This is a genomic window from Shimia sp. R9_2, assembly GCF_017743735.1.
Classification (GTDB): domain Bacteria; phylum Pseudomonadota; class Alphaproteobacteria; order Rhodobacterales; family Rhodobacteraceae; genus Shimia.
The window spans coordinates 57,211-112,508 of record NZ_JAGHRO010000003.1; the positions used below are offsets into that span (position 1 = coordinate 57,211).

A 55,298-nucleotide genomic window follows, 5' to 3' on the forward strand; every position below is an offset into this window, starting at 1 on the left:
AAGGCGCAAGGGGAGAAATGGCTCTTTGGACCAAGTTTTCTTGGGGCTCAGAGAGGGCTTAGCGATGATTTAACCAAAAGCACAGGGATTTCGTTAATCCGCCCCATTCTCGCCTGAATTCACCCGGAAGTTTAGCGCAAAGGCGGGACAAACCGCAGAAACTGTCGCCGCAAGGGCGCATAGGAGACCGGGACAATGATGGCGATGACACAAATCGCAAATGAAGCACGCTCTCGCGTGGCTATGGTGGAAGGCAAGCGGCCTTCGCTTTCCGTACGCACAAGCGCTGTCGTGTTCGGCTTTGCTTTCATTTGGGCGGGCATTGGGCTTTGGCTGGTGCCGGGTCTGGATCTGACACCCATGATCCTGCTGTCAAAGATGGGCATTTCCATTCTGTTGGTGACCGCTGGCGTCGGGCTGACCCAGATTGCCACGCAGAAACCGCGTCAGGAGCTGCATTTTGATCAGCGCAACCGTCAGCTTCTGGTTTTTGAGGGATTGCCGCGCCGCCGCAAACATGTGGCGCAGGCCATCAACTATGAAGACATCGGGCGCGTTGATGTGAGTGACACACGCTTGACGGTGCTGAGCGCTGATGGCGGCGAAATTGTGGGGCTTCCGTTGGATGGGCCGCATGCCCGTTTGGACGCCATTGCGCAGCTGCGCAGCCAGACCATGTTGCCGCTTTAAGGGCAGCGGGTCGCGCGCAAATTCAGAATGCTACGAGAGTGACTTGAGGTCGGCAGCCGGATGGGCTGGCGGCCTTTGGTTTTGTGCTGGCTTTGAAGGCTTGCAGGTGCGGCCCCGATCCTAATCAGGCGGAGGGGGGCTTTTGGTTTGCGGTTTCGTTTTTCTTCTTCTTTTCCTGATCATGGTGCCACTTGATGGCGTAGAACATACCAATGCCTAACACGATGATCTTAAAGGGAAAGAAAACCAAAGGGAAAAGATCTACCCAACCCAGTTCCATTGCATATTTCCAATCTGTTTCAGGACGCTCTTTGCTGGAGAGGCGCTATCTCATGGCGGCAGCACTCAACATCCGCCACATTGACGCAGGCCCCACGGCAGGCTTGTGCGCTGCCTGATATAGGGAGGATGGGCTGCCACCTCAACCGGTCGCCGGTAGGGCGTTTGAAGGCTATATATAAGGGGAAGCATTGACTTCGTATGGGCGTTTCCTGTGCGGGTTTCAACGGCAGCGCGGGGTAAGTCGATGAAATGCATCAAATTCAAACAACCTGAAGTGATATGGCTAGGCTGAAATTCGCTCACGCTGGAAGTCTCTTATTTTATTGGGGAATGGCGCGTTTTGTGCGGTCATGCGGGGATGTCTTCACGGAAATGTTCACAAAAGCACAGTGGTTGTGGGTTTACGTAGAATTGCGATTGGGAGAAGTCTCGGCACATTGCTAGTATCACATCGTTATTGATCCATTTTGGAGAGACCCCATGAAACGCACCCTTTTTGCCGCTGGCCTCGCATTGGCCGCCGTCACCGCAACTTCCGCTGTTGCAGCGCCTGAGAAATACGTGCTCGACGCATCGCACAGCCAGATCCTGTTCTCTTACAACCACCTGGGGTACTCCACGACCTGGGGCATGTTCTCCGGCTTTGAAGGCGAGATCATGTTTGACAAGGAAGATCCGTCTGCAAGCTCCGTGACCGTGTCCATGCCTGTGAAATCCATGTTCACCGGTTGGGAAAAGCGCGATGCGCACTTCATGAGCGGCGATTTCTTTGATGCGGCGGATGATGAGCTGGTGAGCTTCTCCTCGACCGGCATCGAAGTGACCGGCGACAACACCGCCCTGATCACCGGTGATCTGACCCTGAACGGTGTGACCAAATCCGTGGTTCTGGACGCGCAGCTGAACGCAGCCAGCGAGCACCCAATGGCGAAAAAGCCTTGGGCGGGTTTCAATGCGACCACCACGCTGAAGCGCACCGACTATGATGTTGGCAACTTCGCGCCGTTTGTGAGCGACGAAGTGGAAGTGCAGATTTCTGTTGAGGCGATGAAAGCGGAATAAACGCTTACTTCGCGAGAGTTTGAGAGGGCTGCCTGAGAGGGCGGCCCTTTTTTGTGCCTAGGGCATTGTCGGAAGGTTCTGCAGTGCCTGAAGCTGATCACAAAGGCCAGCCCCTGACCCTGGGTGGGGGTGAAGCCCCCTCCCGTGGGGAGGGCCCGTAAAGATGAACTTAGGCTGGTCGGCTGCGCCGCCCACGAGAGGATTGAGGTTTCGAGAACCTGACGGCCAAGGTGGCGTGATAGCGTTTTAGAGGTAGGGCCAAGGTTCGCGCGTTCGTTTGCAGAGTGAGAATTTAAGTTTGTATCTGCGGGGCGGTTTTAGTTGAATAGACGCGGTTGCTCCATAATTGGAGCTGAAGCCTTAACTTCACTAGTTTGGAGCGAGCATTGGAAGTTGTTCTCTATTTGGCCTTTGCCTATGGCTGTGTCGGGCTTTGTGCGACTTCAGTTTGTTTTTTCAGGTTCTTTGCTTCGATCATGAGCCTGATAAATGCCACTAATGCGCAGTTCGATGCAGCTCCTGTTAAGTACATTGCTACAGGTGGTTTATGGCAAATGTGGCGTGTTGTTGACGATAGAAATAACGCGCATGCCACCAAACGCATGTTGAAAAACTTGGCGCTCTTCATTTTATCGTTCGCAGCTACGATGGCGCCACTTCTTGTGCTCGCAGCATATACTGAGCAATGAGGTTTTAGGGCCGTCTCAGGTCAACGGCCCCAAGTGATTTCTAAGATTGTTCGCCGCGCTTTGCGGTCAGGTTGACGGTGACGGCGACGCCAAAGCCCAGCGAGCTTTCGTCGGTCATCGTATCCCCTACGTGAAAGCTGCGGCGATCAAGCTCCAGCGCGCCGGACATTTCTGCGGAGTCGCCATCCAGTGTGAGCGTGAAGGGCAGGGTGGTTGGCACCTCATGTCCGCTGAGCGCCAATGTTCCTTCGGCGATGTAGCCTGCCTCGGCAGCCAGCAGGTCGGCGGTGAAGGCCGCGGTGGGGTGTTCTGAGGCATTCAGATAATCCGCGCCGAGAGCCTGATCGGTGACTGAGCCAAGGGTGAGCGAGCCGATGGCAATGGTCACCGTGACCGTGCCATGCTTGCCGTCGGTCGCGGTTTCGTCAAAGGCGATCTCGGCGGTCCAGTCAGCGAAGCTGCCGGTCACCTCGCTGCCAAATTGCTGCACAGCGATGCCGAGCGTACCGGATTGCACCTGCCATTCGGAGGCCACTTCGGCGAGCTCTGCAGCGGGTTCGGCCCCTTCGGCTGGTGCGAAGATCCCGGAGAATGCGCCAACATATAGTGCTGCGGCCCAAACGGTTGCGGCGCCAAGGAACGGCAGGGTGTGGCCGGGCTGTTGTGCGGGCGTGTCTGGCAGATCCGGGGTGCCGGGCAGCATGCGCTGGAGCGTTTTGTCTTTGTCGATGATGGCGTGTTTCAATGCGCCGCCAATATGGGCCAGCAGGGTCAGCACCAAGAGGAGCATGAACACATAGTGCAAGGCTCCCAGAGTTTCGGCCAGCACAGGATCTTTCGGAATAAAGAACAGGGATTGCCCAAAGGGCCACCAGATCGGGGCAAAGCCAGTGGTTGCCGCGTGGTGCATCCAACCGGTCAGCGGCACAAGCACCATGGCGCCATAGAGCACCCAATGCGCAGTCTCTGCGGCCAGCGCCTCAAGCTTGTGGTCGCCATTGAGCAATTTGGGGCGCGGTTGGGTGAAGGCCCAGAGAATACGCAGGACCGCCACCAAAAACGCGGTCAGGCCGATGGTTTTATGCAAAGAGAAGAGCGTGGCCTTAAAGGCGAGTTGCGCGCTGTCCTCATAGGGGGCCTGATGGGCGAAGTAGCCAACCGCCAGCGCACTGACGATCAGTAGGGCGGTGAGCCAGTGAAATGTCTTGGCGACACTGCCATAGCGGGCAGCGGTGTTGGAGCGCGACATGTAAAAACCTCTTATATACGTTGGCTCTAGAGTGGCGGTTGTGGGGCTGTGGCGCAACCGGCGCTCATGCACAAGTGAGGTGCGCGTCTGCGCAATGTGGCAGGGGTTAACGCTCTATTGACGTTGCGTGGGGCTTTTCTGCGGGGTATGTCGGTGCAAATACCTTTGAGGAGAGCCAGAATGAGCCGTGCATTTGTATTTCCGGGCCAAGGGGCCCAGACCATTGGAATGGGCAAGGCGCTGGCCGAAGCCTATCCAGAGGCACAAGCGATTTTCAACGAGGTGGATGACGCGCTCGGGGACAACCTGAGCAAGCTCATCTGGGAAGGGGATCAGGAGACTCTGACCCTGACGCAGAATGCGCAGCCTGCCTTGATGGCGACCTCACTGGCGGCGATGACGGCGCTCTATGTAGAGGGCATTGCAGTGACCGATGCGTCCTGTGTTGCCGGTCACAGCCTTGGTGAATATTCTGCGCTGGCGGCAGCAGGTGCCATCAGCGTTGGCGACACCGCGCGTCTTCTTCGGACCCGTGGTCAGGCGATGCAGGCAGCGGTGCCTGTGGGCGAGGGCGCGATGGCCGCGATCCTCGGCCTTGATTTTGCAACGGTGCAAGAGGTGGCTGAGGCGGCGGCTGAAGGGGAAGTCTGTCAGGCGGCCAATGACAACGACCCAACACAGGTTGTGGTGTCCGGTGCCAAAGCTGCTGTTGAGCGGGCGGCGGAGATTGCCAAGGAAAAAGGCGCACGCCGCGCGGTGATGCTGCCGGTCAGCGCACCGTTCCATTGCGCGCTGATGCAGCCGGCAGCCGATGTGATGGCTGAGGCGCTGGCAAATGTAGAGATCAAAGCGCCGGCGGTGCCGCTGTTTGCAAATGTGCGCGCGGCAGCGGTGCGTGATCCCGACGAAATCCGCAAACTGCTGGTGGAGCAGGTGACCGGCTCTGTGCGCTGGCGCGAATCGGTGATCAATATGGCCGCGGATGGTGTGACCGAATTCTGGGAAATCGGCGCAGGTAAGGCGCTTTCGGGCATGATCCGTAAGATCGACCGCAACAATGCGGTGCGCGCGGTGGGGACGCCTGATGATGTGCTGGCGGCTGTGGCCAGCCTCAAATGATCCGACCCAGGCTGAGACGGCGCTTTCTGGCTGGGGCGGCGGCGCTTGGCGTCGCCGTTGTGGCGGGCTGCACGCATTTGCAGGTGGCCTACCTCAATTCCTATGACAGCATTGCGTTTGAGCCTTCAGGTGAGGACCTTTTGGTGTCAGGCACGCTCAATCAGTTCAGCCTTGCGTCGTTTGAGCAGGCGATTGCCGAAAACCCAGAGACCACGCGCCTTGTGCTGATGTATGTGCCCGGATCGGTGGACGATGAGACCAACCTGAAGCTTGGCAATCGGGTGCGTGATCTGGGGTTGGACACGCATCTGACAGCGGACAGCGAAGTGCATTCCGGCGGGACGGATCTGTTCCTCGCAGGTTTGGAGCGCTCGATGGAAGAGGGCGCGATCATCGGGGTGCATAGCTGGGCCGAAGGCAATCGCGCGGGGGCGGACTTTCCGAAGGATGACCCTGTTCACGAAAGCTATGTGAGCTATACCGCACGCATGTTGGGCAGTGCAGATTTCTATTGGTTCACGCTTGACGCGGCACCTGTAGAAGACACTTACATTATGACACCGGCAGACATTGCCAAATACGGGCTTTTGACCAAGCCTGTGGTGAAAAACTGAGAGAGACAGAACTATGTTTGATCTGACTGGAAAAACCGCGCTGGTGACTGGCGCATCGGGTGGCATCGGCGGCGCGATTGCAAAGGCGCTGCATGACGCGGGCGCAACCGTGGGCCTGTCTGGCACACGTGTGGAGCCGCTTGAGGCGCTGGCAGCTGAGCTGGGAGAGCGCGCGCATGTGCTGCCGTGCAACCTGAGCGACTCAGAGGCGGTGGATGCGCTGCCAAAGCAGGCCATCGAGGCGATGGGCAGCGTGGATATTCTGGTGAACAACGCGGGCATCACCCGCGATCAGATTTTCATGCGCATGTCGGACGAGGAATGGCAGAGCGTGATCGACGTGAACCTGACCAGCGCGATGCGTCTGTGCCGCGGTGTGATGCGTCCGATGATGAAATCCCGCTGGGGCCGGATCATCAACATCAGCTCTATAGTTGGTGCGACCGGCAACCCGGGGCAGGCGAACTATGCCGCCTCCAAGGCCGGTCTCGTCGGTTTGACCAAATCCATCGCCTATGAGGTGGCGAGTCGCGGAATCACAGCCAATGCAGTGGCGCCGGGCTTTATCGCGACAGCGATGACCGACAAGCTGACCGACGATCAGAAAGACAAGATCAACGGGCAGATTCCTGCGGCGCGCATGGGCACCTCCGAGGAAATCGCTGCGGCTGTGCTGTATTTGGCAAGTGCTGAAGCAGGTTATGTGACAGGCACCACCTTGCATGTGAACGGTGGCATGGCCATGTTGTGACCGTACGCGGCCCGCGAAAGCGGGCTGCAGCTGTCGCTGGGGAAAGCGTTTGCCTTGTGAGGTGGATGTGTTATAGGCGGCGAGTATTTTCCGGGTGCCCCCTAATTATGCAGAGGGCGGACGGAGACCTTCCGGGACGACCGGACCAGAACCGTCCCGGTTGGGGCACAAATCAGACCCATCTAAAATGATGGGAATTCAAACGGGCCAACACGCCCAAGACGAATGAGGAATTGACATGAGCGACGTCGCAGACCGCGTGAAAAAGATCGTTGTAGAGCACCTGGGTGTGGAAGAGGACAAAGTTGTTGAAGCAGCGTCCTTCATCGACGATCTGGGCGCAGACAGCCTCGACACCGTGGAACTGGTGATGGCTTTTGAAGAAGAGTTCGGCATCGAGATCCCGGACGACGCAGCCGAAACCATCCAGACCTTCGGCGACGCGGTCAAATTCATCTCCGAAGCTTCCTAAGCTCTTCGAGATAACTTTTGTGAAACGGCGCTTCCCTCAGGGAGGCGCCGTTTTGCTGTCGTGTCTGCGAGTTTGCGCGACGTTTTTTTTGCCTTGCGGTGTTCTTTGGGTGGTAAACTGACCTCATAAAGTTTGCTGGAGGAGATTTCCGCAATGATGATTTACCCCACAATGGAACTTCTGGACGGTCGCTGTGTGACCTTGGACAAAGGCGATCTGGACAGCCCGCAGATTTGGCATGTGGACCCGGTGGAAACGGCCAAAGGGTTTGCCGCATCCGGCGCAGAATGGATGCATTTGACGGATTTCAACGCGGTTCAGGGCAGCGATCAAAATGCCGAGCTGGTTGAGGAGATTATTCGCGGGGCAGGGCTGCCTGTGCAACTGGGCGGCGGTATGCGCTCCCGTGAGCAGGTGGAGCACTGGATCGAGAAAGGCGCAGGCCGGATCGTGCTGGGCACCATGGCGGCCTATGACCCCAATACGGCGATTGAACTGGCGCATGCCCATCCGGATCAGATCGTGCTGGCGGTGGATGTCTGGCAGGGGCAGGTGATGACCGAAGGCTGGCGCAAGGCCGGAGCCTTTGACCCGATTGCCTATGTGAACGCTTTCTCAGAAGCACCTTTCGCCGGCATCGTTGTGACCGATATTGATAGCGACATGACCGACGTGGAGGCGCAGCTTGGTCTGATCTCCGGCATCGCAGAACAAAGCCGCTGGCCGGTGACCGCGAGCGGCGTTGTGCGCGGCGCGGATGATATTTCTCGCCTGAAATATGATCCGAACATTCAGGGCGTTCTGATTGGGCGCGCATTGTTCCACAAGTCGCTGACTGTGGAAGAGGCTCTTGAAGTGGCCAAGCCAGAACCGGAGGCGGTGGCGGAGTTCTTGTAACACCCGTTTCTGTCTCTGAGCACTTTGCGTTTTCTCGGATTGCGCTGCCCGACCGCTCCCTTCCTCCCCTCTGTGGTCTCATCAGCAGCGCAATTCGGCCCCCCGGGGTAAACGCAAAGTGCCTTAAGCGTGCGATATCAGCAAAAGCCAGCGCACGCGCTCTTGCACGCCACAGGCAATCCAAGCTATTTGGGTGGGCAAATTGCCAAAGGCTAGGAGAGCAATGAAATGCGTCGAGTAGTAGTCACCGGTCTCGGTCTGGTCACCCCGCTGGCGTCGGGCGTGGAAGAAAGCTGGTCACGTATTCTGGACGGTCAGTCCGGTGCGGGCACCATCACCCGTTTTGATCCTGAGCGTGTGACCACCAAATACGCCTGCGAAGTGCCCTATGGCGATGGCAGCGACGGCACCTTCAATCCTGATGATTGGATGGCTCCGAAAGAGCGCCGCAAGGTGGATGATTTTATTCTCTATGGTCTGGCCGCTTCGCAGATGGCTGTGGAAGATTCCGGCTGGAATCCAGAAGACACCGAGGCGCTGGAGCGCACCGGTGTGATGATCGGCTCCGGTATTGGTGGCCTGCAGTCCATCGAGCAGACCACGCTGCTTTTGAACGAAAAAGGCCCGCGCCGTGTGTCTCCGTTCTTTATTCCCGGCGCGTTGATCAACCTGATCTCTGGTCAGGTGAGCATCAAATACGGCTTTAAAGGCCCCAACCATGCGGTTGTGACGGCCTGTTCCACCGGCGCGCACGCCATTGGTGATGCGGCCCGTCTGATTGCCTCTGACGATGCGGATGTCATGGTTGCCGGTGGCGCGGAAGCGGCGATCTGTGAGATCGGCATTGCGGGCTTTAACGCCTGTAAGGCGCTCTCCACCAAATATGAAGATGACCCCAAGAAAGCCTCGCGCCCCTATGATGCGGACCGCGATGGGTTCGTGATGGGCGAAGGTGCTGGCATTGTGGTGCTGGAAGAATATGAGCACGCCAAAGCGCGCGGCGCGAAGATCTATGCCGAGGTGCTGGGCTATGGCCTGTCTGGTGACGCCTACCACATCACGGCCCCTTCTGAGACCGGCGAAGGTGGCGAACGCTCCATGCGTGCCGCGCTGAAGAAAGCGGGTCTTGAGCCGAAAGATCTGGATTACATCAACGCGCATGGCACCTCGACCATGGCGGACACCATCGAGCTTGGCGCAGTTGAGCGCCTGATGGGCGAGCACGCGGGCAAGGTGACCATGTCGTCGACCAAATCCATGACCGGTCACCTTCTGGGTGCTGCGGGCGCGATTGAAGCGATCTTCTCGATCCTTGCGATCCGCGATCAGGTGGCACCGCCCACCATCAACCTCGATAGCCAAGCGGTTGAGACGCCTGTGGATCTGGCACCGAACCAGAAGCGTGAGCGTGAAATCAATGTGGCGCTGTCCAACAGCTTCGGCTTTGGCGGCACCAACGCATCGGTGATCTTCGGGAAGGTCGGCTGATGTGGCGCGCTGTCGCGTCTAACGCGCTGACGCTTTTGATTGTGGCGCTGTTCCTTCTGGGCGGCGTCATTCTCTTTGGGCAGTCCACTTACCGGGCCACGGGTCCACTCACAGAGCCTGTGTGCCTGCGGGTGCAGAGTGGATCGAACATGAGCCGTGTCTCGCAAGATCTTGAAAAAAGAGGCGCAATCGCCAACGGGATGCTGTTCCGCCTGGGGGCGGATTACTCCGACAAGGCCGACCAGCTGAAAGCCGGTGCGTTTCTGGTGCCTGCTGGCGCGTCGATGGAAGAGATCGTTGATATCGTCACGCGGGGCGGGGCGAGCACCTGCGGCACCGAGATTGTCTATCGCGTTGGCGTGACACGCAAGGTTGTGCAAGTGCGTGAGCTGGACCCAGCGACTGGCAGATTTGTGGAAGTGGCCTCCTTCAACCCTGCGGAAGAGACAGCGCCGTCTGAGTTCACCCGCGTGCGCGCGGCGTCGGACACACGCTACCGTATTGCCGTGGCCGAAGGTGTGACCAGCTGGCAGGTGATGGATTCTCTGAACAACATCGATCTGTTGACCGGCGAGATTGAGCGCCCTCTCGAGGGTAGCCTTGCGCCAGACAGCTATGAGGTGCGTGTCGGGGACACTCGGGAAAGCGTGATTGCGCGGATGCAGAAGGCACAAGAGGTGCTGGTGGCAGCTGCGTGGGAAAGCCGTGCAGAGGGTGTGCCGCTGGATAGTGCCGAGGAGCTTTTGATCCTTGCCTCCATCATCGAGAAAGAGACCGGTGTGCCGGAAGAGCGCCGTCAGGTGGCCAGCGTGTTTGCCAACCGTCTGGACCGCGGCATGCGTCTGCAGACCGACCCAACGGTGATCTACGGGGTGACCGAGGGTGTTGGCGTGCTGGGCCGTGGATTGCGCCAGAGCGAGCTGCGCCGCGAAACACCTTGGAACACTTATGTGATCCAAGGGTTGCCACCCACACCGATTGCAAACCCGGGACGTGCAAGCCTTGAGGCTGCTGCCAATCCGGATCAGACGCCTTACATCTTCTTTGTGGCGGATGGGACCGGCGGACACGCCTTTGCGACCACCTTGTCGGAGCACAATCAGAACGTGGCCAAATGGCGCCAGATCGAGGCCGAACGGGCCAATCAGTAAGGTCTGACACAGCGAAAATCAAAAACGCGGCTCCCGATTGGGGCCGCGTTTTTTGTTGTCATGACTCGGCAGGACGCTGCGCGGATCTTAGCAAATGTCCTCTGGGCGCATTTCCATCTCCACTTCGATGGGCGCTGGTTTCTGAAAGGTATTGGTGATCGCATCTGCCGCCGGGCCTGCCTGCACAGTGATGAGCAGCAGCGCAGCGGCGAGCGCCAGTTTTCCGCGCCATGACAGCTTGGAAAGAAAAGTCGTACCCATGACTTGGTCCCTCAAAATGACACTTTGAGCACCCCACCGCACAAACCTCTACAAATCGATAAGGCCGGGAATGTGGCGCATTGCTTGGCATCAGGAAACACAGCGTTTCCGGTTTTGCAAAGCGGATGCGCAACGGTCTGCGCACGGTGCGTTAAGTGACTGTAAGTGCTTAAAATATTGACTTGAGACACGATGCTTCATAGCGTTTGGTCCATGCTGGACCACCTCTGGTTGGCGGCTTTCTGCCGAAAGCGCGGGTTGGATGGGGACTTATGCGGAGGGGATCACTGCGCATGAGAGGCGATGAGCACCAATGACACATTATTTTCCGCCCCCGGGCGCGCGCACGCTTGATCCTGAATTGGGCGTGCTTCGGAAGACTTTGTCCGATCTCAACCAAGATCTGCTGCGTGTGCATAACGCGCTGCGCGCAGAGGATTGGGCACAGTTTGACGAGGCAACGCAGGTCTATGGTCATCTGCGGCAGTGCATCCGGTTGGCCTTATTGATGGAGGCAGACTTTGAAGAACGCGATGCAAGACAGGGCCATGCCGCCCGAAGCAGCCCCCTTGACCTCGATGCGGCACGAACTTCGATCCGGTGCCGCCTGGATCGCCTCCGAACCTGCCGAGGTTCAGGCGGCTTTTCTGGACAGTCTGAGTGAGGGGGAGCTGTTGGCGCTCCCCTTTTTGTTTGATTTCTGGGCGCTGCCGCATCAGCTGCCGCCCGACGGCGACTGGAAGACCTGGGTGATCCTGGGAGGGCGCGGGGCAGGCAAAACGCGCGCGGGGGCTGAATGGGTGCGCAGTATGGTGGAAGGCGCGCAGCCGCATGATCTGGGACAGGCGCGGCGGGTGGCTCTGGTCGGAGAGACCATAGATCAGGTGCGCGAAGTGATGATTTTTGGCGAAAGCGGGCTGATAGCCTGTGCGCCGCCGGATCGGCGACCTGTTTGGGAGGCGGCGCGGCGCAGGCTTGTCTGGCCAAATGGGGCGATTGCGCAGGCGTTTTCTGCCCATGATCCAGAGAGCCTGCGCGGACCGCAATTTGATGCGGCCTGGGTGGATGAGCTGGCGAAGTGGCGCAATGCGCAGGCGACGTGGGACATGTTGCAGTTTGCGCTGCGGCTTGGCGAGAACCCGCAGCAGGTGGTGTCAACGACGCCGCGCAATGTAGCCGTGCTCAAGAAACTGCTGAAGGCGGACAGCACGGTGCAGACCAGCGCGCCGACTGAGGCCAACAGGGCGTATCTGGCAGAGAGTTTCCTGCGAGAAGTCGAGGCGCGCTATGCCGGTACACGGCTGGGGCGGCAGGAGCTTGCCGGAGAGCTGCTGGAGGACATGGACGGCGCGCTTTGGACACATAGCCAGCTGGAGGGCCTCAGATGTGAGGCGCTGCCGGAGATGGACCGGATCGTGGTGGCGGTGGATCCGCCGGTGAGCGGGCATGCGGGGTCTGATGAATGCGGGATCATTGTGGTGGGCGCCTGCACCAAAGGAGCGGTGCAAGAGTGGCGGGCCTGTGTGGTCGATGACGTGAGTGTGCGGGCCGCCAGCCCGGATACCTGGGCGCGGGTGGCGCTGACCGCGATGGAAAGCTGGGGCGCGGACCGGCTGGTGGCGGAGGTCAATCAGGGTGGGGATCTGGTGCAAGCGGTCATCAATCAGATTGACCCGTTGGTGCCTTACAAAGCGGTGCGCGCCAGCCGCAGAAAGGCTGCGCGGGCAGAACCTGTGGCTGCGCTTTATGAACAAGCGCGTGTGACCCATATGGCCGGGCTTGAGACGCTCGAAGATCAGATGTGTGAAATGACCACCCAGGGTTTCGCGGGGCAAGGCAGCCCGGATCGCGTGGATGCACTGGTCTGGGCCTTGCATGAGCTGATCATTGCGCCATCGGCACATTGGCGGCGGCCGAGACTGCGCGAGCTGTGAGCTGCGCAACACCGACCGTGCGATCAGGAAGTCGCAAGTTAAGACAAATTTTAGATACCTGTCAGGGTCAAAACGCCAAACGCGTGGCGGGATGCGACAGCGCAAGAACCTTCAGAATGGGAGCGTCATAAATGCTAGGAAAGATCTTTCAGCGTGGCACAGAGCCAAAGGCCCCCGTGACAGCGACGCCTGAGAAGAAGGCAAGCGCCACGGGGCCGCTTGTGGCCTGGCACGGTGCAGGGCGCGTGGCCTGGAGCCCGCGCGATACGGTATCGCTCACGCGCACAGGCTTTGCGAGCAATCCGGTGGGATTTCGCTGTGTCCGGATGATTGCCGAGGCCGCTGCGGCCTTGCCGGTGGTCTTGCAGGACAGCCGCGCACGCTTTGAGGATCATCCCATACTGGCGCTTTTGGTGCGGCCCAATGGCGGGCAGGGACATGCGGAACTGTTTGAGGCGCTTTATGGGCAGTTGCTGCTTTCGGGCAATGGCTATGTCGAAGCGGTTTCAGGTGCGGCGGAGGCGCCTGCAGAGCTGCATGTGCTGCGCTCTGACCGCATGAGCGTGGTGCCGGGCAATGACGGCTGGCCGATTGCTTATGAATATGTGGTGGGCGCGCGCAAACATCGGTTTGCGGTGGGGGATGTCTCTCCGATTTGCCATATCAAGATGTTTCACCCTCAGGACGATCATTATGGGTTGTCGCCCATGCAGGCGGCGGCGATGGCGATGGATGTGCACAACAGTGCCTCGCGCTGGTCCAAAGCATTGCTCGACAATGCGGCGAGACCGTCCGGCGCGATTGTCTACAAGGGGCATGAGGGGCATGGCAGCCTGAGCAATGATCAATATGACCGGCTGGTGAGCGAGATGGAGAGCCACCATCAGGGCGCGCGCAATGCAGGGCGGCCGATGTTGCTGGAAGGTGGTTTGGACTGGAAGCCCATGGGGTTTTCACCAAGCGACATGGAGTTTCAGAAAACCAAAGAGGCCGCGGCGCGGGAGATTGCCTTGGCATTTGGCGTACCGCCGATGCTGCTTGGTATCCCCGGAGACGCGACCTATGCGAACTATCAGGAGGCGAACCGCGCGTTCTACCGCCTGACGGTTCTGCCTCTGGCGAGCCGGGTCACGGCGGCGGTGGGGACTTGGCTGGCGCAACATACCGGCGAGGCTTTGCAGCTCAAACCCGATCTGGATCAGGTGCCGGCCTTGGCACCGGAGCGGGAGGCGCATTGGACCCGCATCGCAGGGGCGGATTTTCTGAGCGAGGCGGAGAAACGCGCGATGCTGGGTCTGCCTGCGCCCGCGGCTGAGGATGGCGATGCGTGAGCCGCGCTACGGTTTTGAGCATTTTGACTGTGCGCCGGGTCTGCGGCTTGAGGCGCATGAGCGGGTGGCAAAGTTGCAGTTTGATAGTTTGAACCGCCGATTGGACAAGATTGAGCAGCTGATGGAGCGCTTGGAGCGGCGGCTTTGGCTGACAGTATATGGCGTGGTTGGCGTGATCCTGTCTCAGGCCGTCCAGTCGCTGATGAGCGTGACGCCGTGAGGCGCATTTGGCGAAGTGAGAGGGAAGCGGATGCAGCAACAGATGGAACTTGAAACCAAATTCGCGCGCGTCGGGAAAGGGCTGGAGGTGGAAGATGGCAATGTGATTGCCGGATATGCCAGCCTGTTTGATGCGCCAGACCAGGGTGGCGATGTGGTGCAACGCGGTGCCTACGCCAAGTCGCTGAAGGCGCTCTCAAAAAGCGGACGTCAGGTGAAGATGCTGTGGCAGCATGATCCGCGTGAGCCGATTGGCATCTGGGATGAGGTGCGCGAGGACGGCAAAGGGCTGTGGGTCAAAGGGCGACTGCTGGAGAGTGTGGCCAAAGGCCGTGAAGCGATGGCTTTGATTGCGGCCGGTGCGATTGACGGATTGTCGATTGGCTACCGCACGCAGAAGGCGGCGAAGAGTGCGAAAGGCCAAAGGCTTTTGCAGGAGCTTGAGCTTTGGGAGGTGTCCCTGGTGACGTTTCCGATGCTGCCAAGCGCGCGGCTGACCGCGAAGGAGGACGGCGCGATGCCTGCATTGCGCGCGATGGTGGCTGCGTTTGAAGACGCCAGCCGTGTGATGACAGCGCGTTAGAGCGCGCGAAACAACAGTAGCGAGAACGGGAAGATGTCGAAAACCGAGACCGAGTCTCGGATCGGAGAAGATGTGTCTTCGATCCAGGATGTGACCGATGCGGTGGAGAAATTCACCAGCGATCTGAGTGCCTTCACAGGTGACATTCAAGCAGAGTTGAAACAGCAGAAAGAGCGATTGACCATGTTAGAGCGCAAATCCATTTCCGCGGCGCGGCCACATCTGGCCGCAGCCACCGACTTTGACGCGCCCCATCAGAAGGCGTTTGACGCCTATCTGCGCACAGGGGAAGATGACGGGCTGCGTGGGCTTGAGCTTGAGGACAAGGCTATGTCCTCAAGTGTGAACAGCGATGGCGGTTATCTGGTGGATCCGCAGACCGCAGAGACCATCAAATCCGTGCTCAACAGCACCGCGAGCATCCGCGCGATTGCCAATGTGGTGACGGTTGAGGCGGGCTCTTATGATGTGCTGATTGACAGCTCTGATGTGGGCGCGGGCTGGGCGGATGAGACCAGCGCGACCGCTGAAACCGGCACGCCGAATATCGAGCGCATTGCCATTCCGCTGCATGAGCTTTCGGCCCTGCCCAAAGCCTCGCAGCGGCTGTTGGATGACAGTGCGTTTGACATTGAAGGCTGGCTAGCGGGTCGGGTCGCCGACAAGTTTGCCCGCGCTGAAGCGGCGGCCTTCATCAACGGGGATGGGGTGGACAAACCCACGGGGATCATGACCTATCCCACCGTTGCCGAAGCAAGCTGGAGCTGGGGCAACATCGGTTATGTGGCCACGGGTGCGGACGGGGATTTCAACGGTGCGGATGCGCTGGTGGAATTGGTCTATGCGCTGGGGGCGCAGTATCGCGCCAATGGCAGTTTTGTGATGAATTCCAAGACCGCCGGAGCGGTGCGTAAGTTGAAAGACGCGGACGGGCGCTTCCTGTGGTCAGACGGATTAACGGCGGGAGAGCCGGCGCGATTGCTCGGCTATCCGGTGCTGATTGCCGAAGATATGCCGGACATTGCCAGCGGCGCAGACGCCATTGCCTTTGGAGATTTTGCGGCGGGCTACACTGTGGCGGAGCGGCCTGATCTGCGCGTGCTGCGCGATCCCTTCAGCGCCAAACCTCATGTGCTTTTCTATGCCACCAAACGCATAGGCGGCGACGTGAGCGATTTTGCGGCGATCAAATTTTTGCGGTTTGCCTTGTCGTAATTCCCGGGTGGGCGCGGGGGTGATCCTCCAAGCCCCGGGCGCGCGTCGGACTGCGTCACGTTGTCTGGCTTACCCCCTCCGTTGAAGCGACGTGAGGACGCGCGCCCTTCTGACCGTAAGTGAGAATATTTGGAGTTATTCCATGATGTTAATCGAAGAAGCTTCGGTGCCTGTTTCGGCTTTGCCGGTGGCTGCATTCAAGGAGCATTTGCGGCTTGGCAGCGGCTTTGCGGAAGACAGTTTGCAGGACGGCGTGCTGGAAAGCTTTCTGAGTGCAGCGATGAGCGCTGTGGAAGCGCGCACCGGCAAAATCCTGATCCGGCGGACTTTTGGCTGGACGGTTTATGGCTGGCGCGATGGGGTGGCGCAGGGGCTTCCGGTGGCGCCGGTCACGCAAATCCTTGAAGTGACGCTGACAGATGCGCAGGGCGTGGCTGTGACGGTCGCTTCAAGTGCTTACCAGCTTGTGCAGGACACGCATCGACCATCGGTGCGCGGTGTGGCCGGAGCCTTGCCCGGGATCCCCACCAACGGCAGCGTGACCCTGCGCTTTGAGGCGGGGTTCGGCGCAACCTGGGCAGAGATCCCTGCAGACTTGCGGCAAGCGATTCTGCTGTTGGCGGCGCACTACTATGAGTTCCGGCAGGAAACCACGCTGAGTGAAGGCTGTATGCCGTTTGGCGTGACCAGTTTGCTGGAGCGGTATCGCGCGGTTCGCTTGGGGCTGGGGGCAGACCAATGAGCCCGGCGGTCAAAGCAGTGACGCTGTCGCGCAAGCTGGTACTGGAGCGGCCCTTGGCGGCACCGGACGGCGCAGGCGGCTTTGCCCGCACATGGGAAGCTCTTGGAACGGTCTGGGCCGACGTGCGCCTGCGCAGCGGGCGGGAGCGTGATGGCGGGGACATGTCGCTGAGCAGCGTGCGTTACAAGATCACGCTGCGCGGGGCTCCGGTCGGGTCGCAGATGCGCCCGATGCCGGACTGCCGGTTTCGCGACGGGGCTAGGATTTTCACAATCGAGGCTGTGGCGGAGGTGGATGGCCTTGGGCGCTACCTGATTTGCCACGCCACCGAGGAGGAAGCGCAATGAGCTATGGGTCAGGCGCAGCGCTTCAGACGGCAGTGTATCAGGCGCTCCAGGCGGATGTGGCTCTGGATGGTCTGGTGAATGGCGCGATCTATGACGCGATGCCTGCCGGTCAGGTGCCTGAGCTGTTTGTCTCGCTGGGCGCAGAGACCGTGCGGGACCGCTCTGATCAGTTGAGCGGCGGCGCGGAGCATCGCTTTGTTGTCTCCGTTGTCTGCGAGGCGACAGGATTTGCGCGCGCCAAGACCGTTGGGGCGGCAATCAGTGACATTCTGACTGGCAATCGGCTGCCCTTGGCGCGTGGGCGTGTGGTGTTTCTCGTCTTTGATCGCGCAACGGCCAGACGGGACACGCAGAAAAATCTGCGTCGGATTGACCTGCGGTTTCGGGCGCGGGTCGAGGACGATCAAAGCTAAGTTTCGGAGAGAGATGATGGGTGCACAGAGCGGCAAAGATCTGTTGATCAAGGTAGATCTGACCGGGAGTGGTCAGTTTGAGAGCGTGGCGGGGCTGCGCGCGACACGGCTCAGTTTTAACGCGGAAAGCGTGGATGTGACCTCGCTTGAAAGCCAGGGAGGCTGGCGGGAGTTGCTGGCAGGAGCCGGGGTGAAATCGGCGGCGCTGAGTGGATCGGGGGTGTTCAAAGACGCCACCACGGATGAGCGTGCGCGCCAGATCTTCTTTGACGGGGAAACACCGAACTTTCAGGTGGTTATTCCCGATTTTGGCATCGTGGAAGGGGCGTTTCAGATCACGTCCATCGAGTATGCGGGCAGCCATGACGGCGAAGCAACCTATGAGGTGGCAATGGCCAGCGCCGGGGCGCTGAGCTTTGCGGCGGCGTAAAAATGGCCAATCCGTTTGCAGGTGAAGTGACGCTGACGATGAACGGGCAGTGTCATGTACTCAAGCTCACATTGGGGGCGCTTGCGGAGCTTGAGGCGCAGCTTGGCGAAGACACGCTGGTGGCCTTGATTGCGCGGTTTGAAAACGGAGCGTTTGCGAGCCGTGATGTGCTGGCGCTGATTCTGGCCGGGCTGCGCGGTGGCGGATGGGCCGGAGTGAAAGACGAGCTGATGCAGGCGGATATTGCAGGTGGGCCGATGGAGGCGGCGCGGGTGGCCGCGCAGCTGTTGGTTGGCGCATTTGGCGCGCCGGAGGTCCATGGCGCACGAGAGACAGATGGCGCGGTTTGACTGGCCTGCACTGATGCGCGCCGGGATTGGCGGATTGCGACTGACACCAGCGGACTTCTGGGCGCTCACGCCAGCGGAATTGTCGCTGTTGTTGGGAGAGGGGCGCGGCCAGAGCGCGCTCACTCGCGCAGGGTTTGACGCCTTATTGCGCGCCTATCCAGACAAATATGAGGAGCCAGAAGATGGATGATTTTGACGCCTTTGACGGAGAGATTGAGGCGTTGGAAGGCAGCCTCGGCGATGCGGCGGCGATGGTGGCCGGTTTTGACGGGGCGCTGCGGCGGATGCAGCAGTCTTTGAGCGCGACGGGTCAGGATGCGGCGAGCCTTGAAAAGAGCATGAACCGCGGGTTGCGCAAAGCCTTTGATGGTCTTGTGTTTGATGGCGCCAAGCTTTCAGACGCGCTGAGCAATCTGGCGCAAAGCATGGTGAATGCAGCGTATCGCAGTGCAGCGCGGCCGGTTCAGGATCAGCTTCGGCAGGTCATCACCAGTGGTGTTGGCAGTTTTCTGGGGGATCTGTTGCCGTTTGCGGATGGGGCCGGTTTCACACAGGGGCGCGTAATGCCCTTCGCCAATGGGGGCGTCGTGAACGGGCCGGTGAGCTTTCCCATGCGTGGTGGGCGCGGCTTGATGGGGGAAGCGGGCCCCGAAGCGATTTTGCCGCTGTCGCGCGGGCCGGATGGAAAGCTTGGCGTGCGCAGCGCGCAGGGGGCGGTCCCGGTGCAAGTGGTGGTGAATGTCTCAACGCCGGATGCCGAGAGTTTTCAGCGCTCCAAAGGGCAGATCGCGACGCAGATGAGCCGGGCTTTGGCACGGGCGCAACGCAACAGATAGGAGGGCGCGATGAGTTTTCATGAGGTGCAGTTTCCCACGACGTTGAGTTTTGGCTCCGTAGGAGGGCCGCAGCGTCGCACGGAGGTGGTGACGCTGGTGAATGGATTTGAGGAGCGCAACACGCCTTGGGCGCATTCGCGGCGCAGCTATGATGCAGGCTTGGCGATGCGTTCTGTGGATGACCTAGGGACGTTGATTGCGTTTTTTGAGGCGCGGCAAGGGCAGCTCAACGGGTTTCGCTGGAAAGACTGGTCGGACTACAAATCATGCCCAGTGTCTCAGGATGTGCGGTTTGATGATCAGGTGATCGGATCAGGAGATGGCGGCAACACGCTGTTTCAAATTATAAAAACCTATGTATCCGGTGCGCAGAGCTATGCGCGGCCGATCCACAAACCGGTAGAGGGCACTGTGCGGGTCGGCGTGGACGGTGTTGCGCTTGTGGAAGGCAACGACTTCACAGTGAACAGCGAGACTGGCGAGATTACATTGATCTCCCCTCCTGCTGTCGGCTCTGAGGTCACCGCAGGGTTCGAGTTTGATGTGCCGGTGCGTTTTGACACGGATCAGATCCAGACCAGCGTTGCGAGTTTCAAGGCGGGCGATGTGCCCAATGTGCCGATTGTCGAGGTGCGGGGCTGATGGCGTTTCAAACAGAGCTTTTAGCGCATCTTCAAAGCGGGGCCACAACGGTTGCGCGCGCCTGGGGGATTGAGCGGAGTGACGGTGTTAGACTGGGATTCACGGATCATGATCGGGATCTGAGCTTTGAAGGCTTTGCTTTCCGCGCCTCCACTGGATTGACGGCGAGCGCTCTTGAGCAAGGCACCGGGTTGGCTGTGGACAACAGTGAGGCGGTTGGGGTGCTCAGCGATGCTTCGGTGCGCGCCGAGGATATCGCAGCGGGGCGTCTGGATGGGGCGGAGATCACCTGTTGGCTGGTGAACTGGGCGATGCCCACTGAGCGCAGTGTGCTGTTTCGCGGCTCCATCGGGGAGATGCGGCAGGCCGGTGGTGCTTTTGTGGCCGAGCTGCGCGGGTTGTCAGAACGGCTGAATATGCCGCGTGGGCGGGGCTATCAAAGGGCATGCACCGCCGTGTTGGGAGATGCGTCCTGCGGGGTGGATGTGACCGACCCTGCGATGGTAGCGGACCCGGTGGTGGAAGAGCTGCGCGGCCGCAGCGTGTTTCGGTTCAGCACTCTGTCGGGTTTTGATCCGGGATGGTTCACACATGGTCAGCTGCGCGTGCTCAGCGGTGCGGCAGACGGGCTCACGGGGTTGATCAAGCGCGATACTTTTGAGGGTGGCTGGCGTGTGGTCGAGCTGTGGGAGCCGATGCCGACTGCGCTGGCGTCTGGGGATCAACTGCGTCTGATTGCGGGCTGCGATAAGCGGTTTTCAACCTGCGGGGCGAAATTTAGCAACAGGCTGAACTTTCAAGGGTTTCCCGACATTCCCGGTGAAGACTGGATCACCAGTTATCCCACCAAGAGTGGCAGCAACACCGGAGGCAGTTTGCGATGAACACAGCGGACGGAGCACAGGTGGTGGAAATCGCCCGACGCTGGATTGGGACGCCTTATCGCCATCAGGCAAGCCTGATGGGCGCAGGCACGGATTGCCTGGGGCTTATTCGTGGGGTGTGGCGCAGGCTTTACGGCCAAGAGGCCGCTTTGGTGCCGCCCTACACAAAGGACTGGGCAGAAGCGCGCAATGAGGAAGTGCTCTGGCAGGCGGCGGCAACTTATTTGCTGCCAAAATCGCTCGCCGAGGAGGCTGCGGGGGATGTGCTGTTGTTTCGTATGAAATCGGGCGCTGTGGCCAAGCATCTTGGCATCGCAGGGCGCGTGGGGGCGGAGGCCAGCGTGATCCATGCCTACGGCGGACATGCGGTGGTGGAGAACGCGCTGAGTCTGCCGTGGCGTCGCCGCATCGTTGGGCGTTTTGCGTTTCCTGCGCCCGAGACGGATCTTTCAAAGACAACAGCCAATAAGGAGTGCAGCACATGGCAACGGTGATTTTGGCTGCGGCAGGCGCGGCTGTTGGAGGATCGCTTGGTGGGTCGGTTGCCGGGATCACGACTGCGGCGGTTGGCCGCTTCGCCGGCGCGACCGTTGGCAAGCTGATTGATCAGAGCCTGCTGGGTGGCGGTGCCGATGTGGTGGAAACCGGCAAAGTGGAGCGCTTTCGCCTGACTGGATCTGCGGAAGGCGCAGCACAGGCGCGTGTCTTTGGACGGGTGCGCCTGCCCGGGCAGGTGATCTGGACAACACGCTTTTTGGAAACCGTGACTGAGACAGAGGCGAGCGGCGGCAAGGGGCGCCCCAGCCAGCCCAAGACGCGCAGCTACAGCTATTCGGTGTCTCTGGCGATCGCCCTGTGTGAGGGAGAGATTGCCCGCGTGGGGCGGATCTGGGCGGATGGTATTGAGCTCTCCCCAGAAGATTTCACGTTTCGTGTGCACAGCGGCAGCGCCGATCAACTGCCCGATCCCAAGATGGAAGCGGTGGAAGGCGCAGGCATGGTGCCAGCTTATCGCGGGACCGCTTATGTGGTGATTGAAGATCTCGAGCTGGCACCCTTTGGCAATCGTGTGCCGCAGTTCAGCTTTGAGGTTGTGAGACCAACGCCAAAGTCTGTGCCGTCACATGCCTCTGACTATGCCGAGACCGTGCGTGCTGTCGCCTTGATGCCGGGAACAGGTGAGTACGCCTTGGCCAAGTCACAAGTCTATTTGCAGAGCGAAACCGGTGAAACGCGCGCTGCGAATGAAAACACACCGGCTGGAAAGTCGGATTTTTGCGCGTCAGTGGAGGCGCTGACCGAGGAGTTGCCAAACTGTAAGGCCGCATCGCTGATCGTCAGTTGGTTTGGCAATGACCTTCGTGCGGCAGAGTGTGAGCTGAGACCCAAGGTTGAGCAGAGTGACGTGGCTGGCGAGAAGATGCCTTGGCGTGTTGCTGGCGTTCCTCGTGCGCAGGCGCAGGAGGTAGCACGTGTCGCGGGGCGACCGGTTTATGGGGGGACGCCTGCGGATGCAGCGGTGATTGAGGCGATCCGCCATTTGCAGAGCGCTGGGCAGGACGTGATGTTTTACCCGTTCATTCTGATGGAGCAGTTGGAGGGCAATGGGCGTAGCGATCCATGGAGCGACGCTACAGACCAGCCGGTGTTGCCGTGGCGGGGGCGTATCACGCTTTCCGAAGCACCGGGGCAGGTTGGGACGACAGATGGCACAAGCGCGGCGGATGCGGAGGTCGCAGCGTTCTTCGGCACCGCGCAAGCTACAGACTTTCAGGTGTCGAGCGATGGCGTGAGCTACAGTGGGCCGGAGGAGTGGTCTTATCGGCGGTTTATACTGCACAATGCCGCGCTATGTGCCGCGGCGGGGGGCGTTGACGCCTTTTGCATCGGCTCGGAAATGCGCGCCCTGACACAGATTAGAGGGGCCAACGGATTTTCGGCTGTTGAGCAGTTGATCGCCCTTGCGGCGGAGGTGCGTATCCTACTCGGATCATCCGTCAAGATCGGCTACGCGGCTGATTGGTCGGAGTATTTTGGCTACCACCCGCAGGATGGCAGCGGGGATGTGTATTTTCATCTAGATCCCCTCTGGGCGGATGCGGAGATCGATTTTGTCGGGATCGACAACTATATGCCGCTGTCAGATTGGCGTTATGAGGCGGACCATAGTGATGGGGAGTCCTGGGATGCGGTTCACAATCTCTCCTATCTGAAAACACAGATTGCGGGCGGAGAAGGGTACGACTGGTATTACCCGTCGCGCGCGGCGCGGGATGTGCAAAGCCGCAGTCCGATTGAAGATGGTGCATTTGGCGAACCTTGGGTCTATCGCTACAAAGACATCAGGAATTGGTGGTCCAATCCGCATCATGAGCGCATTGGAGGCCAGCGTCAGGCCACTCAGACAGCATGGGTGCCAGCTTCAAAGCCTGTCTGGTTTACGGAGATAGGCTGCGCAGCAATCGATTTGGGTACAAACCAGCCCAATAAGTTTCTGGATGAAAAATCCTCTGAATCCGCTTTGCCGTTTTACTCCAGAGGGTTGCGGGACGACCTTATGCAGCAATCTTATATGCAAGCCTTGCACGAGTATTGGAAGCAGCCAGCCAACAATCCTGTCTCCGGGGCATATGGCGGGCCTATGGTCGACACCCAGCGCATGTTTGCCTGGGCATGGGATGCACGTCCGTTTCCCGCCTTTCCCAATGAACGGGAGATTTGGACGGATGGTCGAAACTATGCCAAGGGGCATTGGCTCAATGGGCGGGCCTCAAACCGCACCTTGGCGTCGGTTGTTGAGGAGATCTGCATTGCTGCTGGCGTTGAGCACTACGATGTTTCGCAGCTCTACGGTGTCGTGCGTGGCTATGTGCAGAGTGACGTGGCAGATGGGCGCGCCGCTTTACAGCCTTTGATGTTGCGCCATGGATTTGATGCGCTGGAGCGCGATGGCGTCCTGTGTTTCGTGATGCGGGGCTTGCGTGGCGAAACAGTGTTGAACACAGATGATTTGGCGCTTTCAAGTGATATCGATGGGGATTGGGAGCTGAGCCGGGCACCGAATGCGGAAATGGCGGGCCGTGTGCGTTTGAACTTCACCTTGGCGGAGCGGGACTTTGATGCGGCCTCAGAGGAAGCCATTTTGCATGATGAAGCCACTTTTGCGGTGGCGCAAAGCGAGGTGACGGAGGTTTTGACGCGCAGTGAGGGTCGGCAGACCGCTGAGCGCTGGCTTGCAGAGTCCCGCGTCGCCAGAGACCGCGTGAAGCTGGCTCTCCCCCCGAGCCGGATGGAGCTTGGCACGGGGGATGTGGTCGCGCTGGGCCAAGATGGCATGGAGCAACAGAGCTTTCGACTTGATCGCGTGACACAGCAGGGGGCGCAGGTTCTGGAGGGCGCACGCATCGCGCCTTCGATCTATGTTCCCTCAGAGACGGAAAGTGATCCGCCCAGAGGCAGTGGGTTTGTGCCGCCGGTACCAGTACAGTCGCTTTTTCTGGATGTGCCTTTGATGACGGGGAACGAAGTGCCCCACGCGCCCCATATTGCCTGCACCGGCAAACCGTGGCCGGGCAGCGTGGCGGTTAATTCCAGTGATACGGACGAGGGCTACGCGCTCAATCAGCTTCTGGACGCGCCTGCCTTCGTTGGGATTACCAAATCGCCGCTACTGTCTGCTGATGCAGGACTGTGGGACCGCAGCGCTGGGCTGAAGGTCGAGATGATCCAAGGTACGCTTCAAAGCCTCCCGCGCCTTGAGCTGCTAAATGGTGGCAATCTCGCCTACATCGGCGATGGCACCCCCAAGGGCTGGGAGGCTTTTCAGTTCCAGACCGCCGAGCTGGTCGGGGAGCGCCGATACAGGTTATCAGGTCGCCTCAGAGGGCAGCTTGGGACAGAAGGCGATGTTTCAGCAGCCTGGCCGGAGGGAAGTTGGCTTGTGGTCATGTCTCCGGCGGTGACACAGATTGATTTGCCCCGCCAATACCGGGGTGCCGAGCGCAATTACCGTATCGGCCCCGCGCAGCGCGCATTGTTTGACCCGACATATACCCACTATGTGGAGGCGTTTGAGGGGATTGGCCTTAGACCCTATGCCCCTGTGCATCTCAAGGCGCAAAGGGATGCCGCAGGGGACCTCACATTGAGCTGGATCAGACGCACCCGACTTGAAGGAGACAGTTGGGAGGGGCTGGATGTGCCTTTGGGAGAAGAGAGCGAAGCCTACTTGATCAAAGTTTTTGTTGGAGAGGTTCAAGTGCGGGAAGAACAGGTGCAGACACCGAGCTGGACGTATTCTCAAGCGGATCAGCAGACAGACGGGATTGGCGCTGGAGGGCGCATTGAGGTGGCACAGATCTCAGCCATTTTTGGTGCGGGCAGCGCAGCGCAAATCGCAGTTTAGCCTCGATCACGAGAAAATGAGGTGTTCCATTCCATTTGGTTTTATGTGCATTCACACCTTTGAATTTGGCGCTTGTTGATTACCTAGTGTAGTCTGACAGGGACAGAAAGGTGTGACCATGGCTGAGATGCAACCAAAAGTAACCGAGCTGGACCCGGTTTGGCAGCAGATCACGCGTGAAGCCCAAGAGGCCGTGCGTGAAGAACCTCTGATGGGTGGTTTGGTACACGCTTGTGTATTGCACCATCACTCCATTGAACGCGCGTTGAGCTATCGCTTTGCGGCGAAACTCTCGTCCAATGAGATGTCGATGGTGATCCTGCGCGAGATTGCGGATGAAGCTTTTGCCGCTGATCCGGCCCTCGCAGCGTCGGCGCGTGCGGATCTTATGGCGATTTATGAGCGTGACCCAGCTTGCCACCGTTTGCTGCAGCCGATTCTTTATTTCAAGGGCTATCAGGCGGTGCAGGCCTACCGTATCGGCCATTGGCTTTGGGAGCAGGGGCGCTATGACCTGTCCTACTTCATCCAGATGCGCACCAGTGAGATTTTTGGCATCGACATCCATCCGGCTGCCAAGATTGGCAAAGGGATAATGATTGACCACGCCCATTCCATTGTGATCGGCGAAACCGCTGTGGTGGGCGACAATGTCTCCATGCTGCACTCGGTGACGCTGGGCGGGACCGGCAAAGAGGAAGAAGACCGCCATCCCAAGATTGGCGACGGCGTTCTGATCGGTGCAGGTGCCAAGGTGCTTGGCAACATTCGCGTGGGGCACTGCAGCCGTATCGCAGCGGGTTCTGTGGTGCTTCAGGAAGTGCCGCCATGCAAAACCGTCGCGGGTGTTCCTGCGAAAGTGGTTGGTGAGGCCGGTTGTGACCAGCCTGCGGTCAGCATGGATCAGGTGCTGTCCGAAGCGGGCAAGGTCAAAGTCTAACCTTATTGAGAATTGTCAGAGCGGCTTGTGATTTCTTTTGTGAAATCAAGCCGCTCTGCTTTGTTTGTGATCTTCGTTTGCAGCCTTGTTGGAAGGTGCAAATTCAAACGCATCCACCAATGATCCAAACTGTACCTGTGTGGAACGGGTCGATTTGAAAGCTTGGTGCGCAGCAAGGGCTGGCTCTGCGATTAACGCTGCGCTGCTCTCGGATGTATCTTCCAGATCTGTTGAAACCTTCGCCACGACGGCTTGAAGTTTCGAAATTTGTTCATTGAGGTCCGCGATCTGGCCTGACAGCTCTTGGTTCCGTTTGGCGTAAATCCGGTATGCCGAGGTAAAGCCGATCAGGCATGCAACAGGGGCGACAGCTGCGCCAAAGGTTCCCAATGTCAAAAGATGCGACCAAAAGGGGGACGCGCTGGGCAGTGGGATGAATGCTGACAGCGCAGCGGCTGTTGCACCAGCCATGGAAGCTGCGGCGGCCACAGATGTTAGCACGGTGCTTCTGGACGCGCGCTTGTGGGTCGCTATGGCTCTTGAAAATCGTGTTTCTGACACAAGTCTCTCCTGACGCTTGGCCCAACCCATGTGATGCGTAGCGACGTTATAGGGAGGGTCTTATCAGATGTTTAAACTTGTGCCGGTTTACAACTCAGCCCAGCGGAGAACCGCGTGAAGAGGGCAGCTCTCAGCGTTATTCCGCTGGAATACGGGCTGAGACGAAGGTGAGAGGGGCAAAAGTGCCATCTCACCTCCGACAAAGCGACGCTCAGGCGAGCATCGCCATTGGATTTTCGAGATTGTCGACGATGGACTGCAGCAACTGCGCGCCCAAAGCGCCGTCGATCACACGGTGGTCGACAGACAGGGTGACAGACATCACCGTGGCCACGCTGATTTGTCCGTCCTCATCAACAACAGGTTTCTTCGCACCTGCGCCGACGGCGAGGATTGCGCCATGAGGCGGGTTGATCACCGCGTCAAAGTTGTCGATGCCAAACATGCCGAGGTTGGAAATCGCAAAACTGCCGCCCTGATACTCATGTGGGGCCAGTTTGCGGTCTCGGGCACGGGCGGCGAGGTCTTTCATCTCCGCTGATAGGGCGGACAATGACTTCATTTCCGCGTCTTTGAGCACCGGGGTGAAAAGGCCACCGTCGATGGCGACCGCAACGGCCACATCGGAGGGTTTGAGCTTTAAAATCCGGTCGCTGGCCCAGACGGCATTGGCATCCGGCACCTCTTGCAGGGCCAATGCACAGGCTTTGATGATGAAATCATTGACCGAGAGCTTTGCGCCGCGTTTTACCAACTGTTTGTTCAATTGGCTGCGGAAGGCCAGAAGCGCGTCCAGTTTGATGTCACGCCGCAGATAGAAATGCGGAATTGACTGTTTGGCCTCTGTCAAACGTGCAGCGATGGTTTTGCGCATGCCATCAAGCGCGACTTCTTCAAAGTCGCGGTCTGCATACATGCGCAGGATGGTATCCGTTTCGGGGCCGCTGGCCATTGGAGCAGCTTTTGCAGCTGGGGCGGCTGAAACACTTGCCGGCGCTTTGGCTGCGGCTGGTGCGACGCTTGCCCCTTCCACGTCAGCTTTCACGATCCGACCGCGCGGGCCGGAGCCTGTGAGTGTGGCCAAATCAATACCCTTGTCGGCCGCTATTCTGCGCGCGAGCGGTGAGGCAAAGATACGGTTGCCATCGGAGCTGACAGGAGCGGAGGGCGCAGGGGCGCTGGCAGCGGGTGTTTTGTGGGCCTCGGGTGCCTCTGCAGGCGCAGCGGCAGGTGCGGCGCCAAGATCGTCCGCGCTTTCGCCATCTTCGAGCAAAATGGCGATAACGGCGTTGACCTGGACCCCTTCGGAGCCTTCCGGAACCAGAATTTTGCCGACAATCCCGTCTTCGACGGCTTCAAACTCCATCGTGGCCTTGTCGGTCTCGATTTCCGCGAGCAAATCACCGGAGGAGACCGTGTCCCCTTCTTTCACAAGCCATTTGGCCAAAGTGCCTTCTTCCATCGTAGGGGAAAGCGCGGGCATGAGGATTTCTATGGGCATCTGCGTCTCTCCTCAGCGATAGGTCACTTGTTTCACCGCCGCGATGACCTCATCGGTGGTCGTCAGCGCCAGTTTTTCGAGGTTTGCGGCGTAAGGCATGGGCACGTCTTTGCCGGTGCAGTTGATCACCGGGGCGTCCAGAAAGTCAAAGGCGCGCTGCATGATGGTGGCCGAGAGGTGGTTGCCGATGGAGCCAACCGGCCAGCCTTCTTCAACGGTTACGCAGCGGTTGGTTTTCATCACCGAGGCAATGACCGTGTCATAATCAATCGGGCGCAGGGTGCGCAGGTCGATGACTTCGGCGGAAATGCCGTCTTCAGCCAACTTCTCGGCCGCCTCAAGCGCATATTGCATGCCGATGCCGAAGCTCACGATGGTCACATCAGAGCCTTCACGCCAGATGCGCGCCTTGCCAAAAGGAATGGTGAAGTCCTCGATGTCGGGCACGTCAAAGCTGCGGCCGTAGATGATCTCGTTTTCCAGGAAAATCACCGGGTTCGGATCGCGGATGGCGGATTTCAGCAGGCCTTTGGCGTCTGAGGCCGAATAAGGCATCGCCACCTTCAAGCCCGGGATTTGGGCATACCATGCGGCGTAATCCTGGCTGTGTTGCGCGCCGACGCGGGCAGCGGCACCGTTGGGGCCACGGAACACCATGGGCGCGCCCATCTGACCGCCGGACATATAGAGCGTTTTGGCCGCCGAATTGATAATTTGGTCAATGGCTTGCATCGCAAAGTTGAATGTCATGAATTCAACAATTGGCTTCAGCCCGCCAAAGGCGGCACCGACTGCAATGCCGGCAAACCCATGTTCTGTGATCGGCGTGTCGATCACCCGTTTGCTGCCAAACTCGTCGAGCAGACCCTGGCTGACCTTATAGGCGCCCTGATACTCGGCCACTTCTTCGCCCATGAGGTAGACATCGCCGTCGGCGCACATCTCTTCGGCCATGGCGTCGCGCAGGGCCTCACGCACGGTCTGAGACTTCATGGGGGTGCCTTCAGGCCAATCCGGGCTCAGATCAGGTGCGGGGACCTCTGGAGCTGCGACAGTGGCAGGTGCGGCGCTGTTGGCCTCTAAGGCATCATCTGCGGGTGCAGCGGCCTCAGCAGGGGCTGTGGCGGCTTCCAGCGTGCTGACGTCTTCGCCGTCTTCGGCGAGGATCGCGATGGCGGTGTTGACCGCGACGCCTTCGGTGCCCTCAGCCACCAGAATCTTGCCGATGACGCCTTCGTCAACGGCTTCAAATTCCATGGTGGCCTTGTCGGTTTCAATCTCGGCCAAGATGTCGCCGGATTGTACGGTGTCGCCTTCTTTGACCAACCATTTGGCCAAGGTGCCCTCTTCCATAGTGGGCGACAGGGCTGGCATGAGAATTTCAGTAGCCATGATAAATGTCCTCTCGTCCGGGGCTTAGGCGTAAATGTCTGTCCAGAGCTCGGCCTCATCAGGCAGCGGGCTCTCTTTGGCAAAATCAGCGGAGGCGTTGACGATGGCTTTGATCTCTTTGTCGATCGCTTTCAGATCATCCTCACTGGCGTGGTTGCCGGTCAGCAGCATTTGACGCACGTTTTCAATGGGATCACGCTCCTCGCGCATCTTCTGCACCTCTTCGCGGGTGCGGTATTTGGCGGGGTCAGACATGGAGTGACCGCGATAGCGGTAGGTCTTCACCTCAAGGATGTAAGGTCCTTTGCCGGAGCGGCAGTGTTTGATAGCGCGTTCGCCCGCGTCTTTCACCGCAAGCACATCCATGCCGTCGACCATTTCCCCTGGAATGCCAAAGGCTTCGCCGCGTTTGTAAATGTCGTGCGATGAGGTGGAACGCGCCTGAGCGGTGCCCATGGCGTATTGGTTGTTTTCGATCACAAAGACCACGGGCAGATCCCAGAGAGCGGCCATGTTGAAGGTCTCATAGACCTGACCCTGGTTGGCGGCGCCGTCCCCGAAGTAGGTGAAGGTCACGCGGCCGTTGTCTTTGTATTTGTCCGCAAAAGCGAGGCCTGCGCCAAGCGGCACCTGAGCGCCGACGATGCCATGGCCGCCGTAGAAGTGTTTTTCCTTGGAAAACATATGCATGGAGCCGCCTTTACCTTTGGAATAGCCGCCCTCACGCCCGGTGAGTTCGGCCATCACGCCATTGGCGTCCATGCCACAGGCCAGCATGTGGCCGTGATCGCGGTAGGAGGTGATGCGTTTGTCGCCTTCCTCTGTGGCGGCTTCCAGCCCCACCACAACGGCTTCCTGTCCGATGTAGAGGTGGCAGAATCCGCCAATCAAACCCATGCCGTAAAGCTGACCGGCTTTCTCTTCAAAGCGCCGGATCAGAAGCATGTCGCGATAATATTGTGTGAGCTCTTCACCCGAGACGTTGGGCTTTTTCGCCGCACGTTTCGCCGCCATCGTGGTTCCTCCCAAGTGCTAAATGGTTTAACTTTAAACCATACTTGGGAAAATGGTAGCGGAAGCCCGAAGCGGTGGCGAGCGAAAAAAGCGTTTGGTTTTCAGGAAGCTGTGGAGCGGGGCCGGGAGACGTATTCTTGAGCAGCGGAGTGCTGGTCTAAGTTGTTGAAACCAGAGAGGTTTGCCTAAGCTTTTTAAACTCTTCCTGTAGGCGCAGCGGTCAGCGGATCACCACTTCGTCGGCTCGGATCATGCCCAGCACGTCACGCACCTGTTGGTCCAGCAGGTCCAGATCCAGATAGCTGTCTGACAGGCGGCGGGTGAGGTTTTCCATATAAGCAACATCTGCCTGAGCGAGGGCAAGCTCGGCCTCAAGCTGTTGCTTCTCCGCGAGGATTTCGACACGGCGGAACAAGCCGTAGTCGCCCTGCACGGCGGCAAAGGTAAAGTAGATCGCCAGCGCAAACGCCAAACCAAAAAACACAACAGCACCAAGAGCTGGGCGGGGGGATGTACCTGTCATTTTTGCCTCTAATGCGCCTTTTGCGGCGTCTTTGGACTAATGTAGCTTAGGTGATTCTTGCTGTGAAACTCTTAAGACAATGTCGGAAAAAATTGCCGCAAGGCGTTGTTTTTATACCTCTGTGGGCGGGATGACAACGTTTGGCAGCATAAAACATCAGGGGTTAATATCGGCCAAACGCGGCGCACGTTACTCAAATTTAGTTAAAAAACAGTATATTAAGGCGCAGCTGATTTTGCACCTCAAAAATGTCGAAGATTTTTTTACTATGAAACGGGGGACGTTAATTTTTGGCGGATTTTGCGGAATCGGCGAAAATTCGATGTTCGGTATCACGTCGGTATCCCTACGGTATCGCGTAGGTGCGATTTTTCGGCGGTTTGTGGCGGCGCTGATCGTGGACACAACGGGCGTTGCGCAAAGGGTCTCTTAGGGCGCTGAGAGTGCGCTGCACCCCGCAGAATTGCGGCTGGGAAGAGGCGGCATGAAAAAAGGCGCCCCAATGAGGAGCGCCTTGGATGTTTGATAGGCCTGCGGCCCTTAGCCTGCGATGGAGGCCTGATAGATGGTCTCGATAGAGTCCGCGATGGTGCCGTTGAACTCTTCTTCGGTCTGCTGGGCAGAGAGGCCCTCGGTCAGGGCGCGGGAGAAGCTTGCGATCATGCCGGTGTTCTCAGAAAGGCGTGCGTTGGCTTCTTTGCGGCTGTAGCCACCGGAGAGCGCAACCACTTTCATCACGCGCGGGTGGTCCACCAAGGTTTTGTACTGGTTGGCCGTGTTGGGCAGGGTGAGCTTCAGCATGACCTGCTTGTCCTCTGGCAGGGCGTCGAGCTCTGCTGTCAACGCGCCAAGCAGAATGTCTTCGGCTTCGGATTTGTCAGCGATGGAGATGGTCACCTCTGGCTCGATGATCGGCACGAGGCCGTGGCCGAGGATCTGTTTGCCCACTTCGAACTGCTGGGACACAACCGCCTTGATGCCGGCCTCATTGGCGGCAGAGATCACGGAGCGCATCTTGGTGCCAAACACGCCTTTGGCGGCCGCACGCTCACAAAGCGCGTCAAGCTCTGGCATCGGCTTCATCACCTGACAGCCGTTTTCCTCATCCGCGAGGCCTTTGTCGACTTTCAGGAAAGGCACGACGCCGCGCTGCTCCCAGAGGAAGGTCGGGGAGGGCTGGCCGTCGATGTCGCGGTCCATGGTCATTTCAAAGAGGATCGCGCCGACCACTTTGTCGCCGGTGAAGGCTGGGGCCTGCGCAATACGGGAGCGCATGGCGTGGATCATGTCGAACATTTCCGCGTCCGAGCTGTAGGCGGTTTCTTCAACGCCATAGAGGCGGAGCGCCTTGGGTGTGGAGCCACCGGATTGGTCCAGCGCGGCGATAAAACCGTTTCCGGCGGAAATCTTTTCGGCTTGTGCTTGATTAGACATTGGTGTCCCCGGTCAAAATCTGTTGAGAATAAAGGGTTATGTCCCCATTACCCCCGCTATAGGCGAGCGGGGTCGGGACTTCAATTATGGTGGCGCTATCGAGGTTTAATTTGAGGCTCGATTTAAATCAGCGCCAGCCATGAGAGGCGATTGTGCCCAAGCTGCCTAACTGCGCAGCGTTTACTGGTTCAGGGCCGCCACGCCGGGCAGCTCTTTGCCTTCCATCCATTCAAGGAACGCGCCGCCTGCGGTGGAGATGTAGCTGAAGTTTGCCGCTGCGCCGGAGGCGTTCAGGGCCGCCACGGTGTCGCCGCCGCCAGCCACAGAGACCAGCGCGCTAGATTTGGTGAGCGCGGCGGCTTTGATCGCGGCCGCATCGGTGGCGGCATTGAAAGGCTCGATCTCAAAGGCGCCCATGGGGCCGTTCCAGATCAGGGTTTTGGAGGCTTCAAACACCTCAGCCACGGCGGCCACGGTGGCCGGACCCGCATCCAGGATCATAGCATCCGCCGGGCAAGCATCAGAGGCGACAGTTTCATTGGCGGCATTGGCGGCAAATTTGCGCGCGACCACAACGTCGGTGGGCAGCACGATGTTACAGCCAGCCTCTTTGGCTTTGGCGAGTATCTCGGACGCGGTGTCGGTCATGTCGTGTTCGGCCAGAGATTTGCCAACGTCGATGCCTTGGGCTGCCAAGAAAGTGTTGGCCATGCCGCCGCCGATCACGAGGTGATCCACCTTGGCCACAAGGTTGCCGAGCAGCTCCAGTTTGGTGGAGACTTTTGCGCCGCCGACAACGGCGGTCACAGGGCGCACAGGTGTGGCCAGCGCGCCTTCAAGCGCGGAGAGCTCTGCCTGCATCAGACGGCCCGCGCAGGCGGGGAGAGCGTGGGCGAGGCCACAGGTGGAGCTGTGGGCGCGGTGGGCGGCGGAGAACGCATCGTTGCAGAAGACATCGCCAAGGGCGGCCATCTGCGCGGTCAGCTCGGCGTCGTTCTTGGTTTCACCTGCGTGGTAGCGGGTGTTTTCCAAAAGCAGAACCTGACCTTCAGGCAGCGCCTCAACGGCGGCCTCAGCGGCGGCACCAACGCAATCGGCGGCAAAGAGCACAGAGGTGCCAAAGGCTGCTTCAAGTGCGGGCACCAGTTGCTGCAGGCTCATCTCCGGCACGCGCTCGCCTTTGGGGCGGCCAAAATGCGCCAAAAGGATCGGCTTGCCACCGGCGGCCAGAATGTCGCGCACGGTTGGCACAATGCGGTCGATGCGGGTGGTGTCGGTCACAATCCCGTCAGCCACAGGCACATTGATGTCCACCCGGGTCAGCACCCGTTTGCCGTTCAGATCCATTTGACCGAGGGTTTTCCACGCCATGATCGAAATCTCCAAAGAAATTATGTTGTGGTCTACCTAGCGTACTGGCGGGCTGGGTCAACGATCACTTGGCATTCGCGGCGCAGATGATTAACTAGCGCCCAAGAATTCAGATGAGGAGCGCCCCAATGGCCGAGATCAAAGACCCCGAGAACACCATCCTGATGGAACTGAAAGACGGCACTGTTGTGATTGAGCTGCTGCCGGATGTGGCACCGGGGCACAGCGAGCGCATGAAAGAGCTGGCGCGTTCCGGTCAGTATGACAATGTGGCGTTCCACCGTGTGATTGACGGCTTCATGGCGCAGACTGGCGATGTGGCCAACGGCAACATGGAAAAAGACTTCAACATCCGCATGGCGGGCACCGGTGGTTCTGATCTGCCAAACCTGAAGGCGGAATTCTCCAAGCTGCCACATGACCGTGGCACATTGGGTGCGGCGCGCAGCCAGATGCCAGACAGCGCGAACAGCCAGTTCTTCATCAACTTCTCCGACAACCACTTCCTGAACGGTCAGTACACCGTTTATGGCCGTGTGATTGAGGGCATGGAGCATGTGGACGCGATTGTTCGCGGTGAGCCACCTGCCAGCCCGGACCGCATGATCAGCGTGAAGGTGGCTGCTGATGTCGACGCTTAAGCTTGCAGCCGCTTTTGCCGTGCTGGCCAGCCCTGCGCTGGCCTCCGGCATTGAGATCGAGGTCGCAGGCGAAGGGGCCAATGGCACCATCGTGATCGACCTGTTTGAGGATGTGGCACCGCAGCACGCGGCGCGCATTGCCGATTTGGCCGCCAAAGGTGAATACGACAATGTGGCGTTTCACCGGGTGATCCAGGGCTTCATGGCGCAGACCGGCGACGTGCAGTTCGGCGATGTCTCTTCCGAAGATTACGACGCACGCTACTCGGGCCGTGGTGGCTCCGATCAGCAGGATCTGCCTGCGGAGTTTTCCGACCTGAGCTTTGAGCGTGGTGTGGTTGGCATGGCGCGCAGCCAGAGCCCAAACAGCGCAAACAGCCAGTTCTTCATCATGTTTGACGAAGGCACGTTCCTCAATGGTCAGTACACCGTTGTGGGCAAAGTGACCGAAGGCATGGATGTGGTTGACGCAATCAAGCGCGGCCACCGTCAGAGCGGTGCCATCACCGGCGCGCCGGATGTGATGAAAAAGGTCACCGTGACAGAGTGATCTGGGACCGAGTGATCTGAGAATAGATCTGCGACGGGGCTATCCCTCGCAGGTTCAGACATGACAACGCCGACCGCAGAGTGCTCTGTGGTCGGCGTTTTTTTGTCGGGCCTGCAGCGGGCTCAGTGCGCGGTGACGGCGCGCATCTCGAGCTGTGGTTGCCAAGCGGTTTGGATGATCGGCTTGTCGCTGTTGTTGACGATAACATGGGGTTGCTCGTGCACGGAGATACTGAGCTTGGTGGCATCGTGCTGGGCGGTGATGGTCAGGCGAGCACCCTTGTGGGCGGGCACGGCGCGGTCCAGAAGGTAGGCGGTGCGGCCCCAGTGGCCGTCTGTATCATCGTCGGTTCCAAGCCCGTTGCTCACAGAGATGCCCGGTGCGAGCACCATTTCAAAGCTGAGGCAGACCGCGTGGATTGTGCCGCTGCCCGCGCTGGTGAGCTCGGTGGTTACACGGTCGGGATCAATGCTCGGGTTGGCAAAATCAAAATGGAAGAGATCGGTGGTGGGGCCAAGGGGGCGCAGGCCGCAGGCGGTGAAGTCATTGGGAGTGACCTGCGCGACGGAGGCAAAATGGTGGAAGGCGCTGAGGTCAAAGCCTTCGGCCTCCTGCGGACGCCAGAGGTTGACGAGTTTCTCGCTTTCCACCAACTGCGCGCGGACAGTGCCGCTTTCGGGGATGGCGCGGGCGCCGGGTTTGGCGAGGGTGGCCATGGCATGGGCCAGTGTGGCCAATGCGCCTTCGCCCAGAAGGTTGCTGTCCACAATCTCAGACAGCACCACATCGGCGCGTTCCGGCATGTCTTCGCCAATGACGATGTTGTGGGACCATTTGGAGATCACGGTGATCTTGTGGCTGAGACCATTGGCGGCAATCACACGTTTGGCGGCCTCGGCGATCATGGGCTGCTGTTCGCAGGCGTAGACATGTTCGGCGCCAGCGCGCGCTGCCAGCATGGCGGTGAGGCCCGCGCCGGAGCCGATGTCGAGCACGATGTCGCCGGGTTTCACCTTGGCGGCAATAGCTTCGGCGTAAGCGGCGTTGCGGGTTTTGTCGGCCATCATGGGGAAATGCCAGCGCGGGACAAACATCTGGTGCAGCTGTTCGCGCAGAAGCTGGGCCTCGTGGTGGTGCGGATCAATCTCAAGCGCTTCAGACAGAAGCTTGGAAGCGGTAAGGCCGCCATCGCCCAGCGGGGCGTTTTGGGCACGGGCCACAAGCGCGTCGGCCTGTTCTTTGGCTGTGTTCGGGGCGTGGAAGGGGGGCACATTCTGTGCGGTCGGGGCGGGCTGATTTTCCAGCAATTTTAGGATCCCTGATTTTCGTCAAAACTAAATCAAGGCTTAGAGATACGTGGTTAAGGAGAGGTGAAGTGAGGCAGGGCAAAAGACGCGCCAAAGCCCCACTCACAGAGATGTGTCTTAGGAGATGAAATTTATCTCACAGCAGGTAGGGGCAGGGCGCGGGCCGGTGCGGCGGCGCACGCCACTATTTCACGTTTCGTCAGTCATCCGTGCTGGCGAGTTTCCAGAGCACAGCGCCAATTGCGGCCCCTACAAGCGGGGCCACCCAGAAGAGCCAGAGCTGGGCAAGGGCAGGGCCGTCTGCAAAGAGCGCAACGCCGGTGGAGCGGGCCGGATTGACGGAGGTGTTGGTCACCGGGATGGAGATTAGGTGGATCAGGGTCAGGGCCAAGCCAATTGCAATCGGGCCAAAACCGATGGGCGCGCCGTGGGATGTGGCCCCCAGGATGATAAAGAGGAAGGCCGCTGTCATCACAATCTCGGTGATCAGCGCGGAGATCATGGAATAGCCTTGCGGAGAGGCCTCGCCATAGCCGTTGGAGGCAAAACCACCTGCGCCTGCAAAATCCGGTGCGCCGGAGACAATCAGATAGAGCACGAGGGCGGCGGCGATGGCACCAACCACCTGTGCGATCCAGTAGGGGATCAGGTCTTTGCCCTCAAAGCGGCCCGCAATCATCAGGCCCAAGCTGACCGCCGGATTGAAATGCCCGCCGGAGATATGGCCCACCGCATAGGCCATGGTCAGAACGGTGAGGCCGAAGGCCAGGCTGACACCGAGCCAGCCGATGCCCACATCCGCGACGCCAGCGGCGAGGACCGCGCTGCCGCAGCCGCCGAGAACAAGCCAAAAGGTGCCAATAAATTCTGCAAATAATTTGTTGAACATAACGTACCTCATAAATCACATGGGCGAGATGGTAGGAGGCGTGGGCGTTCAAAGGAAGCCTTTTGTCAGAGGCACTTGGGGCGTGAAGTTGGAGCAGCGGCACCCGGCGCAAAGAAAAACCGCCGCAGCCCGGAGGCGACGGCGGTAGATGTTTCCCAATGGGAAGATCTTTACTTGGCGCCTTTGGCGACCGGTGCGGCAGCAGGGGCTGCTGCGGCGACCGGAGCGGCTTTGCCGCCGGTCAGCGGGTCTTCCTGACGCTGCACGGAACCTTCGAAATGCGCGCCGCTTTCGATGGCGATGGTTTTGTGGATGATGTCGCCTTCCACACGAGCGGTAGAGGTGAGGCGGACTTTCAGACCGCGCACGCGGCCCACGATGCGGCCGTTGATCACCACGTCATCAGCAATCACTTCGCCTTTGATGGTGGCGGTTTCGCCAACGGTCAGCAGATGGGCGCGGATGTCGCCTTCAACGGTGCCTTCGACCTGAATGTCACCGGTGGTTTTCAGATTGCCGGAGATGTGCAGATCAGAGGACAGCACAGAGGCTGGCGGCTTTGCCTTTGGTGCGGATTTGAAATCGCTCGCTTTGGCAGGGGCCGCAGGAATAGCGGATTCGGCAGCGGGGGAGGCCGGAGTGTCAGATTTCGGTGCGGGGTCGTTGATTTTGCTTTTAGAAAACATCTCTTCCAGCCTTGATAAATGTCATCGGGTTCACAGCACGGCCATTGACGCGCACCTCATAGTGTAGATGCGTGCCGGTCGAGCGTCCAGAGTTGCCCATATCACCAATGCGGTCTCCGCGCGAGATTCTTTGACCAACTTTTACGCGGATTTTCGCCAGATGCGCATAACGTGTCTCAATTCCGTGCTCGTGCCTGATTTTTACCAGACGGCCGTAGCCGGATTGCCAGCCCGCATGCACCACCACGCCATCAGCGGTGGAATGGATCGGGGTGCCGTAGCGGGCGGCGAAATCGGTGCCTTTGTGCATCCGGCCCCAGCGCATGCCAAAGCCTGAAGTGTAGCGGAAGGCGGACTTCACAGGGTTGGCAAAAGGCACGGTTTCGGCGGCGATGCGGTACATATTGAGCTGGTCAAGCTGTTCCAGCAGGCGGTTGGCGCGCAGGGTTTCGGCGGTCAGCTCGCCACCTTTGGAGGAAAAGCTGAGGGGCAGCAACGGGCCACCCTGACCGCTATAGCCGCGACGGACCTCATCCATCAGGCTTTTGGGGTCAAGCCCTGCGGCGGTGAACATCTTATTCAGAGGCTCAACAGAAACGGTCATGGCGTCTTCGAGCTGGCGGAAGATCTGGTCGTTCTTCTCTTCCATCAGAAGCAGCTCGCGCTCCATTTCATCTGCGGCTTCAGAGGCGGCGCGGGCGTCGGCCACCAGTTGGTCACGCTCCGCGGCGGTTTCGGTCAGCGCGGTGGCGAGCACGTCCAGCATGTCGTTGCCCAGCGGTGAGGTGCCGATGAGCGCGGTCTGGGTTTCGGCTTCGGCCTGATCGCGGGCCACCACTTCGTCGCGCGCGGCCTCCCGTTCCTGCATGGTGCGGCGCAGGGTGGCCTGAATGACTTCGATGCCGGTTTCCAGCTCGCGGCGGCGGATTTCGGACTCAAGCAGTTGCGACTGCATCATGGAGACCTGCTCCAGCGCGGTGTTAAAACGCGCCTGTGCCGAGAGCGCCTCATCGGTGCGCGCGTCACGTTCTGCGGAGAGATCATTGAGCCGCTGCTCATAGGTCATCTGATCGCGCTTGGCCTGCTCACGGAAATTGCCGGAGCCGATGCTGTCCATTAGCAGAATCGCGGTGGCGATGATGGTCCAGGCGACAATGGCGGAGGAGCCAAGAAAGGCGATCAGCTGGGTGCTGGGCCGCAGACGGATGAAGCGGGTGTCGTTGTCTGATCTGAGGAAAAGACGTCGTTCCGGAAAAAAGCGTTCAAGCACCGAATGCAATCGGATCGCGAGGCGTGTTCTCACGTTAGTACCCTTCGTATTGTCCCATCCCCGAACGCCTCACCCCCGAGACATTCATGTTCTGACATCTGTTAACCGATATCTTGCGGCAAAGTCTTAACGGCGCGATGGGGGCGCGGCAAGGATTTTGACCTTCTGGTACAGGGCACGGCGCATATGCGCGTATTGATCGGCGAATTGTCGCCGAGATCGGCGATGGCGCGTCCAAGCGTCGCGCCATTAACCATGTTTTCGAAGAGGTTAGCAGATGTGCTAGCGGGCGTAGGCCGGTGGCTCTTCGTCGGCGAGGGGCCAGTAGAAATCCGGTGGCAGACCGGCGTCGGCGCGTTTTTCCTCGTTAAACGGCGGCTTGAGGGCGCCGTGGAAATAGCGCTGCACGAGGGTGTGAAACTGCTCTTTGGGGTCAAGCGCGTGGCGGCCGCAGAGGAAGTTGAACCATTTGGAGCCATAGGCCACATGGCCGACCTCTTCGGCATAGATGATGCGCAGGGCTTCCAGCGTTTGCTCGTCTTTGGCGTTCTCAAAGATCTTGATCATGCCTGGCGTCACATCCAGCCCGCGCGCCTCAAGCACCATGGGCACAACCGCGAGGCGGCCCAGAAGATCATCGGCGGTGTCCTCGGCGGCGCGCCACATGCCCGCGTGGGCGGGGAGCGCCCCATAGAAGCTGTCTTTGGCTTCAAGGCTGTCGCACACCAGATTGAAATGATTGGATTCTTCGGCGGCAGACTTCACCCAGTCGTCATAAAACCCAAGCGGCATTTCGGTGTCGGTGAAGCGCGCGATGATGTCCCAATGCAGGTCCACCGCATTGAGCTCGATATGGGCGACGGCATGCAGCATGGCAATGCGGCCCTGTGGGCTGCCGGGGCGGCGGCGCGGCACGTCACGCGGATCGAGAAGCGCGGGTTCTGCCGGGCGGGCCGGTTGCATCGGCGGCGTGGCCTTGCCAATGGGCAAAGGCGCACCGGCCTCACGGGAGGCAAACCAGGTGGCGGCATGTTGTTTGGAAAGGGCCGTTTTGGCACGGCCGTCGGCGGTGGTGAGCACCTCCACCGCCATGTCTGCAAGAGATTGCACCATCAGAGCGCCTTCACCGCCTCAAGCACCTCTTCGGCGTGGCCGGGCACTTTGACCTTGGGCCATGTGCGCGAGATCTTGCCGGTGCTGTCAATCAGAACGGTGCTGCGGACAATGCCCATGAAGGTTTTGCCGTACATCTTTTTCTCGGCCCAGACGCCAAAATCCTCGCAAACAGAGCCGTTTTCATCGCTCAAAAGAGGCACGGTAAGCTCTTGTTTGGCAACAAACTTATCGTGACTTGCCATGCTGTCCTTGGAGATGCCAAATACTTTCACGCCTGCGGCTTCAAACTCTGCCAGCAGGCCGGAGAAAGCGACGGCTTCCTTGGTGCAGCCTGAGGTGTTGTCACGGGGGTAGAAAAACAGCACAACCGGCGCAGGGCGCAAGGCAGAGAGAGTGACCTCTGCACCGCCTGTGGACGGCAAGGTGAAATCGGGGGCCATCTCATTGACATCAATCATGGTCACACTCCTTGTTTTGGGCCACCAGGGGGCATGTCTGCCGGGGTTGGGTCAAACAGCGCCAGGCGTTATAGTTTGTTGATACAGGCTTCCGAATATCAGAACAAACAGAGGCATCAACCCTGACAAAGATCAGTCTGGATACTTCCCCGGAAGGGGACGCGCCTGTGCAGGCCGATGAGGACGGAGACGCCGCTCACCACGATGAGACCGCACTGGAGGCGGAGACATCGGAGGATGCGGCGCGCGGACAGGATGCGGATGCGCCGGAAGGGGCTGTGCCTGATACTGTGGCGGAAGAGGGCGCGGTGAGCGAACCGGCGACCTCAGCCGCCTCGGCGGAAGCTGATGAGGATGAGGGCGAAGATGAGGGTGAGCCAAAGGGCCGTGTGCGCCGGTTTGGCATACTCGCGCTGTTGAGCCTTGCGGTGCCTGCGCTGTTGATCGCGGCGGCAGGGGTGGTGCTTTTGAGCAGCGGGCCGATCATTGCGCCGGAATGGCTGCGCAGCAAGATTGAGACCGAGCTGAGCCGCCAGCTGGCCTCGATTGATGTGCGGATCGAGGATGTGGCGCTGGAGTTTGAGCAGGACTGGGATCCGAGTATCTTGATGCGCGGGGTGCAGGTTCTGCCGGAGACCGGCGGCGGCGCGGTGAATGTGGAGCGGATCAATGTGCGCCTTGCCTTTGCGCCGCTGATGGACCGGCAGGTCTCGTTCCGCGATGTGCGTGTGTCGGGCGTGACCCTCACCGGTGTGCGGCAGATGGATGGCCGCCTGCGGATTGTCTTGGGGCAGGTTGCCGGGCAGGGCGCGTTGCAGACCGATACGGATGTGTTCACCTTCGGCGAGCAGATCGAAGAGTTTCTGGAATTGCCGACGCTGGCGCATCTGGATGCCTTTGTGATCGAGGATGTCACGCTGCGGCTTGAGGATCTGCGCGCGCGCAAGGCGTGGACCGTGGATGGCGGGCATGTCACCCTGCGCCGTGAGGGCGAGACGGTCGAACTGTCATCGCAGATGACGGTGCTGGGCGGGCGCAGCTATGCCAGCACAATCGAGGCCTCGCTGACCACGCGCTATGGCACTCTGGCCACGGATTTCGGGCTGAACTTTCAGGATATTCCGAGTGAGGATTTTGCCTCTCAGGCGGCGGCGCTGCGCTGGTTGCAGATTCTGCGGGCGCCGATTTCGGGCGCGCTGAGGGCGAGCCTTGATGAGCAGGGCAACCTTGGGGACGTCAACGCCACGCTGCAGCTCGACGAAGGGGTCTTGCAGCCCGGTGGCGAGGTGCGGCCGGTGCCGTTTGAGAGCATGCGCAGCTATCTGACTTATGAGCCTGCGCGCAGTGCAATCCGCTTTGATGAGCTGTCATTGGCCAGCGATCTGGTGCGGGTCTCCGCCTTTGGAGAGGCGTTTTTGCGCGGCCCTGAGGGCAGCGTGCCGGATGAGTTTTTGGTGCAGCTGACGTTGAACGAGTTCCGCGCCAACCCGCGCAATCTGGACGATGATCCGATCGCGCTGGAGCGCAGTTTTGCGGATTTCCGTTTGAAGCTCGATCCGTTTGAGCTGGATCTGGGGCAACTGGTGGTGCGTCAGTCGGGCAATCAGGTGGTGCTGGACGGGCGTTTGGGCGTGGACGGGCCGCATTGGGATTATGCGCTGAATGCCAAGATGGATGAGGTGCAGGCCACCAATGTGCTGTCGGTCTGGCCCAAGAGTCTGGAGCCAAAGCCGCGCAAATGGGTGGCGGAGAACATCCGGCAGGCGCGGATCAAGAATGTGGATCTGGCGGTGCGGTCGCGCGGGGCGGAGCCACCTGATCTGTACGTCGGCTTCCAGTTTGAGGACGCGGTGGTGCGGGCGGTGAAAACCATGCCGCCGATTGAGGGCGGCGTGGGCTTTGGCATTGTCAAAGACAACAAATTTCAGGTCGCTGTGGAAGAAGGCTATGTGGAAGCCGATCAGGGTGGCCGGATTGATGTGACAGGATCAAGCTTCACCGTGCTCGATATGCGGCTGAAGCCCTCTCCGGGGCGGGCGGATGTGAAGGCGGAAGGGCCGATCACCGCGGTGCTGTCGCTTTTGGATCGCGAGCCGCTGAAGCTCTTCACAAAGGCCAAGCTGCCGGTGGATTTTGCCCCCGGGCGCGCGGTGCTGACCGGGCATGCGGAAATGCTCTTGAAGGACAAGCTGCCACCTGAGGAGGTGCATTACGACATTTCCGGCGATTTGTTGGATGTGACCAGCACGCATTTCATTCCTGACAAGGAGATGAAGGGCAATTTCACGGTGCATGCGACGCCAGAGCGGGTGGATGTGCAGGGAACGGGCACTCTGGCGGATATCCCTGTCACCGCGCATTGGCATATGTTTGGCGGCAAGGAGAACGAAGGGCGCAGTTGGCTGACGGGGACGGCGGAGCTGAGCGAAGCGGCGCTGGAGGCATTTGAGGTTGGGCTGCCCAAGGGCACCGTCTCTGAGGTGGGGACGCTGAATTATGACATGGAGATCATCCGCGATGTGCCGCCCAAGCTGACGTTGACGTCTGATCTGGTGGGCGTGCGCATGTCGGTGCCGCCCATCGGCTGGCGCAAAGCGGCGAAGACGCCCGGCAGCCTGGCCATCGAGATGACAATAAAAGAGCCGCCGACCATCGACAGCGTGCGGTTTGAAGCGCCGGGGTTGGCGGCGGAAGGCGATATCACCATTGCCCCAAGCGGCGGGCTGGGGGTGGCCACATTGGACAAGCTGACCGTTGGGCGCTGGTTGAGCGGTACGGGGCGGCTGCGCGGACGCGGCACAGCGCCCCCTGCGCTTGAGTTGACCAGCGGACGTCTGGACATGCGCAATATGCCCGACACTGGCGGCAGCGGCGCAGGTGGTGCGGCAGGGGCTGCCAATGCCAGCGGCCCGATCACTGCACGGCTTGATGAGGTGGTGGTGACCGATGGCATCCGGCTGGCGCCGATGTCAGCTGAGTTGAGCACGCAGGGAGGGCTGTCCGGGCGGTTCTCCGGCAATTTCAACGGCGGTCCTGCAGTGAGCGGGCTGCTGGCGCCACATGCCAACGGCACGCAGGTACAGGTGAAATCCAGTCATGGCGGGCAGATTGCAGCCTCGATGGGGGTGATCAAAGCGGCCAAGAACGGCGATATGACTCTGGATCTGATCCCGCGCGGGGCCAAGGGCGAATATGACGGCCGTCTGAGCATCAAATCGGTGCGGGTGCAGCAGGTGCCGGCGATTGCGGCGCTGTTGAATGCGATCAGCGTGGTGGGGCTGATTGATCAATTGAATGGGCCGGGGCTGTTTTTCTCCGATGTGTTTGCCAAATTCCGCATCACCCCTGCGCAGTTGATTGTGGGGGAAAGCAGTGCGGTTGGCCCCTCTATCGGTCTCTCGGCCAATGGCACCTACAGTTTCGCGCAGCAATGGTTTGATATGCAGGGCACGATTTCGCCAATTTACGCGGTGAATGTGGTGGGGCGGCCTTTTGCGCGGCGCGGCGAGGGGTTGATCGGGTTCAACTACCGGATGCGGGGTCCGGCCTCCGATACATCCATTTCGGTCAATCCACTCTCGGCCTTGACGCCGGGCTTCTTTAGAGAGATTTTCCGCCGTCCGCCTCCGGACCTGAGCAACTGACTCGCCAGCCCCTCCAACTGACACAGCATACGGCGCAAACCCTGATGCAGCTTTCTGATTTTGACTTCGACCTCCCGGAGGCTTTGATTGCCACACGCCCTGCGGAACCGCGCAGTTCGGCGCGGCTGTTGGTGGCCAAGGGTGATGAGATCATCGACGGGGTGGTGACTGACCTGCTGGACTGGCTGCAGCCCGGTGACCGGCTGGTGTTAAACGACACCAAGGTTATTCCGGCGCGCCTGTCAGGCTATCGTGTGCGCAGCGGGCCTGAGGGCGAGACCCAGGCGCGCATGGAGGTGACGCTTCTGGAGCCGCGCGCCGGTGGCGCTTGGGCTGCGCTGATCAAGCCGCTGAAGAAAATCCGTGAGGGTGAAGAGATCATCTTTGCTGCTGGTCTGAAGGGGCGGCTGCTGTCCAAGGAAGACGGGCAGGGCGTGGTGCAGTTTGATCTGCAGGGCGATGATTTTGACGCCGCTTTGGAAGCGGCGGGCAATATGCCGTTGCCGCCCTATATCGCCGCCAAACGCGCGGCAGATGACAAAGACAAGACGGACTATCAGACCGTTTGGGCAAAGCACTCCGGTGCGGTGGCCGCGCCGACGGCCTCGTTGCATTTTGACGAGGCGCTTTTGGCGGCGCTGAAGGCGCGCGGTGTGAGTTTCACCCATGTGACATTGCATGTGGGGGCGGGGACGTTTCTGCCGGTGAAGGTCGAGAACGTCAAAGAGCATAAGATGCATGCCGAATGGGGTCGTGTGACCGAGGCGGCGGCAGCAGAGATTGCCGCCACCAAAGCCGCTGGCGGGCGGGTGATCCCGGTGGGCACCACCGCGCTGCGTTTGATTGAAAGTGCGGCGGCGGGCGGAGAGATTGCGCCGTGGGAAGGCAACACGGATATTTTCATCTATCCGGGGTTTGAGTTTCATGTGGCGGATGCGTTGATGACCAATTTCCATCTGCCCAAATCGACCCTGATGATGCTGGTCAGTGCGCTGCTGGGCCAAGACCGGATCCGCAATGTCTATGACCATGCGGTGAAAGAGGGCTATCGGTTCTTCTCTTACGGGGATGCGTCGCTGTTGCTCCCCTAAAGGGGCCGGCATTGCGCGGATGGTGTAGGGGCCAGCTCCCACACGCAGGTTTGAATGGGGGCCAGCCCCCATACCCCCGGGATATTTCGGGAATGAGAAAACGGCTCTGGTGGCAGGGCGGGCGCAGGCGATAGTGGTGCTGCGCTGATAAATAATTCAGGCTGCGTGCAAAACGACATCTGTTTGTCGTGATTGACAGCGATAGGATGCACACGGCATTTGCAAATGGATGCAAAGGTGAGAAGGTCTCAGAATGGTTGAGTTTTTTAAAGGCGCCTGGGCGTTGCTTCTGGGGATGTTGCTCTTGATGGTGGGCAACGGCATGCACGGCACGCTGCTGGGTATTCGCGGCGAGAGTGCGGGATTCTCCACCTTTGAGATGTCGATGGTGATGTCGGCCTATTTTGTCGGCTTTCTGGGCGGCAGCCGGATGACCCCGGAGATGATCCGGCGGGTGGGGCATGTGCGGGTCTTTGCGGCGCTTGGCTCGATGATCTCGGCGGTATTGATTCTGTTCCCGACGCTGGAGCATCCGATTGCCTGGATTTTGGGTCGTGTGATCATGGGGTTCTGTTTCTCCGGCGTGTATGTGACCGCGGAAAGCTGGCTCAACAACGCCGCGAGCAATGAGACGCGGGGCAAGGCGCTGTCGCTTTATATGATGGTGCAGATGGTTGGGATTGTGACTGCGCAGGGGCTGATGACCGTGCCGGATGCCACAGGCTTTTTGCTGTTTGTGATCCCCTCGGTGCTGGTTTCGATTTCCTTTGCGCCGATTTTGCTGTCGATTTCGCCGACACCGGCGTTTGAGACCACCAAGCCGATGAGCCTGAAAGAGCTGTTTCACAACTCCCCGCTTGGGGTGGTGGGCATGTTCCTGCTGGGCGGGGTGTTCTCTGCGCAGTTTGGCATGTCGGCGGTATTTGCGACCCGTGCCGGGCTGACCCTGACGGAGCTCAGTGTGTTTATTGCGGCCTTTTATGTGGGGGCGACGATCTTCCAATATCCGCTGGGCTGGCTGAGTGACCGGATGGACCGCCGCCGCCTGATTATGATTGTCTCTGTGATTGGCGCAGCCGGGGGCGCGATCGGTTTTGTGGCGGGTGACAATTACTATCTGCTGTTGATCGCGGCGCTGGTGATTGGCGGGTTTTCCAACCCGCTCTATTCCATGCTGATCGCCCACGCCAATGACTTCCTTGACTATGAGGACATGGCAGCGGCCTCCGGTGGCTTGGTGTTTGTGAATGGGGTTGGTGCGATTGCCGGTCCGATGATCACCGGTACGGCGATGGATCTGGTGGGGCCAAGCGGCTTCTTCATCTATCTGGTGTTCCTGCTTGCCGCCCTTGCGGTTTACGCGCTTTATCGCACCACGCGCCGTCCGGCGGCGGCTGTGGAAGACACCGCCAGCTTCACGGCGGTGATGCCGCATGCCTCGCCGCTGGTTGTTGAGGTGGCACAGGAAGTGGCCATTGAGACCGCTATGGAAGAAGAGCAGGAGGCGGCTGCCGGATAAGGCGAGCGTGGCATTGGGGCACCTGTGTTGCCCCAATCGCGCCCTGTGTCGCACCGTTGCAATTTGTGACTGTTCAGCCCTCAAAGTTTGTGTGTAACGTTTTTATTACGAAGCTCCTTGGGGGGGGAGCAATTTGAGAAGGAGTGGGGGCATGGTTCGTCCCGAAGAAGTTCTTTCGTTCTGGCTTGATGAGGTTGGTCCGAAGGGGTGGTATGAGGTCTCTGATGTGTTGGATGAGACCATTCGTAATAGGTTCATGAGCACATGGGAAAAGGCGCGTGATGGCGGGTTGGGTCAATGGCTGACCTATGCCAGCGGTACCTTGGCCTATCTGATTGTCACAGATCAGTTCCCGCGCAATATGTTCCGGGGCAGCGGCACCGCTTTTGCCACGGACCGGAAGGCGCTCTGTGCGGCGAAATCGGCGTTGCACAAGAAGTGGGATCAGAGGATTGACGGCCCGGCGCGGCAGTTTTTCTTTCTGCCGCTGATGCACTCGGAAAACCTGTGTGATCAGGAGCAATGTGTGCGGATGTTTGTGGACCGTATGAAAGATTGCGAGAGCAACCTTTTGCATGCACAGGCCCATCGCGAAGTGATCCGCCAGTTTGGCCGGTTCCCTTATCGCAATGCGGCGCTGGCGCGGCCCTCAACAGAGCTGGAAACCGCTTATGTTGAAAAAGGCGGCTATGGCCACACCGTGCGGCTTTTGCAGGCCGCACAGTAAGCCACAGCAGGCCTTATGAGCCTTCGTTGATCGGCGCGCTGTCGGTTTGCGGCAGGTGGCAGGCGGCAAGCTTGCCCAAGCCCGCACTTGCCCGCGCCGACAACTGCTCGACACCTGCGCTCATCAGACGGTCTGGCGTGTCCGCCAGCGTGCGCAGGTTGCTGTTGATGTCCTCCAATTGGGATTGCAGGGCGTTGGCGCGAGCCTGGAGCGCGGCGGAGCCCGGCAGGTTTTGCGCGGCGCCTTGCTCAGACAGAGCGGCGAGATCGCTGCGCAATCCGCTAACCTCTGCTTGCAGGTTTGCGACCCGCTCCTGCATCGGTTTCACAATCTGCAGATTTTGCGCAAAGCTTTCGACCACACGTTCGGCGGTGCCTGACAGCTGCCAGAGCAGAAACAGGCACAGTGCCACAAGTATGAGTGTGGCGTTGAGCAGGGCAAGCAGCAGGTCTTTTATGGTTTTTTTCATGGGAGCGCTCCGGAGATTGCGGGGGATTGCGGGACTATCTGTTGCGCGCAATGTGCGCCGAAAGTGACGCGATCTCTAGCGGAAATTTGCCCGTCATGCGCGCGGGCGGCTTTGTTGAAGCGGGGTGAGAATCCCAGTAGGCTCCGATCTTGAAGCAAGACTTGGCAGGCGAGGAGCAGCACCATGGCAGAGAAGACCTTTGATATGATCGTCATTGGTGCGGGGCCGGGCGGCTATGTTGCCGCGATCCGAGGCGCGCAGCTGGGGCTGAAGGTTGCCATTGTGGAGCGCGAACACATGGGCGGGATTTGCCTGAACTGGGGCTGTATCCCGACCAAAGCGATGCTGCGCTCAGCAGAAGTGTTCCACCTGATGGAACGGGCGGCGGATTTTGGCCTGAAGGCGGAGGGCATCGGCTATGACATCGACGCGGTGGTCAAACGCTCACGCGGGGTGGCCAAACAGCTGAGCAGCGGCGTGGCCTTCCTGATGAAGAAGAACAAGGTTGAGGTCTTTATGGGCGAGGCGACGCTGCCCGCCAAAGGCAAGGTCGCCGTGAAAAGTGACAAGGGCGTTGAGGCGCTGAGCGCGAAGAACATCGTGCTGGCCACCGGCGCGCGGGCGCGGGAACTGCCGGGGCTTGAGGGCGATGGCAAGCGGGTCTGGACCTACAAGGACGCGCTGGTACCGCCGCATATGCCCAAGAAACTGCTGGTGATTGGCTCCGGTGCGATTGGCATCGAGTTTGCCAGTTTTTACAACACGCTGGGGGCGGAAACCACGGTAGTGGAGGTGATGGACCGCGTGTTGCCGGTTGAAGATGCGGAGATAAGTGCTTTTGCCAAAAAGCAATTTGTCAAACAGGGCATGAAGATCCTTGAGAAATCCATGGTCAAGAAACTGGACCGTGCCAAGGACAAAGTGACCGCGCATATCGAGACTGGCGGCAAACTCACGACGCAGGAATTTGACACGGTGATCTCGGCTGTGGGGATTGTCGGCAATGTGGAGAACCTCGGTCTGGAAGCGCTTGGGGTTAAAGTTGACCGGACCCATGTGGTGACTGATCAATATTGTGCCACCGGTGTGGAAGGGCTTTATGCGATTGGCGATATCGCGGGGGCGCCCTGGCTGGCACACAAGGCGAGCCATGAAGGCGTGATGGTGGCGGAGCTGATTGCGGGTGGGAAACCGCATCCGGTGAAACCGGAAAGCATCGCGGGCTGTACATATTGTCATCCGCAGGTGGCGAGTGTGGGCTATACCGAGGCCAAGGCCAAAGAGCTTGGCTATGACGTGAAGGTCGGGCGTTTCCCCTTCATCGGCAACGGCAAGGCGATTGCGTTGGGTGAGCCTGAGGGCATGGTGAAGACGGTGTTTGACGCCAAAACCGGCGAGCTTTTGGGTGCCCATATGGTGGGCGCGGAAGTGACCGAGCTGATCCAAGGCTATGTGGTCGGGCGGCAGCTTGAGACCACGGAGGCGGAGCTGATGGAGACCGTCTTCCCGCATCCGACGCTGAGTGAGATGATGCATGAAAGCGTACTCGATGCCTATGATCGCGTGATCCACATCTGATTGAAAGAAAAAGAGAGTTTGGGGTGCGCCTCCGCTCTGGCGGAGGCGTTTCAAGGAGTGTTTGGGTGAGCAGAACACAATGGTATTGGCCGGTTGTGGTGATCTGGCTCGCAGGCATTGGCGCGGCGGGGCAGTTTGCCAAGATCAGCGTGACCTTTGATCAGATTGGTTTGCTCTATCCCGAAGCGGGGGCCAGTTTGGGCTTTGCGCTGTCGATCCTTGGCACGGCGGGGATTTTGCTGGGGGTGGTCTCTGGCGTTCTGGCGAGCCGCATCGGTATTCGCCGGACGTTGATTGGCGGGCTGGCGCTGAGCGCGGTGGTGTCTTTGGTGCAGGCCTTGGGTTTGTCGTTTGATGCCTTCCTTGTGAGCCGCGTGGTCGAAGGGTTGGCGCATCTGGCCATTGTGGTGGCGGCACCGGCGTTGATTGCGCGTGTTGCGCCGGAGGAAAAGCGCGCCTTTTCGCTGACGTTGTGGGGCACGTTTTTTGGCGTGGCCTTTGCGCTGTTTGCCTGGGCCGGGCGGCCCTTGGTGGCGAGTTACGGCGTGCAGGCGATGTTTTTGGCCCATGCGATCTGGATGGCGGGGAGCGTGGTGGCGGTGAGCCTGTTCAAACCGCCAGAGGATGCGCCAAGCGCGCCGGGCGGGCTGAGCGTTGGGGGGCTGCTAAAGCGGCATTGGGAAATTTACCGCTCGCCGTTTCTGAACGCGGCTGCGGTGGGCTGGCTGTTTTACACCTTCTGTTTTGTGAGCCTGCTGACCCTGATCCCGCCCTTTATTGCGCCGGAGTGGCGGACCTTCACCGTGGGGGCGATGCCGTTTATGAGTATGGTGTCTTCGATGACGCTGGGCGTGTGGCTGCTGCGCTATCTGTCTGTGTTGCAGGTGATTGTCTGCGGCTTTCTGGCCTCTGCGGGGGCAGCGGCCATGTTGCTGATCCTGCCCGGCGCGCCCTTGGTGTGTTTGATCTTTGCTGGGGCGCTTGGCCTCATACAGGGGGCGAGCTTTGCGCTGGTGCCTGTATTGAACGAGACTGCCGCTGACCGGGCGGATGCCAATGGGGTGTTTGCGCAGGCGGGCAATCTGGGCAACACGATTGGCACGCCGGTCCTTCTGGGTGTTCTGGCGGTTTCGGGCTATTGCGGGATGATCGTGGTGATCCTTGCGGCGCTTTTGGCGGGGGCGTTTGCACATCTGGGATTGGCGCGTGCCCGTGCGCGAAAAAGCGTCATCCGGTGAGGGGTTCAAAACGTAATCATCCCTGATTATGTGTGGGCCTTGCGAACGGGCTTGGCGAATGGTTTTGTTCTCTGTATGTTCGCGATAACTGAGGGGCAGTGAGTCCGTGGGGCCGCTGTCTGCTGCCGCAGCCGTTGGGGGTATTGATGGCCGAGCTGAAAAATATCGAGGTGCGCGGGGCGCGCGAGCACAATCTGAAATCCATCGACGTGGATATTCCGCGCGATCAGCTGGTGGTGATCACCGGCCTGTCGGGCTCCGGCAAATCCTCGCTGGCCTTTGACACGATCTATGCCGAAGGGCAGCGGCGCTATGTCGAGAGCCTGAGCGCCTATGCGCGCCAGTTCCTTGATATGATGGAAAAGCCGGATGTGGATCACATCAGCGGGCTGTCCCCGGCGATTTCGATTGAGCAGAAGACGACCTCCAAGAACCCGCGCTCGACCGTGGGCACGGTGACGGAGATTTATGACTATCTGCGTCTGCTGTTTGCCCGTGTTGGCACGCCGTATTCGCCGGCCACAGGGCTGCCAATTGAGGCGCAGCAGGTGCAGGATATGGTGGATCGCATCATGGGCCTTGAGGAAGGCACACGCGGCTATCTGCTGGCGCCGATTGTGCGCGACCGCAAAGGCGAATATCGCAAGGAATTCCTTGAGCTGCGCAAGCAGGGCTTTCAGCGGGTGAAAGTGGATGGGGAGTTCTATGAGCTCGACACGCCGCCGACGCTGGATAAGAAATTCCGCCATGACATTGACGTGGTGGTGGACCGTCTGGTCGTGCGCGAGGGCATGGAGACCCGCCTGGCGGACAGCCTGCGCACTGCGCTGGATCTGGCCGATGGCATTGCCGTGCTGGAGACCGCCCCCAAAGAGGGCGATCCGGAGCGGATCACCTTCAGTGAGAAATTTGCCTGTCCGGTCAGTGGGTTCACCATCCCAGAGATTGAGCCGCGACTGTTTTCCTTCAACGCGCCCTTTGGGGCCTGCCCGGATTGCGACGGGTTGGGCAAGGAGCTGTTCTTTGATGAGCGTCTGGTGGTGCCGGATGTGACGCTGAAGGTCTATGACGGGGCGCTGGCGCCGTGGCGGAAGGGCAAATCGCCTTACTTCCTGCAGACCATTGAAAGCCTCGCCAAGCATTACGGCTTTGACAAGAACACCCCGTGGAAGGATCTGGACAAAAAGGTCCAGCAGGTCTTCCTGTATGGCTCTGGCGATGAAGAGATCGAATTCCGCTATGACGAAGGCGGGCGCGTTTATCAGGTGTCGCGGGTGTTTGAGGGGGTGATCCCCAATATGGAACGCCGCTATCGCGAGACCGACAGCAACTGGATCCGCGAAGAGTTTGAGAATTATCAGAACAACCGCCCTTGTGGTGCCTGCCGCGGCCACCGTCTGCGCGAAGAGGCGCTGGCGGTGCGGATTGCTGAGAAACATGTGGGCCATGTGGTGCAGCTTTCCATCCGCGAGGCGCTGGCCTGGATTGAGGGCGTGCCTGCGAGTCTGAGCAAGCAGAAAGAAGAGATTGCCCGCGCCATTGTGAAGGAAATCCAGGAGCGGCTTGGATTCCTGAATAATGTGGGATTGGAATACCTTACGCTGTCCCGTTCAAGTGGTACTTTGTCGGGCGGGGAGAGCCAGCGGATCCGTCTGGCCAGCCAGATTGGCTCTGGTCTCACCGGGGTTCTCTACGTGCTGGATGAGCCGTCGATTGGCCTGCACCAGCGTGACAATGACCGGCTGTTGACGACGCTCAAAAACCTGCGCGATCAGGGCAACACCGTGATTGTGGTCGAGCATGATGAAGAAGCGGTGCGCGAGGCGGATTATGTCTTTGACATCGGGCCAGGCGCCGGGGTGCATGGCGGGCAGGTGGTCTCCAAAGGCACGCCTGCGGATATCGCCGCCGATCCAAAATCGCTGACCGGGCAGTATTTGTCCGGCGCACGCGAGATTGCGGTGCCGACCGAGCGGCGCGAGGGCAATGGCAAGACCGTGAGCGTGGTGAAGGCCACGGGCAACAACCTCAAGAAGGTCACGGCGGACTTCCCGCTGGGCAAATTTGTCTGTGTGACCGGGGTCTCGGGCGGCGGCAAATCCACGCTAACCATTGAGACACTATTCAAGACTGCTTCGATGCGTCTGAACGGTGCGCGCCAGACGCCTGCGCCTTGTGAAACGATCAGGGGGCTTGAGCATCTGGACAAGGTGATCGACATCGACCAGCGGCCTATTGGGCGCACGCCACGCTCCAACCCGGCGACATATACCGGCGCGTTCACGCCGATCCGCGATTGGTTTGCTGGACTGCCGGAAGCCAAAGCGCGCGGTTATAAGCCGGGGCGGTTCAGTTTCAACGTGAAAGGCGGGCGCTGTGAGGCCTGTCAGGGCGACGGGGTCATCAAGATCGAGATGCACTTCCTGCCGGATGTCTATGTGGAATGTGAGACCTGCAAAGGCGCGCGCTACAACCGCGAGACGCTGGAGATTAAGTTCAAGGGCAAGAGCATTGCCGATGTGCTGGATATGACCGTGGAAGAGGCGCAGGAGTTCTTCAAAGCGGTGCCGAGCATTCGCGACAAGATGGACGCGCTGATGCGGGTGGGGCTGGGCTACATCAAGGTGGGCCAGCAGGCGACGACCTTGTCAGGCGGTGAGGCGCAGCGGGTGAAGCTCTCCAAGGAACTGGCGAAGCGCTCCACCGGCCGTACGCTCTATATTCTGGATGAGCCCACCACCGGTCTGCATTTTGAGGATGTGCGCAAGCTCTTGGAAGTGCTGCATGAATTGGTGGATCAGGGCAATACGGTTGTGGTGATTGAGCACAATCTGGATGTGGTGAAGACCGCGGATCACATCATTGATATTGGCCCGGAAGGCGGTGACGGCGGTGGCAAGATTGTTGCCAAAGGCACGCCGGAAAAGGTCGCCAAAGTCGCGGCCAGCCATACAGGACGCTACCTGAAGGATATGCTGGCGCCGAAGAAGAAGGTGGCGGCGGAGTGAATTCGGCGAAGTGAGGTAAGGGGGCGTTGCCCCCTCGGCCTGCGGCCTTCACCCCCAGGATATTTGACGAATGAGAAGAGGGCGGCCCTTGCGGGGGCTGCGCCGATCTGACGCCTGCCTGTGTTTGGGTCAGATGCGTGAGGCGGCTTTGGGCGTGGCTGCTGTGTCGGCCAGCCGGAGTGGCAGGATGAACATCAGCAGGAAGCCGAGGTTCAGCACTGCGTTGAACCACGCGCCTGCGGCGATGGAGCCGAGGCTGTCGACCACAAACCAGCTCCAGATCCCGTAGGCGATGATCTTGCCGCCGGTTTGTGGGTCTTTGACATAGACCCGCGTGGTGACCTGCCAAAGGGTCACGCCGAGGCCGACGAGCACGCCGCCGCCGATGGCTGCGAGGACCTGATCTGTTTTGTCCGAAAAACGCTGCTGGCCGTCCAGTGGCAGGTGGACCAGATCGCTGAACCAGCTGAGCAGGCCGAAGGATTGGGTGAGCAGCGCGAGCAGGGCGCCGAGCCCCATGGCGATGGAGAGGCCGCAGCCGCATTTGAGAGAGGTGATGACGCGATCCTGTGTCATTTGAGGTGCTCCTTTGTCTGATGACTGGAGGCTGCGCGTCTTCCTGCGGCAAAACAATTACCTCTGAGGTAAGTGCGCGGGCGCAGATCTGCGGTATGGTGATGGGAAAGCAGGGAGGCGCGCTGTGGGGCTGGAGTTTGGGACAACGTTGAAGGAATGGCGGCAGGTGCGGCGGGTGAGCCAGCTGGATCTGGGGCTGTCTGCCGGGGTGAGCGCGCGGCATATCTCGTTTCTGGAAACCGGGCGGTCGCGTCCAAGCCGGGGCATGGTGCTGCGGCTTTGTGAGCAGTTGGATGTGCCGATGGCGCAGCGCAACCGCCTGCTGATGGCAGCGGGATTGAGCCCGGCTTATGCCAAGCGCGACCTGAGTGTGGAAGAGATGGCACCGGTGCAGGCGGCGGTGGATTGGACGTTGCAGCGGCATGCGCCTTATCCGGCCATGGCGCTTGACCGGCATTGGCGTCTGGTGGCGGTGAATTCTGTGGCGGAGCAGATTCTGGCGGGGCTTGGGGTGGCCTGTGGCGACAGTCTGATTGAGATGATGATTGGCTCAGAAGTGCTGCGTCAGGCGCTTGTAAACTATGAGGAAATCCTTGGGCATATTGTGGCGCGACTGCGGGTGGAAAGCGCGCATTTTGGGCAAGACGATGTGCTTGAGGATGCGATCACGCGGATGTCGGCGCTGCTGTCACAAGAGGCGCGGGCGATGGAGGGGATGAAGCCTGCGATTATACCGGCG

Annotated in this window: 56 protein-coding genes (1 of these 56 running past the window's edge); 38 read left to right on the forward strand and 18 right to left on the reverse strand. The window is 59.7% G+C overall.

What is annotated here, in order from left to right:
* The first annotated feature begins 195 nt into the window (after nt 1-195).
* A complete protein-coding gene (locus J7400_RS08910) occupies nt 196-690 on the forward strand; it encodes a hypothetical protein (protein ID WP_209062199.1) in 495 nt (164 codons plus the stop codon).
* A 124-nt stretch (nt 691-814) separates the two neighbouring features.
* On the opposite strand, the gene J7400_RS08915 is transcribed toward J7400_RS08910, so the two are convergent.
* The gene (locus tag J7400_RS08915; protein WP_209062201.1) at nt 815-970 is read right to left on the reverse strand and encodes a hypothetical protein; all 156 of its coding nucleotides are present in this window, start codon (nt 968-970) and stop codon (nt 815-817) included.
* Between the two features lie 482 nt (nt 971-1,452).
* Between J7400_RS08915 and J7400_RS08920 the strand changes: the two genes are divergently transcribed.
* Both J7400_RS08920 and J7400_RS08925 read left to right on the forward strand, forming a co-directional pair.
* Nucleotides 1,453-2,034 (forward strand): YceI family protein, encoded by a 582-nt coding sequence (locus J7400_RS08920; RefSeq protein WP_209062203.1) that lies wholly within the window; start codon nt 1,453-1,455, stop codon nt 2,032-2,034.
* Nucleotides 2,035-2,420: 386 nt separating this feature from the next.
* A complete protein-coding gene (locus J7400_RS08925) occupies nt 2,421-2,723 on the forward strand; it encodes a hypothetical protein (RefSeq protein ID WP_209062205.1) in 303 nt (100 codons plus the stop codon).
* A 40-nt stretch (nt 2,724-2,763) separates the two neighbouring features.
* On the opposite strand, the gene J7400_RS08930 is transcribed toward J7400_RS08925, so the two are convergent.
* A complete protein-coding gene (locus tag J7400_RS08930) occupies nt 2,764-3,972 on the reverse strand; it encodes a cytochrome b/b6 domain-containing protein (protein WP_209062207.1) in 1,209 nt (402 codons plus the stop codon).
* A gap of 180 nt (nt 3,973-4,152) precedes the next feature.
* On the opposite strand from J7400_RS08930, the gene fabD reads away from it, so the two are divergent.
* The 7 genes from fabD to mltG all read left to right on the forward strand — a co-directional run bounded on the left by fabD (nt 4,153) and on the right by mltG (nt 10,464).
* Nucleotides 4,153-5,091: an ACP S-malonyltransferase gene (gene fabD / locus J7400_RS08935; protein ID WP_209062209.1), complete on the forward strand. Its 939-nt coding sequence runs from the start codon at nt 4,153-4,155 to the stop codon at nt 5,089-5,091.
* On the forward strand, nt 5,088-5,705 hold the full coding sequence (locus tag J7400_RS08940) for an alpha/beta hydrolase (protein ID WP_209062211.1): 618 nt from the start codon (nt 5,088-5,090) through the stop codon (nt 5,703-5,705). The genes fabD and J7400_RS08940 overlap by 4 nt, the downstream gene beginning before the upstream one ends.
* A gap of 13 nt (nt 5,706-5,718) precedes the next feature.
* Nucleotides 5,719-6,456 carry a 3-oxoacyl-[acyl-carrier-protein] reductase gene (fabG, locus tag J7400_RS08945; protein WP_209062213.1) on the forward strand — a complete coding sequence of 246 codons (738 nt, stop codon included), beginning with the start codon at nt 5,719-5,721 and terminating at the stop codon, nt 6,454-6,456.
* 238 nt (nt 6,457-6,694) lie between these two features.
* Nucleotides 6,695-6,928, forward strand: a complete 234-nt coding sequence (locus J7400_RS08950) for an acyl carrier protein (RefSeq protein ID WP_058240599.1) — start codon at nt 6,695-6,697, stop codon at nt 6,926-6,928.
* A 153-nt stretch (nt 6,929-7,081) separates the two neighbouring features.
* Complete coding sequence (locus J7400_RS08955; RefSeq protein WP_209062215.1) at nt 7,082-7,825, forward strand: 1-(5-phosphoribosyl)-5-[(5-phosphoribosylamino)methylideneamino] imidazole-4-carboxamide isomerase; 744 nt, start codon at nt 7,082-7,084, stop codon at nt 7,823-7,825.
* Between the two features lie 228 nt (nt 7,826-8,053).
* The gene (gene fabF / locus J7400_RS08960; protein WP_209062217.1) at nt 8,054-9,313 is read left to right on the forward strand and encodes a beta-ketoacyl-ACP synthase II; all 1,260 of its coding nucleotides are present in this window, start codon (nt 8,054-8,056) and stop codon (nt 9,311-9,313) included.
* Nucleotides 9,313-10,464, forward strand: coding sequence for an endolytic transglycosylase MltG (gene mltG / locus J7400_RS08965; protein ID WP_209062219.1), 1,152 nt, complete (start codon nt 9,313-9,315; stop codon nt 10,462-10,464). The genes fabF and mltG overlap by 1 nt, the downstream gene beginning before the upstream one ends.
* Before the next feature lie 87 nt (nt 10,465-10,551).
* Here the strand turns inward: mltG and J7400_RS08970 are convergent, their stop codons facing one another.
* On the reverse strand, nt 10,552-10,725 hold the full coding sequence (locus J7400_RS08970) for a hypothetical protein (protein ID WP_209062221.1): 174 nt from the start codon (nt 10,723-10,725) through the stop codon (nt 10,552-10,554).
* A 533-nt stretch (nt 10,726-11,258) separates the two neighbouring features.
* Between J7400_RS08970 and J7400_RS08975 the strand changes: the two genes are divergently transcribed.
* From J7400_RS08975 to cysE, 17 genes are all read left to right on the forward strand, one after another.
* Entirely contained in the window at nt 11,259-12,659 is a 1,401-nt protein-coding gene (locus J7400_RS08975; protein WP_247738721.1) for a terminase family protein, read from the forward strand.
* A 131-nt stretch (nt 12,660-12,790) separates the two neighbouring features.
* Nucleotides 12,791-13,990: a phage portal protein gene (locus J7400_RS08980; protein ID WP_209062223.1), complete on the forward strand. Its 1,200-nt coding sequence runs from the start codon at nt 12,791-12,793 to the stop codon at nt 13,988-13,990.
* Nucleotides 13,977-14,210: a hypothetical protein gene (locus J7400_RS08985; RefSeq protein WP_209062225.1), complete on the forward strand. Its 234-nt coding sequence runs from the start codon at nt 13,977-13,979 to the stop codon at nt 14,208-14,210. The genes J7400_RS08980 and J7400_RS08985 overlap by 14 nt, the downstream gene beginning before the upstream one ends.
* A gap of 30 nt (nt 14,211-14,240) precedes the next feature.
* Nucleotides 14,241-14,792, forward strand: a complete 552-nt coding sequence (locus J7400_RS08990; RefSeq protein ID WP_247738722.1) for an HK97 family phage prohead protease — start codon at nt 14,241-14,243, stop codon at nt 14,790-14,792.
* 33 nt (nt 14,793-14,825) lie between these two features.
* Nucleotides 14,826-16,007 carry a phage major capsid protein gene (locus tag J7400_RS08995; RefSeq protein WP_209062228.1) on the forward strand — a complete coding sequence of 394 codons (1,182 nt, stop codon included), beginning with the start codon at nt 14,826-14,828 and terminating at the stop codon, nt 16,005-16,007.
* 142 nt (nt 16,008-16,149) lie between these two features.
* Nucleotides 16,150-16,749: a head-tail connector protein gene (locus tag J7400_RS09000; protein ID WP_209062230.1), complete on the forward strand. Its 600-nt coding sequence runs from the start codon at nt 16,150-16,152 to the stop codon at nt 16,747-16,749.
* Nucleotides 16,746-17,096 carry a head-tail adaptor protein gene (locus J7400_RS09005; protein ID WP_209062232.1) on the forward strand — a complete coding sequence of 117 codons (351 nt, stop codon included), beginning with the start codon at nt 16,746-16,748 and terminating at the stop codon, nt 17,094-17,096. The genes J7400_RS09000 and J7400_RS09005 overlap by 4 nt, the downstream gene beginning before the upstream one ends.
* Nucleotides 17,093-17,509 carry a DUF3168 domain-containing protein gene (locus J7400_RS09010; RefSeq protein WP_209062234.1) on the forward strand — a complete coding sequence of 139 codons (417 nt, stop codon included), beginning with the start codon at nt 17,093-17,095 and terminating at the stop codon, nt 17,507-17,509. Before J7400_RS09005 ends, J7400_RS09010 begins: the two co-directional genes overlap by 4 nt.
* Before the next feature lie 16 nt (nt 17,510-17,525).
* Nucleotides 17,526-17,939, forward strand: coding sequence for a phage major tail protein, TP901-1 family (locus J7400_RS09015; RefSeq protein WP_209062237.1), 414 nt, complete (start codon nt 17,526-17,528; stop codon nt 17,937-17,939).
* Nucleotides 17,940-17,941: 2 nt separating this feature from the next.
* Nucleotides 17,942-18,289: a gene transfer agent family protein gene (locus J7400_RS09020; protein ID WP_209062239.1), complete on the forward strand. Its 348-nt coding sequence runs from the start codon at nt 17,942-17,944 to the stop codon at nt 18,287-18,289.
* A complete protein-coding gene (locus tag J7400_RS09025) occupies nt 18,276-18,479 on the forward strand; it encodes a rcc01693 family protein (protein ID WP_209062241.1) in 204 nt (67 codons plus the stop codon). The genes J7400_RS09020 and J7400_RS09025 overlap by 14 nt, the downstream gene beginning before the upstream one ends.
* Nucleotides 18,472-19,125, forward strand: a complete 654-nt coding sequence (locus tag J7400_RS09030; protein ID WP_209062244.1) for a phage tail tape measure protein — start codon at nt 18,472-18,474, stop codon at nt 19,123-19,125. The genes J7400_RS09025 and J7400_RS09030 overlap by 8 nt, the downstream gene beginning before the upstream one ends.
* Before the next feature lie 9 nt (nt 19,126-19,134).
* A complete protein-coding gene (locus J7400_RS09035; protein WP_209062246.1) occupies nt 19,135-19,767 on the forward strand; it encodes a DUF2460 domain-containing protein in 633 nt (210 codons plus the stop codon).
* Nucleotides 19,767-20,651 carry a DUF2163 domain-containing protein gene (locus J7400_RS09040; protein WP_209062248.1) on the forward strand — a complete coding sequence of 295 codons (885 nt, stop codon included), beginning with the start codon at nt 19,767-19,769 and terminating at the stop codon, nt 20,649-20,651. The genes J7400_RS09035 and J7400_RS09040 overlap by 1 nt, the downstream gene beginning before the upstream one ends.
* Complete coding sequence (locus J7400_RS09045) at nt 20,648-21,145, forward strand: peptidase (RefSeq protein ID WP_209062251.1); 498 nt, start codon at nt 20,648-20,650, stop codon at nt 21,143-21,145. Before J7400_RS09040 ends, J7400_RS09045 begins: the two co-directional genes overlap by 4 nt.
* Nucleotides 21,133-25,056, forward strand: coding sequence for a glycoside hydrolase/phage tail family protein (locus J7400_RS09050; protein ID WP_209062253.1), 3,924 nt, complete (start codon nt 21,133-21,135; stop codon nt 25,054-25,056). Before J7400_RS09045 ends, J7400_RS09050 begins: the two co-directional genes overlap by 13 nt.
* A gap of 118 nt (nt 25,057-25,174) precedes the next feature.
* Complete coding sequence (gene cysE / locus J7400_RS09055; protein WP_209062255.1) at nt 25,175-25,996, forward strand: serine O-acetyltransferase; 822 nt, start codon at nt 25,175-25,177, stop codon at nt 25,994-25,996.
* A gap of 45 nt (nt 25,997-26,041) precedes the next feature.
* On the opposite strand, the gene J7400_RS09060 is transcribed toward cysE, so the two are convergent.
* The 5 genes from J7400_RS09060 to J7400_RS09080 form a co-directional block, all read right to left on the reverse strand.
* Nucleotides 26,042-26,497, reverse strand: a complete 456-nt coding sequence (locus J7400_RS09060; RefSeq protein ID WP_209062258.1) for a hypothetical protein — start codon at nt 26,495-26,497, stop codon at nt 26,042-26,044.
* Nucleotides 26,498-26,768: 271 nt separating this feature from the next.
* Nucleotides 26,769-28,058, reverse strand: a complete 1,290-nt coding sequence (locus tag J7400_RS09065; RefSeq protein WP_209062260.1) for a pyruvate dehydrogenase complex dihydrolipoamide acetyltransferase — start codon at nt 28,056-28,058, stop codon at nt 26,769-26,771.
* 12 nt (nt 28,059-28,070) lie between these two features.
* Entirely contained in the window at nt 28,071-29,450 is a 1,380-nt protein-coding gene (locus J7400_RS09070; protein ID WP_209062262.1) for a pyruvate dehydrogenase complex E1 component subunit beta, read from the reverse strand.
* Nucleotides 29,451-29,474: 24 nt separating this feature from the next.
* On the reverse strand, nt 29,475-30,464 hold the full coding sequence (gene pdhA / locus J7400_RS09075; protein WP_209062264.1) for a pyruvate dehydrogenase (acetyl-transferring) E1 component subunit alpha: 990 nt from the start codon (nt 30,462-30,464) through the stop codon (nt 29,475-29,477).
* Nucleotides 30,465-30,684: 220 nt separating this feature from the next.
* Nucleotides 30,685-30,987 (reverse strand): septum formation initiator family protein, encoded by a 303-nt coding sequence (locus J7400_RS09080; RefSeq protein WP_209062270.1) that lies wholly within the window; start codon nt 30,985-30,987, stop codon nt 30,685-30,687.
* Between the two features lie 79 nt (nt 30,988-31,066).
* On the opposite strand from J7400_RS09080, the gene J7400_RS09085 reads away from it, so the two are divergent.
* Nucleotides 31,067-31,420 (forward strand): hypothetical protein, encoded by a 354-nt coding sequence (locus tag J7400_RS09085; protein WP_209062272.1) that lies wholly within the window; start codon nt 31,067-31,069, stop codon nt 31,418-31,420.
* 107 nt (nt 31,421-31,527) lie between these two features.
* On the opposite strand, the gene J7400_RS09090 is transcribed toward J7400_RS09085, so the two are convergent.
* Both J7400_RS09090 and J7400_RS09095 read right to left on the reverse strand, forming a co-directional pair.
* The gene (locus J7400_RS09090) at nt 31,528-32,421 is read right to left on the reverse strand and encodes a fructose bisphosphate aldolase (protein WP_209062273.1); all 894 of its coding nucleotides are present in this window, start codon (nt 32,419-32,421) and stop codon (nt 31,528-31,530) included.
* A 180-nt stretch (nt 32,422-32,601) separates the two neighbouring features.
* The gene (locus J7400_RS09095; RefSeq protein ID WP_209062276.1) at nt 32,602-33,792 is read right to left on the reverse strand and encodes a phosphoglycerate kinase; all 1,191 of its coding nucleotides are present in this window, start codon (nt 33,790-33,792) and stop codon (nt 32,602-32,604) included.
* Between the two features lie 128 nt (nt 33,793-33,920).
* Here J7400_RS09095 and J7400_RS09100 point away from each other — a divergent pair, with 128 nt between their 5' ends.
* Entirely contained in the window at nt 33,921-34,433 is a 513-nt protein-coding gene (locus tag J7400_RS09100; protein WP_209062278.1) for a peptidylprolyl isomerase, read from the forward strand.
* On the forward strand, nt 34,420-34,983 hold the full coding sequence (locus tag J7400_RS09105) for a peptidylprolyl isomerase (RefSeq protein ID WP_209062280.1): 564 nt from the start codon (nt 34,420-34,422) through the stop codon (nt 34,981-34,983). Before J7400_RS09100 ends, J7400_RS09105 begins: the two co-directional genes overlap by 14 nt.
* Before the next feature lie 122 nt (nt 34,984-35,105).
* Here the strand turns inward: J7400_RS09105 and J7400_RS09110 are convergent, their stop codons facing one another.
* The 6 genes from J7400_RS09110 to J7400_RS09135 form a co-directional block, all read right to left on the reverse strand.
* Nucleotides 35,106-36,254 carry a 50S ribosomal protein L11 methyltransferase gene (locus J7400_RS09110; protein ID WP_348540171.1) on the reverse strand — a complete coding sequence of 383 codons (1,149 nt, stop codon included), beginning with the start codon at nt 36,252-36,254 and terminating at the stop codon, nt 35,106-35,108.
* A 235-nt stretch (nt 36,255-36,489) separates the two neighbouring features.
* Nucleotides 36,490-37,179 (reverse strand): aquaporin Z, encoded by a 690-nt coding sequence (gene aqpZ, locus J7400_RS09115; protein WP_209062284.1) that lies wholly within the window; start codon nt 37,177-37,179, stop codon nt 36,490-36,492.
* Nucleotides 37,180-37,349: 170 nt separating this feature from the next.
* Complete coding sequence (locus tag J7400_RS09120; protein WP_209062286.1) at nt 37,350-37,865, reverse strand: polymer-forming cytoskeletal protein; 516 nt, start codon at nt 37,863-37,865, stop codon at nt 37,350-37,352.
* Nucleotides 37,855-39,168, reverse strand: a complete 1,314-nt coding sequence (locus J7400_RS09125) for a M23 family metallopeptidase (RefSeq protein WP_209062288.1) — start codon at nt 39,166-39,168, stop codon at nt 37,855-37,857. The genes J7400_RS09120 and J7400_RS09125 overlap by 11 nt, the downstream gene beginning before the upstream one ends.
* Nucleotides 39,169-39,417: 249 nt before the next feature.
* A complete protein-coding gene (locus J7400_RS09130; RefSeq protein ID WP_209062290.1) occupies nt 39,418-40,248 on the reverse strand; it encodes a ferritin-like domain-containing protein in 831 nt (276 codons plus the stop codon).
* Nucleotides 40,248-40,709 carry a peroxiredoxin gene (locus tag J7400_RS09135; protein ID WP_209062292.1) on the reverse strand — a complete coding sequence of 154 codons (462 nt, stop codon included), beginning with the start codon at nt 40,707-40,709 and terminating at the stop codon, nt 40,248-40,250. The genes J7400_RS09130 and J7400_RS09135 overlap by 1 nt, the downstream gene beginning before the upstream one ends.
* A 167-nt stretch (nt 40,710-40,876) precedes the next feature.
* Here J7400_RS09135 and J7400_RS21400 point away from each other — a divergent pair, with 167 nt between their 5' ends.
* The 4 genes from J7400_RS21400 to J7400_RS09155 all read left to right on the forward strand — a co-directional run bounded on the left by J7400_RS21400 (nt 40,877) and on the right by J7400_RS09155 (nt 47,690).
* Nucleotides 40,877-44,353: an AsmA-like C-terminal region-containing protein gene (locus J7400_RS21400; RefSeq protein ID WP_209062294.1), complete on the forward strand. Its 3,477-nt coding sequence runs from the start codon at nt 40,877-40,879 to the stop codon at nt 44,351-44,353.
* 44 nt (nt 44,354-44,397) lie between these two features.
* The gene (queA, locus tag J7400_RS09145) at nt 44,398-45,444 is read left to right on the forward strand and encodes a tRNA preQ1(34) S-adenosylmethionine ribosyltransferase-isomerase QueA (RefSeq protein ID WP_209062296.1); all 1,047 of its coding nucleotides are present in this window, start codon (nt 44,398-44,400) and stop codon (nt 45,442-45,444) included.
* Nucleotides 45,445-45,697: 253 nt separating this feature from the next.
* Nucleotides 45,698-46,963 (forward strand): MFS transporter, encoded by a 1,266-nt coding sequence (locus J7400_RS09150; protein WP_209062298.1) that lies wholly within the window; start codon nt 45,698-45,700, stop codon nt 46,961-46,963.
* A 151-nt stretch (nt 46,964-47,114) separates the two neighbouring features.
* Entirely contained in the window at nt 47,115-47,690 is a 576-nt protein-coding gene (locus J7400_RS09155; RefSeq protein WP_209062299.1) for a DUF924 family protein, read from the forward strand.
* A gap of 13 nt (nt 47,691-47,703) precedes the next feature.
* On the opposite strand, the gene J7400_RS09160 is transcribed toward J7400_RS09155, so the two are convergent.
* Complete coding sequence (locus J7400_RS09160; protein WP_209062301.1) at nt 47,704-48,159, reverse strand: hypothetical protein; 456 nt, start codon at nt 48,157-48,159, stop codon at nt 47,704-47,706.
* A gap of 183 nt (nt 48,160-48,342) precedes the next feature.
* On the opposite strand from J7400_RS09160, the gene lpdA reads away from it, so the two are divergent.
* The 3 genes from lpdA (at nt 48,343) to uvrA (ending at nt 53,983) form a co-directional block, all read left to right on the forward strand.
* Nucleotides 48,343-49,737: a dihydrolipoyl dehydrogenase gene (lpdA, locus tag J7400_RS09165; protein ID WP_209062303.1), complete on the forward strand. Its 1,395-nt coding sequence runs from the start codon at nt 48,343-48,345 to the stop codon at nt 49,735-49,737.
* Nucleotides 49,738-49,802: 65 nt separating this feature from the next.
* On the forward strand, nt 49,803-50,975 hold the full coding sequence (locus tag J7400_RS09170; RefSeq protein ID WP_209062305.1) for an MFS transporter: 1,173 nt from the start codon (nt 49,803-49,805) through the stop codon (nt 50,973-50,975).
* A 146-nt stretch (nt 50,976-51,121) separates the two neighbouring features.
* Nucleotides 51,122-53,983, forward strand: a complete 2,862-nt coding sequence (gene uvrA, locus J7400_RS09175; RefSeq protein ID WP_209062307.1) for an excinuclease ABC subunit UvrA — start codon at nt 51,122-51,124, stop codon at nt 53,981-53,983.
* Between the two features lie 129 nt (nt 53,984-54,112).
* On the opposite strand, the gene J7400_RS09180 is transcribed toward uvrA, so the two are convergent.
* A complete protein-coding gene (locus J7400_RS09180; protein ID WP_209062309.1) occupies nt 54,113-54,559 on the reverse strand; it encodes an excinuclease ABC subunit A in 447 nt (148 codons plus the stop codon).
* Nucleotides 54,560-54,683: 124 nt separating this feature from the next.
* Here J7400_RS09180 and J7400_RS09185 point away from each other — a divergent pair, with 124 nt between their 5' ends.
* On the forward strand, nt 54,684-55,298 hold the 5' portion of the coding sequence (locus J7400_RS09185; RefSeq protein WP_209062311.1) for a helix-turn-helix transcriptional regulator. It continues 168 nt past the right edge of the window; 615 of the gene's 783 nt are visible here — the first part of the coding sequence; its start codon is at nt 54,684-54,686; the stop codon falls past the right edge of the window.

What these genes read in the sequence shown, in the direction of transcription:
- J7400_RS08910 (WP_209062199.1), top strand. Translation starts at nt 196, where the DNA reads ATGATGGCGATGACACAAATCGCAAATGAAGCACGCTCTCGCGTGGCT.
- J7400_RS08915 (WP_209062201.1), bottom strand. Translation starts at nt 970, where the DNA reads ATGGAACTGGGTTGGGTAGATCTTTTCCCTTTGGTTTTCTTTCCCTTT.
- J7400_RS08920 (WP_209062203.1), top strand. Translation starts at nt 1,453, where the DNA reads ATGAAACGCACCCTTTTTGCCGCTGGCCTCGCATTGGCCGCCGTCACC.
- J7400_RS08930 (WP_209062207.1), bottom strand. Translation starts at nt 3,972, where the DNA reads ATGTCGCGCTCCAACACCGCTGCCCGCTATGGCAGTGTCGCCAAGACA.
- fabD (WP_209062209.1), top strand. Translation starts at nt 4,153, where the DNA reads ATGAGCCGTGCATTTGTATTTCCGGGCCAAGGGGCCCAGACCATTGGA.
- J7400_RS08940 (WP_209062211.1), top strand. Translation starts at nt 5,088, where the DNA reads ATGATCCGACCCAGGCTGAGACGGCGCTTTCTGGCTGGGGCGGCGGCG.
- fabG (WP_209062213.1), top strand. Translation starts at nt 5,719, where the DNA reads ATGTTTGATCTGACTGGAAAAACCGCGCTGGTGACTGGCGCATCGGGT.
- J7400_RS08950 (WP_058240599.1), top strand. Translation starts at nt 6,695, where the DNA reads ATGAGCGACGTCGCAGACCGCGTGAAAAAGATCGTTGTAGAGCACCTG.
- J7400_RS08955 (WP_209062215.1), top strand. Translation starts at nt 7,082, where the DNA reads ATGATGATTTACCCCACAATGGAACTTCTGGACGGTCGCTGTGTGACC.
- fabF (WP_209062217.1), top strand. Translation starts at nt 8,054, where the DNA reads ATGCGTCGAGTAGTAGTCACCGGTCTCGGTCTGGTCACCCCGCTGGCG.
- mltG (WP_209062219.1), top strand. Translation starts at nt 9,313, where the DNA reads ATGTGGCGCGCTGTCGCGTCTAACGCGCTGACGCTTTTGATTGTGGCG.
- J7400_RS08970 (WP_209062221.1), bottom strand. Translation starts at nt 10,725, where the DNA reads ATGGGTACGACTTTTCTTTCCAAGCTGTCATGGCGCGGAAAACTGGCG.
- J7400_RS08975 (WP_247738721.1), top strand. Translation starts at nt 11,259, where the DNA reads ATGCAAGACAGGGCCATGCCGCCCGAAGCAGCCCCCTTGACCTCGATG.
- J7400_RS08980 (WP_209062223.1), top strand. Translation starts at nt 12,791, where the DNA reads ATGCTAGGAAAGATCTTTCAGCGTGGCACAGAGCCAAAGGCCCCCGTG.
- J7400_RS08985 (WP_209062225.1), top strand. Translation starts at nt 13,977, where the DNA reads ATGGCGATGCGTGAGCCGCGCTACGGTTTTGAGCATTTTGACTGTGCG.
- J7400_RS08990 (WP_247738722.1), top strand. Translation starts at nt 14,241, where the DNA reads ATGCAGCAACAGATGGAACTTGAAACCAAATTCGCGCGCGTCGGGAAA.
- J7400_RS08995 (WP_209062228.1), top strand. Translation starts at nt 14,826, where the DNA reads ATGTCGAAAACCGAGACCGAGTCTCGGATCGGAGAAGATGTGTCTTCG.
- J7400_RS09000 (WP_209062230.1), top strand. Translation starts at nt 16,150, where the DNA reads ATGATGTTAATCGAAGAAGCTTCGGTGCCTGTTTCGGCTTTGCCGGTG.
- J7400_RS09005 (WP_209062232.1), top strand. Translation starts at nt 16,746, where the DNA reads ATGAGCCCGGCGGTCAAAGCAGTGACGCTGTCGCGCAAGCTGGTACTG.
- J7400_RS09010 (WP_209062234.1), top strand. Translation starts at nt 17,093, where the DNA reads ATGAGCTATGGGTCAGGCGCAGCGCTTCAGACGGCAGTGTATCAGGCG.
- J7400_RS09015 (WP_209062237.1), top strand. Translation starts at nt 17,526, where the DNA reads ATGGGTGCACAGAGCGGCAAAGATCTGTTGATCAAGGTAGATCTGACC.
- J7400_RS09020 (WP_209062239.1), top strand. Translation starts at nt 17,942, where the DNA reads ATGGCCAATCCGTTTGCAGGTGAAGTGACGCTGACGATGAACGGGCAG.
- J7400_RS09025 (WP_209062241.1), top strand. Translation starts at nt 18,276, where the DNA reads ATGGCGCGGTTTGACTGGCCTGCACTGATGCGCGCCGGGATTGGCGGA.
- J7400_RS09030 (WP_209062244.1), top strand. Translation starts at nt 18,472, where the DNA reads ATGGATGATTTTGACGCCTTTGACGGAGAGATTGAGGCGTTGGAAGGC.
- J7400_RS09035 (WP_209062246.1), top strand. Translation starts at nt 19,135, where the DNA reads ATGAGTTTTCATGAGGTGCAGTTTCCCACGACGTTGAGTTTTGGCTCC.
- J7400_RS09040 (WP_209062248.1), top strand. Translation starts at nt 19,767, where the DNA reads ATGGCGTTTCAAACAGAGCTTTTAGCGCATCTTCAAAGCGGGGCCACA.
- J7400_RS09045 (WP_209062251.1), top strand. Translation starts at nt 20,648, where the DNA reads ATGAACACAGCGGACGGAGCACAGGTGGTGGAAATCGCCCGACGCTGG.
- J7400_RS09050 (WP_209062253.1), top strand. Translation starts at nt 21,133, where the DNA reads ATGGCAACGGTGATTTTGGCTGCGGCAGGCGCGGCTGTTGGAGGATCG.
- cysE (WP_209062255.1), top strand. Translation starts at nt 25,175, where the DNA reads ATGGCTGAGATGCAACCAAAAGTAACCGAGCTGGACCCGGTTTGGCAG.
- J7400_RS09065 (WP_209062260.1), bottom strand. Translation starts at nt 28,058, where the DNA reads ATGCCCATAGAAATCCTCATGCCCGCGCTTTCCCCTACGATGGAAGAA.
- J7400_RS09070 (WP_209062262.1), bottom strand. Translation starts at nt 29,450, where the DNA reads ATGGCTACTGAAATTCTCATGCCAGCCCTGTCGCCCACTATGGAAGAG.
- pdhA (WP_209062264.1), bottom strand. Translation starts at nt 30,464, where the DNA reads ATGGCGGCGAAACGTGCGGCGAAAAAGCCCAACGTCTCGGGTGAAGAG.
- J7400_RS09080 (WP_209062270.1), bottom strand. Translation starts at nt 30,987, where the DNA reads ATGACAGGTACATCCCCCCGCCCAGCTCTTGGTGCTGTTGTGTTTTTT.
- J7400_RS09085 (WP_209062272.1), top strand. Translation starts at nt 31,067, where the DNA reads ATGTCGGAAAAAATTGCCGCAAGGCGTTGTTTTTATACCTCTGTGGGC.
- J7400_RS09090 (WP_209062273.1), bottom strand. Translation starts at nt 32,421, where the DNA reads ATGTCTAATCAAGCACAAGCCGAAAAGATTTCCGCCGGAAACGGTTTT.
- J7400_RS09095 (WP_209062276.1), bottom strand. Translation starts at nt 33,792, where the DNA reads ATGGCGTGGAAAACCCTCGGTCAAATGGATCTGAACGGCAAACGGGTG.
- J7400_RS09100 (WP_209062278.1), top strand. Translation starts at nt 33,921, where the DNA reads ATGGCCGAGATCAAAGACCCCGAGAACACCATCCTGATGGAACTGAAA.
- J7400_RS09105 (WP_209062280.1), top strand. Translation starts at nt 34,420, where the DNA reads ATGTCGACGCTTAAGCTTGCAGCCGCTTTTGCCGTGCTGGCCAGCCCT.
- aqpZ (WP_209062284.1), bottom strand. Translation starts at nt 37,179, where the DNA reads ATGTTCAACAAATTATTTGCAGAATTTATTGGCACCTTTTGGCTTGTT.
- J7400_RS09120 (WP_209062286.1), bottom strand. Translation starts at nt 37,865, where the DNA reads ATGTTTTCTAAAAGCAAAATCAACGACCCCGCACCGAAATCTGACACT.
- J7400_RS09130 (WP_209062290.1), bottom strand. Translation starts at nt 40,248, where the DNA reads ATGGTGCAATCTCTTGCAGACATGGCGGTGGAGGTGCTCACCACCGCC.
- J7400_RS09135 (WP_209062292.1), bottom strand. Translation starts at nt 40,709, where the DNA reads ATGATTGATGTCAATGAGATGGCCCCCGATTTCACCTTGCCGTCCACA.
- queA (WP_209062296.1), top strand. Translation starts at nt 44,398, where the DNA reads ATGCAGCTTTCTGATTTTGACTTCGACCTCCCGGAGGCTTTGATTGCC.
- J7400_RS09150 (WP_209062298.1), top strand. Translation starts at nt 45,698, where the DNA reads ATGGTTGAGTTTTTTAAAGGCGCCTGGGCGTTGCTTCTGGGGATGTTG.
- J7400_RS09155 (WP_209062299.1), top strand. Translation starts at nt 47,115, where the DNA reads ATGGTTCGTCCCGAAGAAGTTCTTTCGTTCTGGCTTGATGAGGTTGGT.
- J7400_RS09160 (WP_209062301.1), bottom strand. Translation starts at nt 48,159, where the DNA reads ATGAAAAAAACCATAAAAGACCTGCTGCTTGCCCTGCTCAACGCCACA.
- lpdA (WP_209062303.1), top strand. Translation starts at nt 48,343, where the DNA reads ATGGCAGAGAAGACCTTTGATATGATCGTCATTGGTGCGGGGCCGGGC.
- uvrA (WP_209062307.1), top strand. Translation starts at nt 51,122, where the DNA reads ATGGCCGAGCTGAAAAATATCGAGGTGCGCGGGGCGCGCGAGCACAAT.
- J7400_RS09180 (WP_209062309.1), bottom strand. Translation starts at nt 54,559, where the DNA reads ATGACACAGGATCGCGTCATCACCTCTCTCAAATGCGGCTGCGGCCTC.